Annotated in this window: 56 protein-coding genes and 2 pseudogenes (2 of these 58 running past the window's edge); 32 read left to right on the top strand and 26 right to left on the bottom strand. The window is 64.2% G+C overall.

What is annotated here, in order from left to right; translation table 11 throughout:
* On the bottom strand, positions 1-1,012 hold the 5' portion of the coding sequence (gene clcA, locus I6L39_RS02590) for a H(+)/Cl(-) exchange transporter ClcA (RefSeq protein WP_254203769.1). The gene continues 299 nt to the left of window position 1, outside the view; 1,012 of the gene's 1,311 nt are visible here — the first part of the coding sequence; the start codon lies at positions 1,010-1,012; the stop codon falls past the left edge of the window.
* 308 nt (positions 1,013-1,320) lie between these two features.
* Between clcA and hemL the strand changes: the two genes are divergently transcribed.
* Positions 1,321-2,607, top strand: a complete 1,287-nt coding sequence (gene hemL, locus I6L39_RS02595) for a glutamate-1-semialdehyde 2,1-aminomutase (RefSeq protein WP_216990943.1) — start codon at positions 1,321-1,323, stop codon at positions 2,605-2,607.
* A 204-nt stretch (positions 2,608-2,811) separates the two neighbouring features.
* Positions 2,812-3,627, top strand: coding sequence for a hypothetical protein (locus tag I6L39_RS02600; RefSeq protein ID WP_042077824.1), 816 nt, complete (start codon positions 2,812-2,814; stop codon positions 3,625-3,627).
* A 19-nt stretch (positions 3,628-3,646) separates the two neighbouring features.
* On the opposite strand, the gene I6L39_RS02605 is transcribed toward I6L39_RS02600, so the two are convergent.
* The gene (locus I6L39_RS02605) at positions 3,647-4,555 is read right to left on the bottom strand and encodes a sulfite exporter TauE/SafE family protein (protein WP_042077787.1); all 909 of its coding nucleotides are present in this window, start codon (positions 4,553-4,555) and stop codon (positions 3,647-3,649) included.
* Between the two features lie 272 nt (positions 4,556-4,827).
* Positions 4,828-5,511 carry a phosphatase PAP2 family protein gene (locus I6L39_RS02610; protein WP_216990944.1) on the bottom strand — a complete coding sequence of 228 codons (684 nt, stop codon included), beginning with the start codon at positions 5,509-5,511 and terminating at the stop codon, positions 4,828-4,830.
* A gap of 210 nt (positions 5,512-5,721) precedes the next feature.
* Here I6L39_RS02610 and I6L39_RS02615 point away from each other — a divergent pair.
* Positions 5,722-6,237, top strand: a pseudogene (locus I6L39_RS02615) (DUF2937 family protein).
* Positions 6,238-6,279: 42 nt separating this feature from the next.
* On the opposite strand, the gene I6L39_RS02620 reads toward I6L39_RS02615, so the two are convergent.
* Positions 6,280-7,161, bottom strand: coding sequence for a LysR family transcriptional regulator (locus I6L39_RS02620; protein WP_209794121.1), 882 nt, complete (start codon positions 7,159-7,161; stop codon positions 6,280-6,282).
* 156 nt (positions 7,162-7,317) lie between these two features.
* Here I6L39_RS02620 and I6L39_RS02625 point away from each other — a divergent pair, with 156 nt between their 5' ends.
* Together I6L39_RS02625 and I6L39_RS02630 are read left to right on the top strand one after the other, a co-directional pair.
* A complete protein-coding gene (locus I6L39_RS02625; RefSeq protein ID WP_216990945.1) occupies positions 7,318-7,722 on the top strand; it encodes an SMR family transporter in 405 nt (134 codons plus the stop codon).
* Complete coding sequence (locus tag I6L39_RS02630) at positions 7,710-8,030, top strand: SMR family transporter (protein WP_042077791.1); 321 nt, start codon at positions 7,710-7,712, stop codon at positions 8,028-8,030. The genes I6L39_RS02625 and I6L39_RS02630 overlap by 13 nt, the downstream gene beginning before the upstream one ends.
* Positions 8,031-8,115: 85 nt before the next feature.
* Here the strand turns inward: I6L39_RS02630 and I6L39_RS02635 are convergent, their stop codons facing one another.
* The 3 genes from I6L39_RS02635 to hrpB all read right to left on the bottom strand — a co-directional run bounded on the left by I6L39_RS02635 (position 8,116) and on the right by hrpB (position 13,465).
* Entirely contained in the window at positions 8,116-8,517 is a 402-nt protein-coding gene (locus I6L39_RS02635; protein ID WP_216990946.1) for a VOC family protein, read from the bottom strand.
* Positions 8,518-8,560: 43 nt separating this feature from the next.
* Positions 8,561-10,882 carry a penicillin-binding protein 1B gene (mrcB, locus tag I6L39_RS02640; RefSeq protein ID WP_202041727.1) on the bottom strand — a complete coding sequence of 774 codons (2,322 nt, stop codon included), beginning with the start codon at positions 10,880-10,882 and terminating at the stop codon, positions 8,561-8,563.
* A 129-nt stretch (positions 10,883-11,011) separates the two neighbouring features.
* A complete protein-coding gene (gene hrpB, locus I6L39_RS02645) occupies positions 11,012-13,465 on the bottom strand; it encodes an ATP-dependent helicase HrpB (RefSeq protein WP_216990947.1) in 2,454 nt (817 codons plus the stop codon).
* 180 nt (positions 13,466-13,645) lie between these two features.
* On the opposite strand from hrpB, the gene thpR reads away from it, so the two are divergent.
* The 9 genes from thpR (at position 13,646) to I6L39_RS02690 (ending at position 20,816) form a co-directional block, all read left to right on the top strand.
* Positions 13,646-14,212 (top strand): RNA 2',3'-cyclic phosphodiesterase, encoded by a 567-nt coding sequence (gene thpR / locus I6L39_RS02650; RefSeq protein ID WP_216990948.1) that lies wholly within the window; start codon positions 13,646-13,648, stop codon positions 14,210-14,212.
* Positions 14,209-14,952 (top strand): DNA/RNA nuclease SfsA, encoded by a 744-nt coding sequence (gene sfsA / locus I6L39_RS02655; protein WP_042077797.1) that lies wholly within the window; start codon positions 14,209-14,211, stop codon positions 14,950-14,952. The genes thpR and sfsA overlap by 4 nt, the downstream gene beginning before the upstream one ends.
* Before the next feature lie 119 nt (positions 14,953-15,071).
* Positions 15,072-15,521, top strand: coding sequence for an RNA polymerase-binding protein DksA (gene dksA, locus I6L39_RS02660; RefSeq protein ID WP_042077798.1), 450 nt, complete (start codon positions 15,072-15,074; stop codon positions 15,519-15,521).
* A 112-nt stretch (positions 15,522-15,633) separates the two neighbouring features.
* Positions 15,634-16,533, top strand: coding sequence for a tRNA glutamyl-Q(34) synthetase GluQRS (gluQRS, locus tag I6L39_RS02665; RefSeq protein WP_216990949.1), 900 nt, complete (start codon positions 15,634-15,636; stop codon positions 16,531-16,533).
* A gap of 144 nt (positions 16,534-16,677) precedes the next feature.
* Positions 16,678-18,168 carry a polynucleotide adenylyltransferase PcnB gene (pcnB, locus tag I6L39_RS02670; protein WP_216990950.1) on the top strand — a complete coding sequence of 497 codons (1,491 nt, stop codon included), beginning with the start codon at positions 16,678-16,680 and terminating at the stop codon, positions 18,166-18,168.
* A gap of 10 nt (positions 18,169-18,178) precedes the next feature.
* Complete coding sequence (gene folK, locus I6L39_RS02675) at positions 18,179-18,676, top strand: 2-amino-4-hydroxy-6-hydroxymethyldihydropteridine diphosphokinase (RefSeq protein WP_042077804.1); 498 nt, start codon at positions 18,179-18,181, stop codon at positions 18,674-18,676.
* Between the two features lie 20 nt (positions 18,677-18,696).
* Entirely contained in the window at positions 18,697-19,491 is a 795-nt protein-coding gene (gene panB / locus I6L39_RS02680; protein WP_216990951.1) for a 3-methyl-2-oxobutanoate hydroxymethyltransferase, read from the top strand.
* Positions 19,492-19,593: 102 nt separating this feature from the next.
* Positions 19,594-20,442: a pantoate--beta-alanine ligase gene (gene panC / locus I6L39_RS02685; RefSeq protein WP_216990952.1), complete on the top strand. Its 849-nt coding sequence runs from the start codon at positions 19,594-19,596 to the stop codon at positions 20,440-20,442.
* Between the two features lie 26 nt (positions 20,443-20,468).
* Positions 20,469-20,816 carry a putative quinol monooxygenase gene (locus I6L39_RS02690; RefSeq protein WP_216990953.1) on the top strand — a complete coding sequence of 116 codons (348 nt, stop codon included), beginning with the start codon at positions 20,469-20,471 and terminating at the stop codon, positions 20,814-20,816.
* A gap of 62 nt (positions 20,817-20,878) precedes the next feature.
* Here the strand turns inward: I6L39_RS02690 and I6L39_RS02695 are convergent, their stop codons facing one another.
* The 3 genes from I6L39_RS02695 to hpt all read right to left on the bottom strand — a co-directional run bounded on the left by I6L39_RS02695 (position 20,879) and on the right by hpt (position 23,205).
* A complete protein-coding gene (locus I6L39_RS02695) occupies positions 20,879-21,652 on the bottom strand; it encodes an ABC transporter permease (protein ID WP_042077808.1) in 774 nt (257 codons plus the stop codon).
* The gene (locus I6L39_RS02700) at positions 21,649-22,566 is read right to left on the bottom strand and encodes an ABC transporter ATP-binding protein (RefSeq protein ID WP_042077811.1); all 918 of its coding nucleotides are present in this window, start codon (positions 22,564-22,566) and stop codon (positions 21,649-21,651) included. The genes I6L39_RS02695 and I6L39_RS02700 overlap by 4 nt, the downstream gene beginning before the upstream one ends.
* Before the next feature lie 108 nt (positions 22,567-22,674).
* Entirely contained in the window at positions 22,675-23,205 is a 531-nt protein-coding gene (gene hpt, locus I6L39_RS02705) for a hypoxanthine phosphoribosyltransferase (protein WP_042077812.1), read from the bottom strand.
* 201 nt (positions 23,206-23,406) lie between these two features.
* Here hpt and I6L39_RS02710 point away from each other — a divergent pair, with 201 nt between their 5' ends.
* Positions 23,407-24,021, top strand: a complete 615-nt coding sequence (locus I6L39_RS02710) for a TetR/AcrR family transcriptional regulator (RefSeq protein WP_042077813.1) — start codon at positions 23,407-23,409, stop codon at positions 24,019-24,021.
* A 74-nt stretch (positions 24,022-24,095) separates the two neighbouring features.
* On the opposite strand, the gene I6L39_RS02715 is transcribed toward I6L39_RS02710, so the two are convergent.
* The gene (locus I6L39_RS02715) at positions 24,096-24,707 is read right to left on the bottom strand and encodes a flavin prenyltransferase UbiX (protein ID WP_209794099.1); all 612 of its coding nucleotides are present in this window, start codon (positions 24,705-24,707) and stop codon (positions 24,096-24,098) included.
* Positions 24,704-26,074, bottom strand: coding sequence for a UDP-N-acetylmuramate:L-alanyl-gamma-D-glutamyl-meso-diaminopimelate ligase (gene mpl / locus I6L39_RS02720; protein ID WP_216990954.1), 1,371 nt, complete (start codon positions 26,072-26,074; stop codon positions 24,704-24,706). Before mpl ends, I6L39_RS02715 begins: the two co-directional genes overlap by 4 nt.
* 233 nt (positions 26,075-26,307) lie before the next feature.
* On the opposite strand from mpl, the gene ppa reads away from it, so the two are divergent.
* Positions 26,308-26,838 (top strand): inorganic diphosphatase, encoded by a 531-nt coding sequence (gene ppa / locus I6L39_RS02725; RefSeq protein WP_005335667.1) that lies wholly within the window; start codon positions 26,308-26,310, stop codon positions 26,836-26,838.
* Positions 26,839-26,862: 24 nt separating this feature from the next.
* Here ppa and I6L39_RS02730 read toward each other — a convergent pair whose 3' ends face one another.
* Positions 26,863-27,210: a hypothetical protein gene (locus I6L39_RS02730; protein WP_216990955.1), complete on the bottom strand. Its 348-nt coding sequence runs from the start codon at positions 27,208-27,210 to the stop codon at positions 26,863-26,865.
* Between the two features lie 125 nt (positions 27,211-27,335).
* Here I6L39_RS02730 and I6L39_RS02735 point away from each other — a divergent pair, with 125 nt between their 5' ends.
* The 9 genes and pseudogenes from I6L39_RS02735 to I6L39_RS02775 form a co-directional block, all read left to right on the top strand.
* Positions 27,336-28,214 carry a hypothetical protein gene (locus tag I6L39_RS02735; RefSeq protein WP_216990956.1) on the top strand — a complete coding sequence of 293 codons (879 nt, stop codon included), beginning with the start codon at positions 27,336-27,338 and terminating at the stop codon, positions 28,212-28,214.
* A gap of 217 nt (positions 28,215-28,431) precedes the next feature.
* Positions 28,432-28,974 carry a YtfJ family protein gene (locus I6L39_RS02740; protein WP_042077817.1) on the top strand — a complete coding sequence of 181 codons (543 nt, stop codon included), beginning with the start codon at positions 28,432-28,434 and terminating at the stop codon, positions 28,972-28,974.
* A 43-nt stretch (positions 28,975-29,017) separates the two neighbouring features.
* Positions 29,018-29,308: a hypothetical protein gene (locus I6L39_RS02745; RefSeq protein ID WP_216990957.1), complete on the top strand. Its 291-nt coding sequence runs from the start codon at positions 29,018-29,020 to the stop codon at positions 29,306-29,308.
* Positions 29,309-29,344: 36 nt separating this feature from the next.
* A complete protein-coding gene (locus tag I6L39_RS02750) occupies positions 29,345-29,965 on the top strand; it encodes a DUF2796 domain-containing protein (RefSeq protein ID WP_216990958.1) in 621 nt (206 codons plus the stop codon).
* 4 nt (positions 29,966-29,969) lie between these two features.
* Entirely contained in the window at positions 29,970-30,656 is a 687-nt protein-coding gene (locus tag I6L39_RS02755; RefSeq protein WP_216990959.1) for an ABC transporter ATP-binding protein, read from the top strand.
* 73 nt (positions 30,657-30,729) lie between these two features.
* Positions 30,730-31,977, top strand: coding sequence for an ABC transporter permease (locus tag I6L39_RS02760; RefSeq protein ID WP_209794093.1), 1,248 nt, complete (start codon positions 30,730-30,732; stop codon positions 31,975-31,977).
* Positions 31,978-32,180: 203 nt separating this feature from the next.
* The gene (locus I6L39_RS02765) at positions 32,181-32,651 is read left to right on the top strand and encodes a DUF3299 domain-containing protein (RefSeq protein ID WP_216990960.1); all 471 of its coding nucleotides are present in this window, start codon (positions 32,181-32,183) and stop codon (positions 32,649-32,651) included.
* A 121-nt stretch (positions 32,652-32,772) separates the two neighbouring features.
* Complete coding sequence (locus I6L39_RS02770; RefSeq protein WP_216990961.1) at positions 32,773-33,621, top strand: TIGR03899 family protein; 849 nt, start codon at positions 32,773-32,775, stop codon at positions 33,619-33,621.
* 260 nt (positions 33,622-33,881) lie between these two features.
* A pseudogene (locus I6L39_RS02775) lies at positions 33,882-34,238 on the top strand (PAS domain-containing protein); the annotation flags it as partial.
* Positions 34,239-34,286: 48 nt separating this feature from the next.
* Here I6L39_RS02775 and I6L39_RS02780 read toward each other — a convergent pair.
* The 6 genes from I6L39_RS02780 to cysG all read right to left on the bottom strand — a co-directional run bounded on the left by I6L39_RS02780 (position 34,287) and on the right by cysG (position 41,713).
* A complete protein-coding gene (locus I6L39_RS02780) occupies positions 34,287-35,327 on the bottom strand; it encodes an IS481-like element ISAs19 family transposase (protein WP_042864152.1) in 1,041 nt (346 codons plus the stop codon).
* Between the two features lie 144 nt (positions 35,328-35,471).
* The gene (cysC, locus tag I6L39_RS02785) at positions 35,472-36,065 is read right to left on the bottom strand and encodes an adenylyl-sulfate kinase (protein WP_216990962.1); all 594 of its coding nucleotides are present in this window, start codon (positions 36,063-36,065) and stop codon (positions 35,472-35,474) included.
* A 27-nt stretch (positions 36,066-36,092) separates the two neighbouring features.
* Entirely contained in the window at positions 36,093-37,817 is a 1,725-nt protein-coding gene (locus I6L39_RS02790) for an SLC13 family permease (protein ID WP_216990963.1), read from the bottom strand.
* A gap of 4 nt (positions 37,818-37,821) precedes the next feature.
* Positions 37,822-39,249, bottom strand: coding sequence for a sulfate adenylyltransferase subunit CysN (gene cysN, locus I6L39_RS02795; protein WP_209794086.1), 1,428 nt, complete (start codon positions 39,247-39,249; stop codon positions 37,822-37,824).
* Between the two features lie 24 nt (positions 39,250-39,273).
* Positions 39,274-40,182 carry a sulfate adenylyltransferase subunit CysD gene (gene cysD / locus I6L39_RS02800; RefSeq protein ID WP_209794085.1) on the bottom strand — a complete coding sequence of 303 codons (909 nt, stop codon included), beginning with the start codon at positions 40,180-40,182 and terminating at the stop codon, positions 39,274-39,276.
* A gap of 106 nt (positions 40,183-40,288) precedes the next feature.
* Positions 40,289-41,713 (bottom strand): siroheme synthase CysG, encoded by a 1,425-nt coding sequence (gene cysG / locus I6L39_RS02805; protein ID WP_216990964.1) that lies wholly within the window; start codon positions 41,711-41,713, stop codon positions 40,289-40,291.
* 196 nt (positions 41,714-41,909) lie between these two features.
* Here cysG and I6L39_RS02810 point away from each other — a divergent pair, with 196 nt between their 5' ends.
* A complete protein-coding gene (locus I6L39_RS02810; protein ID WP_042077157.1) occupies positions 41,910-42,830 on the top strand; it encodes an SPFH domain-containing protein in 921 nt (306 codons plus the stop codon).
* Positions 42,827-43,282 carry an NfeD family protein gene (locus I6L39_RS02815; protein WP_042077159.1) on the top strand — a complete coding sequence of 152 codons (456 nt, stop codon included), beginning with the start codon at positions 42,827-42,829 and terminating at the stop codon, positions 43,280-43,282. The genes I6L39_RS02810 and I6L39_RS02815 overlap by 4 nt, the downstream gene beginning before the upstream one ends.
* A 75-nt stretch (positions 43,283-43,357) precedes the next feature.
* Here the strand turns inward: I6L39_RS02815 and I6L39_RS02820 are convergent, their stop codons facing one another.
* The 3 genes from I6L39_RS02820 to I6L39_RS02830 all read right to left on the bottom strand — a co-directional run bounded on the left by I6L39_RS02820 (position 43,358) and on the right by I6L39_RS02830 (position 46,252).
* Positions 43,358-43,624 (bottom strand): hypothetical protein, encoded by a 267-nt coding sequence (locus I6L39_RS02820; protein ID WP_209794083.1) that lies wholly within the window; start codon positions 43,622-43,624, stop codon positions 43,358-43,360.
* 300 nt (positions 43,625-43,924) lie between these two features.
* Positions 43,925-44,974, bottom strand: a complete 1,050-nt coding sequence (locus I6L39_RS02825) for an oxidoreductase (RefSeq protein ID WP_216990965.1) — start codon at positions 44,972-44,974, stop codon at positions 43,925-43,927.
* 114 nt (positions 44,975-45,088) lie between these two features.
* Positions 45,089-46,252: a multidrug effflux MFS transporter gene (locus I6L39_RS02830; RefSeq protein ID WP_216990966.1), complete on the bottom strand. Its 1,164-nt coding sequence runs from the start codon at positions 46,250-46,252 to the stop codon at positions 45,089-45,091.
* A gap of 233 nt (positions 46,253-46,485) precedes the next feature.
* Here I6L39_RS02830 and rdgB point away from each other — a divergent pair, with 233 nt between their 5' ends.
* Together rdgB and hemW are read left to right on the top strand one after the other, a co-directional pair.
* Positions 46,486-47,082: an RdgB/HAM1 family non-canonical purine NTP pyrophosphatase gene (rdgB, locus tag I6L39_RS02835; protein ID WP_042077165.1), complete on the top strand. Its 597-nt coding sequence runs from the start codon at positions 46,486-46,488 to the stop codon at positions 47,080-47,082.
* A gap of 133 nt (positions 47,083-47,215) precedes the next feature.
* The gene (gene hemW / locus I6L39_RS02840) at positions 47,216-48,361 is read left to right on the top strand and encodes a radical SAM family heme chaperone HemW (RefSeq protein ID WP_216990967.1); all 1,146 of its coding nucleotides are present in this window, start codon (positions 47,216-47,218) and stop codon (positions 48,359-48,361) included.
* A gap of 49 nt (positions 48,362-48,410) precedes the next feature.
* Here the strand turns inward: hemW and I6L39_RS02845 are convergent, their stop codons facing one another.
* From I6L39_RS02845 to zntR, 4 genes are all read right to left on the bottom strand, one after another.
* Positions 48,411-48,956: a cysteine hydrolase family protein gene (locus tag I6L39_RS02845; RefSeq protein ID WP_216990968.1), complete on the bottom strand. Its 546-nt coding sequence runs from the start codon at positions 48,954-48,956 to the stop codon at positions 48,411-48,413.
* A 35-nt stretch (positions 48,957-48,991) separates the two neighbouring features.
* Positions 48,992-49,210 carry an alternative ribosome-rescue factor A gene (locus I6L39_RS02850; protein WP_209794079.1) on the bottom strand — a complete coding sequence of 73 codons (219 nt, stop codon included), beginning with the start codon at positions 49,208-49,210 and terminating at the stop codon, positions 48,992-48,994.
* 117 nt (positions 49,211-49,327) lie between these two features.
* The gene (locus I6L39_RS02855) at positions 49,328-49,864 is read right to left on the bottom strand and encodes a dihydrofolate reductase family protein (RefSeq protein WP_216990969.1); all 537 of its coding nucleotides are present in this window, start codon (positions 49,862-49,864) and stop codon (positions 49,328-49,330) included.
* Entirely contained in the window at positions 49,854-50,291 is a 438-nt protein-coding gene (gene zntR / locus I6L39_RS02860) for a Zn(2+)-responsive transcriptional regulator (RefSeq protein ID WP_042077173.1), read from the bottom strand. Before zntR ends, I6L39_RS02855 begins: the two co-directional genes overlap by 11 nt.
* A 432-nt stretch (positions 50,292-50,723) precedes the next feature.
* Here zntR and purH point away from each other — a divergent pair, with 432 nt between their 5' ends.
* From purH to I6L39_RS02875, 3 genes are all read left to right on the top strand, one after another.
* Positions 50,724-52,316, top strand: a complete 1,593-nt coding sequence (gene purH / locus I6L39_RS02865) for a bifunctional phosphoribosylaminoimidazolecarboxamide formyltransferase/IMP cyclohydrolase (RefSeq protein ID WP_216990970.1) — start codon at positions 50,724-50,726, stop codon at positions 52,314-52,316.
* A 108-nt stretch (positions 52,317-52,424) separates the two neighbouring features.
* Entirely contained in the window at positions 52,425-53,714 is a 1,290-nt protein-coding gene (gene purD / locus I6L39_RS02870; RefSeq protein ID WP_216990971.1) for a phosphoribosylamine--glycine ligase, read from the top strand.
* A gap of 254 nt (positions 53,715-53,968) precedes the next feature.
* Positions 53,969-54,104, top strand: the start of a protein-coding gene (locus I6L39_RS02875) for a cytochrome b562 (protein ID WP_042077177.1). Its footprint extends 239 nt past the window's final position; only the first 136 of its 375 coding nucleotides appear in the window; the start codon lies at positions 53,969-53,971; its stop codon lies off the right edge, out of view.

Consider the following 54,104-nt stretch of genomic DNA (forward strand, 5'->3'; position numbering starts at 1 on the left):
AGATCACCCCGAACAGGGTACCGAGTGCCAGGGTGGGGGCGAAGACGCCACCGGGAGCACCGGAGCAGAAACAGACGAGGGTGGCGATGAGGCGCACCGAGAAGATGAGAAACAGGGTGGCCATGGCGTAGTCATCCCCCATCAGCAGCGGAATGAGCTCGGTGCCACCGCCGGTCACCACAGGGGCGAACAGCGACAGCACGCCGAAGGTGCCCGCCACCAGCATGCCGATGGCGACGAAGCGGTGACGCTTGTTTTGATGCAGCGCCAGATAGCCGTCCTGGCAGGCCAGCACCAGCTTGTTGAACACGAAACCCAGCACGCCGAAACAGCCCCCCATGACGAGGAACAGCCAGAGCGCCTTCAGGGCCGGGGCATCGTAGTGGGGCAGGCTGATCACCGCACCTTGCCCCTTCATGTTCTGCAGCATCAGGGTCGCCATGACGGCGGAGATCCCCACCGCCTTGATGGCGAGGAAGGAGTAGCGAAACTGCGGTCGCATCTCCTCCATGACAAAGAGGATCCCCGCCAGCGGTGCATTGAAGGCCGCGGCCAGGCCCCCCGCCGCGCCGGCCGCCAGCAGGGCATGGCCGTGTTCCCTCGGCAGCCGGAAGATATCGGCCACCATCTTGCCGAGGTTGCCGCCGATCTGTACCGAGGGCCCCTCCCGTCCCAGCACCATGCCGGAGCTCAGGGTGCAGATACCGCCGAAGAACTTGACCGGCAGCACCCGCCACCAGCGCACCGGGCGCAGATCGTCCATGGCCCCCTCGATCTCGGGAATGCCCGACCCGCCCGCCTCCGGCGCGAAGGCATGGGTCAGGAAATAACCTATCATGCCCAGCAGGGCGCTGAAACCAAAGCCGATCAGGCCGAGTTGCCACCAGGGACGATCGGCCAGCAGCACGAGGCGCTGCTGGGCCAGCCAGTGCACGCCGGATTCAAACAATCCGCAGACCACGCCGGCCAGGAGCCCGACCAGGACGGCCAGCAGCAGTACGAGGAGCGGCATCTTGTCCTGCCGGATCAAGCGTTGCAGGACGGGAGGACGAGGCGGCGCACCCGCCTCGCCGTGGGGGATAGTTTGTTGCACCATCTGAAACCACATTGAGTCAGCAAGATTGGAAGACACCCCGGACTCGGCTCGGCTGCCCAGCACAGGGCCTTTCTGCTATAGTCGGCCCGTTTCTTTTATCACGGGAGCAGACCGGGAGCCCGGATGGCGAGAGCGCAAAGCATACTCCTCCCGCCCCGACCTTGCCGAGCCGCAATCGGCCGTCTGTGCCCGGGTAACGACCAAAATCCCATTAAGGATGATCCATGTCAAAATCAGATCAGCTGTTTGAACAGGCCCGCCAGACCATTCCGGGCGGCGTCAACTCACCGGTCCGCGCCTTCAATGGGGTCGGTGGTACCCCCCGCTTCATCGATCACGCCGACGGTGCCTATCTCTATGACGTGGACGGCCAGGCCTACGTGGACTACATCGGCTCCTGGGGCCCCATGCTGCTGGGTCACAACCACCCGGCCATCAAGGCCGCCGTCATCAAGGCGGTGGAAAAGGGGCTGAGCTACGGTGCCCCCACCGAGATCGAGGTGCTGATGGCCGAGAAGGTGCGCCAGATCGTGCCCTCCATGGAGCAGGTTCGGATGGTCAACTCCGGCACCGAGGCCACCATGAGCGCCATCCGCCTGGCACGCGGCTATACGGGCCGCGACAAGATCGTCAAGTTTGAAGGCTGCTATCACGGTCACGCCGACTCCCTGCTGGTCAAGGCCGGCTCCGGCGCCCTGACCCTGGGCCAGCCCAACAGCCCGGGCGTGCCGGCCGACTTCGCCAAGCACACTCTCACCTGTGTCTATAACGATCTGGACTCGGTGCGCGAGGCCTTCACCCAGTACGGCAGCGAGATCGCCTGCATCATCGTCGAGCCGGTGGCGGGCAACATGAACTGCATCCCGCCGGTCCCCGGCTTCCTGGAAGGGCTGCGCGCCATCTGCGACGAATTCGGCGCTCTGCTGATCCTGGACGAGGTGATGACCGGCTTCCGCGTCTCCCTGCGCGGCGCCCAGGGCCACTACAACATCGATCCGGACCTCACCACCCTCGGCAAGATCATCGGCGCCGGCATGCCGGTGGGCGCCTTCGGCGGCAAGAAGAAGGTGATGCAGCACATAGCCCCGACCGGTCCCGTCTATCAGGCGGGCACCCTGTCCGGCAACCCGGTGGCCATGGCCGCCGGCCTCGCCATGCTGGATCTGCTGCTGGAACCGGGTCTCTATGATCGGCTGAGCGCCAAGACGGCGCGGGTTGCAGAAGGGCTCAAGGCCGCCGCCGCCAAGCACGGCATTCCGCTCGCCATCACCTATGTGGGCGGCATGTTCGGGTTCTTCTTCACCGAAGAGCCCGAGATCACCCGCTATGAGCAGGTGACTCGCTGTGACATGGAACGCTTCAAGCGCTTCTACCATCTGATGCTGGAGGAGGGTGTCTATCTGGCGCCGAGCGCCTACGAGGCGGGTTTCCTGTCCCTGGCCCACGGCGATAAGGAGATCGAGCACACCCTGGCCGCCGCCGAGCGCAGCTTCGCCAAGCTGGCGGGCTGAGCGCCATCCGAATGACAAAGGGCCCGATGGGCCCTTTTTGTTGCCTCGCCTCCGGGCTGGCGCCCACGCTCCCTTCTGGTGCAAGGGGACTCCCCCGGGCCAGGATTTGCCGCCCTCTGGTGCAGCCAGCGCCACCCAGGTTGTCATAAAGCGGGCCCACTATTTGCACTGATCCGTGCAGGAGCCCACTTGATCGAGGTGTGTATGGCAGAGATGAGCCCCATCGATGTGCTGCGGCGCTATCAGGAGTACGAAACCGAGCTGACCCCCCTGCTGCTGGGGTTGCTCACCCTCCCCCAGGAGTCCCTCAAGGCCTACTCCTTCGTGCAGGAGGTGCGAAGCCTGACACCACATCAGACGAGCCCCTGCATCCAGGCGCCCATTCCGGCGGCCCAGGGGCAGCTGCGCGTGCTGGTGCAGGGCCACGGTCGCGAACTGGAGATCAACCTGCACCCGCTGATCGCCTGGCTGATGGGAGACAGGGAGCGGCGCCGCGCCATTCCCTGGTTCAGGGCCGTCTACGTCATCCTGAGCCTGGCGCTGTTTCTCATCGTCGGCACCCTGATCTGGCACGGCCTCGAGCAGCTCTACCTGCTGCTGTGCGGCACCCAGCAGAACCGGCTCGGCGCCTTCAGCGCCATCATCTTCCTGACCCTGGCGCTGGCGGTATTCGATCTGGGCAAGACCATATTGGAGGAGGAGGTGCTGCTGCATAAGGACATCTTCCGCCACAGCGCCATCCGCCGCACCATTACCCGCTTCATCGCCGCCATCCTGATCGCGGTCTCCATCGAGGGGCTGTTGCTGCTGTTCAAGGGCTCCCTCGGCCAGGTCGAGCTGCTCTGGCCTGCGGTGGGGGTGATGGGCTGCGCCGTGGGCTTGCTGCTGGCGCTGGGGCTCTATGTGTTTCTGGGGGCCAGGGCCGAGGCGGCGCTGGTCGCTTCAAGCCAGCGTCCCCCGACCGGGGGAGAGCAGGTGGGGACTCCGCTCGCCAGACGCAGGATCCGGCGAACGAGATAGCTGGTTTGGGTTGATGAGGTTAACCCGCATCTTCGGCCAGCCGGGGCTGGCTCTCGGGCTCTCCCCTGGCCGCCTTCCAGGAGGCGTACATGGTCCAGGAGGTATAGATGACGATGAAGGCCACCAGCCATTTGAGCATCGCCATGTCCATGGACTGAACCAGCATGGCCGCCAGCACCACCCCGATGGGACCGAAGAGCGCCACCGCCAGCACCGCCCGCGCATCGAAGGCCCCCTTGCGGATGAAGGTACCCGCCGAGAAGACGCTGAGCACGGCGGTGGAGCCCATCATGATGGGGAAGGCCGCCAGCGGGTTCATGCCGAGCAGATAGACGAGGGTCATGCAGGGGGCAAACAGGCCGATGCCGACGTTCATCAGCACCCCGAAGAGGAAGTTGCCTGCCAGGGCGATCCCGAGCTTGTAACCGCTCAGCCCCATGGCCTCGCCGCCCAGGGGAAACAACCCCAGCAGACCCGCGAAGATGAGGCCGGCCACCACCAGCAGGGAGACCGCCATCACCAGCCGTATGGTCTGGCGATCGAAGGAGGCGACGTGGCGCGCCCCCCAGGCGGCCCCTGCCGCCGCCGCGCCCATCATGCCGACCAGGGTGAGGGGATCCACCTTGACGGCACCGATGAAGATGAGGGACTGGGTGACCGTCGGCAGCACGCACTGACCGTTGAGGGTGCCGGGCAACAGCCGATCGTCGATCAGCTTGAACTGCTTGTAGCAGGCGGTCTTCACCGCGAAGCTGCCGACCCCCAGAGTATCGAGAAAGTTCGCGACGAAGCCGATGCCCGCCACCGGCCAGAAGGGGGTGGGTTCAAGGGAGCCCTGCTGGCGTTTGTGCCACCAGGCGTGGATCAGCATGAAGATAAAGACTAGGGCACAGCCGATAAACAAGAGACGCAGACAAGTGACGAGCATAGTGAGACCTCCAGCAACGGGCGGCGATTCTAAGGCAGTACACGGAAAAAATCCTGGCCAGGATCAAGCTCTCGCCTGATGCAAACGTTTGGTGTCATCCATTTCCGTTGGCAGAATCCGAATGGCGCTGACCATACTTGTCATCAGGGCCAAGGCCCGGGCTCATCGGGCGTAGTCCTGGTCATTTCGCGACGACCACAGCACCGATGGGAGATAAGCAAAAGAAGGCGGGCCACCCCGCCTTCTTTTTATTTCTCGGCCTCCGGGTGGGCTCAGGAGATCCAGCGGGGCAGCCGGGGAGCAATGCGGTCGATCAACCGATCCGACAGGGGGCTCAGCAGCAGGGGCGGCAGGCAGATCAGGGAGAGGCAGAGGGCGCCGACATAGACATCCGTCATCCAGTGAGCGCCGGCGAGGATGCGGGGGGCCGAGAACAGAGGCACCATCAGCAGGGCGATCATGGCGGCCCGGCGCGGCAGATAGCGCAGGGTGAAGCCGGCGAAGATCATCAGGAACAGGGCATGATCACCGGGGAAACTGTCGCCGGCGGAATCCTTGGTCGGGATGGTGCTGAGCTCGGTCAGCCGCAGCGCCCCTTCCACCATCAGGGTGGGGCTGGGGCGGCTGACCGGCAGCAGGTGACCGAGCTGATTGATCACCAGGGCCGCCAGCAGCATCACGCATCCCATGGCCACCAGACGGCGGCGATCCTGCTCCCCGGCACGGAAGAAACAGGTGGCGAGGATCCCCCCCATGCAGGCCAGCGCGGCCAGATCGAACAGGCGGTTGTTGGTGATGGCCACCAGATCGGCCCAGCGGGGGGAGTGGCCGAGCCAGCCATTGACCAGCTGGAAGAGGGCGAGATCCCAGTGATCCCAGGGGCCATGATCCGGCAGGGCAGCCCAGCTGAAGGCAATCAGGCCACCGATCAGATAGAGAGGAATGAACTTGCTCATGCCGACTTTTCCTTGGAAAAGCGCGCATTCTAGGTCAGTCAAAAGATGACGTGAATCACAGAAATGTAAGCATTCGTGTCAAAAACGCATTCCATTGAATCCGCCCCTGGACCGTTCTGCCCCCCCAGGCCGGCAGAACGGGCACCGCCGTCTTGGCTCTCCCACGGCTTGCGGCTAGTATGGCCACTCCGTTCACTCAGGATGATGATGATGCGCAGCTACCTTCGCATGATGCTGTTTGCCCTCGGCTTGCTGGCTGGCGTGCAGATCCCCGGGATCGTCGATCTCTACTACCAGCGGCTGGATGCGCGCCTGTAACAGGCCGACCTCAGTCTGGCACCCTTCCAGCGCACCGCGGATCAGCACTTCCAGGGCGATCTTCAGGCCCTGGTCGCCCACTACGGCGCCAGCCAGGATCCCGTCTTCACCCAGGATGCCGCCAGCCTGCAACAGCTGGTGAGCCAGCAGCGGCACCTGCAGCAGGAACTCGCCTTCCGGGACCAGGCCTGGTATCGGCAGCTCTCCCACCTGCTGCTGCGCGCCGATCCCCTGCTCTGGCAGGACACCCTGCACAACTACGGCTATGTGGTGCCGCTCAATCAGGCCGCCATCCTCTGCGGCGTGACGGTGGGCCTGATGGCCTCCCTGCTGGGGGATCTGCTGCTCAGCCTCCTGGCGCTGCCCTTTCGCCCGCGCCAGCCGCTCTCCCGGCGCAGCCTGCGCTGATCCCCCTGGTGCCGCCATGTCCGGCGGCGCCCCCGAACGCGGTCATTCGAAGGGTTCGAGATAGGCCCCGATGGCCTTCTTGAGCCAGGCCAGCACCTTGCCATGGTGGGCATTTTCCGCCAGATAGACCCCGTAGTCGCGCCACTGCAGGCTGAACTTGTGTTTCAGGGTCAGCAGCTCCCCCTGGCGCAGCTGGCTCTGGATCAGCGGTGACGGCAGCACGGCCCAGCCGAGGCCGTCGAGCACCGCATCCCGCATCAGCTCGAAGCTCGACAGCCCGATGTGATGGCCCCCGATGGGCAGCAGGCTCTTGACCGAGAATTCGTCCACATAGGAGAGGGTGACCTGGGTATGGCCGGTCAGGTCCTGCTGCAGCACCCGCTTCAGGCTGGCCAGCGGGTGGCTCGGGGCCACCACCATCAGGGTGCGGATTGGGTTGAGCACCTCGATGCTGAGGCCGCTGCGCTCCTGCTCCTCGGTGATGAGGCCGAAGGCGGCATCCACGAACCCCTCCTCCACCAGGGCGGGCAGCTCAGGCGGCGAGGCCAGCACCAGGGAGATGCTGGTGCCGGGAAACTGGTGGCGCAGCTGGCCCAGCATCTCCCGCCACACCGCCTCGGGGATGGCGTCATCCCGCGCCACCCGCAGCGCCACCTCGGCGCCGGAGGCATGGTGCTCGCACTTGAGCTTGAGGCTGTTGGCGGCCTGCAGCAGCCGTTTGCAGTCGTCCAGCACCTGCTCGCCGATCTCGGTCAGCCGGCTCTGGTTGGCCCCTCGTTCAAAAAGTTCGACGCCAAGCTCAATCTCAAGCGCCGCGATCGCCGTGCTGACCGCGCTGCGACTCTTGCCAAGGCGGCGGGCCGCATTGGCGATGGAGCCACTGCTGGCTGATTCCACAAAGAGTTGTATCTGGTAGAGCTTCATGATTTGGGTCGTGAGCTAGGTATCCGGCATTCACCTTATCTCGCCCGCTGCTGCCAAGGCAAACCGTCAGCGTCTGAGTTGTCGACGCTCAGCGATTCTGCCGCCTGAGCGGGCTGCGGCTATCATGGCCCCGTCGCAGCAACAAAAGGACATTTTATGTTATTCAATCCCATGCTCCTGGCCCGCCTCTTCCTGACGGGCGCCATCCTGACCGAGGTCGCCGGCACCTCCACCATGGCCATGATCCCGGAGAACCAGGCCGGCTGGCTCAACTACCTGCCCATGTGGGCACTCATCTCGCTCTCCTACCTGTTGTTGGCCAAAGCCGCCACAACAATCTCCATTGGCATTGCCTTCGCGCTCTGGGAGGGGCTGGGGATCGCGCTGATCACCGTCGTCTCCGTACTGTTCCTCGACTACCGCCTGAATGCTCAGGAGTTGATCGGACTGGCGCTGGCCATAGTGGGGATTGTTCTGGTGACGATGGGTGAGCGCCACGAGGAGCCGGTCGCCCCCACGCACAGCGCCCACGAGGCCAGGGAGGTCCCATGCACCCGCTGATGATAGTGCTGGGCGCCGCCTTGCTGGATATCGGCGCCAACATGGCGATCAACCGCTCGCTCGGCTTTCGCCACAAGGGCTGGGGCCTGCTCGGCATCCTGCTGGTACTGTGCGCCTTCACCCTGCTGTCGGAGGCGGTCAGCACGGGCCGGATCGATCTTGCCGTGGCCTATGCCACCTGGGGCGCCATCGGGATCCTGGGTACCGCCCTCGGCGGACTGCTGCTGTTCGGCGAGCGGCTCAAGCCCGTCGGCTGGGTCGGCATCCTGGTGATGGCCGTCGCCGTGGCCCTGCTCACCACCGCCTGACCCCCAGTTGACGCAAAGAAAGAAGCCGCCCGGTTTGCCTGGCGGCTTCTTCTGTTTGGGGGACTGAGGCCTGAGCGGCACATCCCTATGGCTGCGCTTCGTAGAGCTCCAGCGGCAGGCCGTCGGGGTCGGCGAAGAAGGTGAAGCGCCGGCCGGTCAGCTCGTCCACCCGCACCGGCTCCACCTCGACGCCGTGCCGCTGCAGATGGGCGATGACCCTGTCCAGCTCCCCCACCCGGAACGCCAGGTGGCGCAAACCGCACGCCTCCGGCCGGGAGGGGCGCGGCGGCGGCGCCGGAAAGCTGAACAGCTCCAGCTGGCTTCCGTCCGGCAGCGCCAGATCCAGCTTCCACGACTGGCGCTCGGCCCTCAGGGTCTCCGCAATGACGGGCAGCCCCAGCACCTGGTGATAGAAGTGGCGGGAGCGCTCATAGTCGCTGGCGATGATGGCCACGTGGTGGATGGCGTCAAACAGGGGAGTCGTCATGGGCACTCCTTGCAACACGGGCAGCCAGGGCTGCCCGTCGCAGTTAGTTGAAGAAACCGTTGAACCAGTTGTCCAGCGCGTTGACCGGGTTGGAGACCGGGCTGGCACAGCTCATGGGCTCGGCCAGACCGGCCAGCTTGGCCGGCACCTGCAGGCTGCCGGGGCAGTCGCTGGCCACCCGGGCCCCGCTCGCGCGGGAGAAGTTGGCCCAGCTCACCCCTTCCGGCATCTTCAGCCCCAGGCTGTTGACCCCGCGCTGGCTCATGTAGCCGCTGAACAGCTGGAGCGCCCCGCTGGCACCGGTCAGCCCGGCCGGGGTGTTGTCGTCGCGGCCGACCCAGACGCTCACCAGCTCGTTGTTATCCATCCCGGCGAACCAGGAGTCCCGCAGCTCGTTGGTGGTCCCCGTCTTGGCGGCCATGGTGGCGCCGGGGAACTTGGCGCCCAGCGCCCGGGCCGTGCCCTGGCTCACCGTCTTGGTCATGGCGAACAGGGTCAGCCAGCTCGCCTGGGGATCCGTCACCCGCTTCGCGGTCTCGTCATGCTGGTAGAGCTGGCTGCCATCGCCGTTCACCACGGCGCGGATCGCCGACAGGGGCTGGGTCAGCCCCTGGTTCGCGATGGGCAGGTACATCTGGTTCACCTCCATGGGGGAGAGGGCCACGGCCCCCAGCACCAGGGACGGATAAGGCTGGATCTCCTGCTCCACGCCGAGCTTGTGCAGGGTGTCCACCACCTTGTCCAGACCGACCTGCATCCCGAGGTTGACGGTCGGCACGTTGAGGGAGCTGGCGAGCGCCTCCATCAGCGGTACGCTCTGGCGGAACTTGCGATCGTAGTTCTGGGGCGTCCAGATCTGGCCGTCCTGGCCGCGGATGCGGATCGGCTGATCTTTCAGCGGTGTGCCCAGGGTCAGGCCGTTGGAGAGGCCGGTCAGGTAGACCGCCGGCTTCACCAGGGAGCCGATCTGGCGGCGGGCATCCAGCGCCCGGTTGAAGCCGGCGTAACGGGGATCCCGTCCCCCCACCATGGCCACCACCTCGCCCTTGTGCCAGTCGGAGACCACCATGGCCGCCTCCAGCTTCTTCTTGCCGCGCTGCTTCTCTATGGTGGCCAGCCCCGTCTGCACCGCCTGCTCGGCGGCGTGCTGGGCGATGGGATCCAGGCTGGTGAAGATCTTGAGTCCGGACTGCTTGAGCAGATCCGGGCCGAAGCGGCTCTGGATCTCCCGCTTGAGCAGCCCCATGAAGGCCGGGGTGCGGCCATAGCTCATCTGGCCGCGGGCGATGATGCCCAGCGGCTGCTTGCTGGCCAGCTCATACTCGGCCTGGGTCAGGCTGCCGTGGTCCATCAGGAGCTTGAGCACCAGATCCCGGCGCGCCTTGGCCCGGTCCGGGAAGCGCCAGGGATCGTAATAGGAGGGGCCCTTCACCATGCCCACCAGCAGGGCCACCTGATCGATGTCCAGCTCGTTGACCGGGATGCCGAAGTAGAAGTAGGAGGCCAACCCGAAGCCGTAAACCCCCTGGGAGAAGTTCTGCCCCAGATAGACCTCGTTGAGGTAGGCCTCCAGGATCTCGTCCTTGCTGTAGCGGTAGTCGATGAGCACCGCCATGTAGGCCTCCTGCAGCTTGCGCCACAGGCTGCGCTCACGGGTCAGGAAGAAGTTCTTGGCGAGCTGCTGGGTGAGGGTGCTGCCCCCCTGGACGGTGCGCCCCGCCAGCAGGTTGGCCGCCATGGCACGCATGATGGCCACGGGCGAGACGCCGCCGTGCTGGTAGAAGTCACGGTCTTCCGTGGTGAGCAGGGTGACCAGCAGGCTGTCAGGCACCTCGGAGAGCCGCACCAGCAGACGATCCTCCCGATCCTCGGTGTTGAGGCGATCCAGCAGCACAGGGTCCATCTGGGCGTAGCCGAGCTGACGCTGGTTCTCCAGGGACTGAATCCCCTCGAGCCGCGCCCCGTTGAAGGTGAGGCGCAGGCCGCGGGCGCCGTCGGCCCCGTCGTGGAACTCGAATGGACGGCGGATAAGCTCGATGCGGTTGCCGCTCACCGCGTACTCCCCCGGGGTGTGCGGCTGGCGCACCTGCTTGTAGCTCAGCATGTTGAGCTCGCGCAGCATCTGGGTCTGGGAGAGACGCTGGCTGGGATAGAGCTCCAGCGGGCGACTGTAGACCATCACGGGCAACTGCCACTTCTCGCCGTCGAAGCGCTCGCGCACCTTGGTATCCAGGTAGATGCCGAACACCACCATGAAGGCGCCCACCACCAGGGAGATCTTGAAACCAAGCCAGAACAGGGTGCGCCAGATGGTGCGTTTGGGCGCCGCCTTCTTGGGGGGGCTCTTGCGTCGTTGGGTTGCCATAAATCCTCTTGTTTTCCTACTCGTCATCTCGCATTCGCGAGCGGCCAGGTATGCCGGTTCCTGTGGTGGATCGGCCCTGTGCCTGGTCCATCCTGCTCTGGTCGCACCGGCCGGTCACTTTAGTGCCGGCTACTCCTGCAGCCCCATCTTCTTCTTGGTCACCCTGGTCGGCATGGCCTCCAGCGGATTGTCCGGCCAGTAGTGGCGGGGGTATCGACCCTTCATCTCTTTCTTTACCTGTTCGTAGGATCCCGCCCAGAAGGCGGTGAGATCCGCGGTGATCTGCAAGGGCCGCTGGGCCGGGGAGAGCAGCTCCACCACCAGGGGCACCCGGCCGTCGGCCACGCAGGGGGTGGTGCCCAGCCCGAACATCTCCTGGATCCGCACCGGGATCGCCGGCGCCTGCCCCGGCTGGTAACGGATCCGCACCCGGCTGCCGGTCGGCGCCGTGAAGTGACTAGGCAGTGCCTCGTCCAGCCGCCTGGGCAATGGCCAGGGCAGCGACTGGCGCAGGATGTCGCTCATGTCGAGTTTTTTCAACTGCTCCAGCCGGGTCATACCGCTCACCGCCGGCAGCAGCCACTGCTCGAGACCCGCGAGCAGGCTCTCCTCGTCCATCGCGGGCCAGCCCTCGTCCGGCAGCCACTCGGCGGCGCAGCGCAAGCGGGCCAGCAGCCCCTCGCTGGCGTCGTCCCAGGGCAGCACGTGCAGCCCCTTGCGCCGGATCCCCTGCAGCAGGCAGCGCCCTTTCTGTTCGTCCGACAGCTCGGTGAGCGGCCGCTGACTCAGCACCAGCTCGCCCAGCACCTGCTGGCGCTCCGCCCGCACCCGCTCCTCACGCTCGTCCCAGTCGAACCACTGGCGCTCGCTCACCATCTCCGGCAGCAGGCGCACCAGCTCGTCCAGCACCACAGGCTCGGCAATGAAGATGCGGCTGCCGCGCTCGTTCTGACCCATTTCGACGGCCACGAGGGCCCCCTGCCCCTGACAGGGATGCCCTTCTACCAGATCGCAGCTCACCCCGCCACTGAGCTGGTAGCGCTGGCCGCTGCGCAGCCTGCCGATGCGATCGGGCCAGGCGAGGGCGCACAGCAACCCCAGCCACTGGCCCCGGGCGGCCTCCTGGCGCACGCCGAGCCGCTCGAACCAGCGGGTGGCCCCCTGGCGCAGGGCCCCTTGCCGGCGGTGGAACAGCACGGAAAGGCGTTCGGATCCTCGCAGATCTTCTTCCAGCAGCGCCACCAGGAAAGCCGCATCGGCGACAATCCCTGTCAGACCCTCGGCCTCCAGCTCCCGGGCCCGCAGCAACATGCGGGCGAGGCGGGGATGGGTACCGAACGCCGCCATCACCCTCCCCTCGGGGGTCAACTGTTGCTCGCCGCCCGGCTTCATGGCACCCAGGGTCACCAGCAGCCGCTGGGCACTGGCCACGGCGGCGGCCGGGGGCGGGTCCAGCAGCGGCAGCTCCTCCACCCTGGCCCCCCACTGGGCGGCATCCAGCAGCAGACCGGTCAGCTCCTGGGTCAGGATGTCGGGGGGGCTCTGCTCGGCGAGGCGCTCCTGCACCTCGCCGCTCCAGAGCCGGTAGCAGACGCCGGGGCCAAGACGACCGGCCCGCCCTGCCCGCTGGGTGGCGGAGGACTTGGCGATGGGGCGGGTCTCCAGCCGGGTGACACCGCTCTTGAGATCGAAGGAGGCACGCCGCTCCAGCCCGCTGTCGACGACCACCGAGATCCCCTCGATGGTGAGAGAGGTCTCCGCCACATTGGTGGTGAGCACCAGCTTGCGACGGCCCGCCGGGGCCGGATCTATGGCCGCCTGCTGGGCCGCCATGTCGAGGCGGCCGTAGAGAGGGGCGAGGATCACCTCGTCCGGCAGCCGCCCTTCCAGCCACTGCGCCAGCCGCTCTATCTCCCCCTGGCCCGGGAGGAAGACCAGGACGCTGCCATCGTGGGCGGCCAGCGCCTCCAGCACCACGGCGCCGAGCTGGGGCTCCAGCCACTGCTGGCGGTTGGCGGGGCGATAGTGGTACTCGATGGGAAAGCCGCGTCCCTCGGAGCGCACCACGGGGGCATCCGGCAAAAGCCGCTCCAGCGCCATGCCATCCAGGGTGGCGGACATCACCAGGAGCTTGAGATCGTCGCGCAACCCCTGCTGGCTCTCGATGGCGAAGGCCAGGGCGGTGTCGGCGTGCAGGCTGCGCTCGTGGAACTCGTCGAAGATGACGAGCGAGACGCCGGCGAGCTCGGGATCCTGCTGCAGCATCCGGGTCAGCACCCCCTCGGTCACGATCTCGAGCCGGGTGGCGGCGCTGGTGCGGCTCTCGCCCCGCACCCGCAGGCCCACGCGCTCCCCCACCTTCTCACCGAGCTGGCGCGCCAGGAAGCTCGCGATGTTGCGTGCCGCGAGGCGCCTGGGCTCCAGCATGATGATGCGACCGGGCAGCCGCTGCCGGCGCACCAGCTCCAGGGGCAGCAGGGTCGACTTGCCCGCCCCCGGCGGCGCCTGCAGGATCACGCTGGCGTGGCGGTCGATGGCGGCAAACAGCTCGGGCAGCACCGAGACGATGGGGAGTAAAGACAAAGCGGCGCGGACCTTCTGTGATGACCTGGAAAAGGCGTCCATTCTGCCACAGCCACCCGGCCACCGTAAGCGGCAGTGCCCGCCCCCGGCTGGCGGGCCAGGCGACACGGCAAGACATCCGGGGAGCAGCTGCCATAGAATGGCCCCCTGCGATGAGTACCACGAGGACAGACACCGCGCATGCCCAAACTCTTCTTTGCCCTGCCCCTGCCCACCCTGGCCCCCGAGCTGGCGGCCTGGCGCGACCGGCGCCCCTGGCCCGGCCTGCCGGTGCCGGAAGCCAATCTGCACCTGACCCTGGCCTTCCTCGGGGAGGCCGACGAGGCGACCCAGGCCCGCCTGCTCGCGCTCGCCGGCCAGCAGCATTGCCCGCCCTTCAGCGTTCATCTGGATCAGACCGGCTGGTTTCAGCGTGCCAAGGCGGCCTGGGTGGGCCCCAGCGAATGGCCGAACGAGCTCACCGTCCTGGCCAGGGCCCTGCGCCGCCACGGCGAGAAGCTGGGGCTTGGCAACGGCGAGCAGGGCTATCGCCCCCATGTCACCCTGTCGCGCAAGGCGAACGAGGCCCCCGGCGAGCTGCCCGCCCCCGACTTTCAGCTCGAGGCGGACCGCTTCTGCCTCTACCGGTCCGTCAGCACCCCGGACGGCGTCCATTACGAGCCGCTGGCCTGCTGGCCCCTGCGCGCCCGCCCCAAACCCGCAGCACACCCTCGCCCCGACGCCAACGCCCAGGAGAACCGCCGATGATCTTCGCTCCCCCCCTGCAATCCGGGCAGCTGATCGCCCGCTACAAGCGCTTCCTGACCGACGTACAACTCGAGGGCGGCGAGGTGATCACCCTCCACTGCGCCAATACCGGTGCCATGACAGGCTGCGCCGAGCCCGGTACCCGGGTCTGGTATTCCACCTCTAACAATCCCAGGCGCAAGCTGGCCCACAGCTGGGAAATCGCCGAGAGCCCGGCGGGCCACTTCATCTGCGTCAACACCGCCCGGGCCAACCAGATTGCACGGGAGCTGATCGAGCAGGGCGCCATCGCGCCGCTGGCGGGCTATGCCAGGCTGCGCACCGAGGTGAAATATGGCGAGGAGAACAGCCGCATCGACCTGCTGCTGGAGGATGACGAGCGGCCGGATTGTTACATCGAGGTGAAGTCGGTGACCCTGCTCGACGAGCGGGAGCAGCCGGGCATGGGTTACTTCCCCGATGCCGTGACCGCCCGCGGCGCCAAGCACTTGCGTGAATTGATGGCCATGAAGGCGGCCGGCCACAGGGCCGTGCTGCTATTTATGGTGCTGCACTCCGGCATCGAGCGGATGCGGCCTGCGGCCCATATCGATCCGCTCTATAGTCAACTTATCGAGCAGGCGATGGCGGCAGGGGTTGAAATTTTATGCTATCGCCCCCATGTTGGGGTGCAGGGCATTGTGGCGCAAGATTTTATCCCGTTTGAATCTGGCCATATGCTACCCGAGGGCAAAGAATAAATGCGGAAGTGGGTAACATTATTGACAAGGCTTGTTTGCCTCCCGTTGACCCTTCTGCTATAGATGTCGCCCTCAATTTATGGATGGCACGGGTAGCGTGCTGAATTAGGAGACAGGGCATGCCAACAGGCGAAAACAGGAAATCTCTGGGCCCCCTGGCCATTGCGGGTGTAGAGCCTTACCAGATGCAAGCCGGTGAGGAGTACATGAATGACCAACAGAAGGTTCATTTTCGCAAGATCCTGGGAGCCTGGCGCAACCAACTGATGCAGGAAGTTGACCGCACCGTCGACCATATGAAGGATGAGGCTGCCAACTTCCCGGATCCCGTGGATCGCGCCGCGCAGGAAGAAGAGTTCGCGCTCGAACTGCGCACCCGCGATCGTGAACGCAAACTGATCAAGAAGATCGAAAAGACCCTGCTGCTGCTCGAGGAAGATGACTTCGGTTACTGCGAGCATTGCGGCATCGAGATCGGCATCCGCCGTCTGGAAGCCCGTCCGACAGCCGACCTCTGTGTCGACTGCAAGACGCTGGCCGAGATCAAGGAAAAGCAGATGGCTGGCTGATGCCGCCCATCGGGATGAACGAAGAAGGGAGCGTGTACGCTCCCTTTTTTATTGAGCTTTTGCCCGTGGCGTCCCAGAATGCAGCCTCAATGCATCGTCTACCCGAATTGCCATGGTCATGACTCCCCCTACCACCCGGCCCTATGTCGGCCGCTTCGCCCCCTCCCCGTCCGGGCCACTCCACTTCGGTTCCCTGGTCGCCGCCCTCGGCAGCTTCCTGCAGGCAAGGTCGCAGCAGGGCCGCTGGCTGGTGCGCATCGAAGACATAGACCCCCCGCGGGAGATGGCGGGCGCCGCAGATCTCATCCTGCAGACCCTGGAGGCCCATGGCCTCGCCTGGGATGGCGAGGTGATCTACCAGAGCCGGCGCCATGACCGCTACGACGAGATCATCGCCGCACTCCACCGGGCCGGGGATCTCTACTGGTGCCGTTGCACCCGGCGCGAGATCATGGCCAGCGGCGGCTTCTACAACGGCCACTGCCGCAACCTGGCTCTGGCGCCCGCAGGCTGCGCCGCCCGCCTGCGCCAGCATCACCCCGTCTATCGCTTCGAGGATGCGCTGCAGGGGGAGATTAGGGTGCCAGCGGCCCTGGCCGAGGAGGATTTCATCGTGCGCCGCCGGGACGGGCTCTACGCCTACAACCTGGCGGTGGTGGTGGACGACATGGACAGCGGCATCACCGAGATAGTGCGCGGCGCCGACCTGCTGGAGCCCACGGTGCGCCAGATCGCCCTCTACCAGACCCTGGGGGCCGAGATACCCGCCTGGGTGCATCTGCCCCTGGCGGTGCTGCCGGACGGCAACAAGCTCTCCAAGCAGAACCACGCGCCGGCGCTGAATCCGGATGAGGCGAGCGCATCCCTGTGGCAGGCCCTCGCCTTTCTCGGCCAGTGCCCGCCCCCCGAACTGCGGGAAGGCGCGGTCGACGAGATCGTCGCCTGGGGCATCGCCCACTGGCAGTTGGCCCGGGTGCCTGCCAGCGAGAAGATCCAGCTGGCTGATTACTGAATCGCGCAGGCAATTTTGGTTTGATTGAACGTAAATCGCCGCTGTTGGCCGTGATTTTGTCGGGATAATCCGAGTCAAACGAGATCAATTGCCAGCACGGTTTTTCATTTGGTTAGGCCTGAGCTATGATAGGCCGCTATTTTTTTGGCCTCCCGTCAATTTGAAGTCATAACGAGGTGTACCATTTTTTCCCAGATCGCAAACTTTTGCCGCAAGGTGCTCGGCAAGGAAGACGGCGAGCAGTCGGTGGAGTCCCCCATTCCGGCCCGTGTCGCCGGGCAACGCCGTACCTTGAGCCGTGACCAGCACCCGATTTCGCGCAAAGAGATCAGCGAGAATGCCCTCAAGGTGCTCTATCGCCTGAACAAGGGGGGCTATGAGGCCTACCTGGTCGGCGGCGGTGTCCGTGACCTGCTGCTCGGGAAGACGCCCAAGGATTTCGACATCGCCACCGATGCGACGCCGGAACAGATCAAGGCGCTGTTCAGCAACTGCCGCCTCATCGGCCGCCGTTTCCGCCTGGCTCACATCGTCTTTGGTCGTGACGTGATCGAAGTGGCCACCTTCCGGGGTCACCACCATCAGGTCAATACCAGCAAGCATGTGTCGGCCCAGTCCGATGAAGGCATGCTGCTGCGGGACAACGTCTACGGCACCATCGAAGAGGATGCCGAGCGTCGCGACTTTACCGTCAACGCCCTCTACTACAGCGCCAAGGATTTCACCCTGCACGACTTCGAGGGCGGGCTGGAAGATCTGGCCGCGCGCAGGCTGGAGCTCATCGGTGACCCCGAGACCCGTTACCGGGAAGATCCGGTGCGCATGCTGCGCGCCGTGCGCTTCGCCGCCAAGCTGGACATGACCATCAGCCCGCGCACCGCCGCCCCTATCAGGGAGCTGGCCCCGCTGCTGCAGGACATCCCGGCCGCCCGCCTGTTCGAGGAGACCCTCAAGCTGTTCCTGGCCGGCGACGGTCTCGCCACCTACAAGCTGCTGCGCGAATACGGGCTGTTCCAGCCGCTGTTCCCCCAGGTCGCCGCCCTGTTCACGCCCCACGGCAACTCGCCCTACGAGCAGTTCATCGAGCAGGCGCTGATGGACACCGACACCCGGGTGCGCGAAGAGAAGCGCGTCACTCCCGCCTTCCTCTACGCCACCCTGCTGTGGGGCGCCGTCGAGGCCCGCGGCCGGGTGCTGGAAAACGAGAGCGGCCTGCCCTGGTATGACGCCTTCATGCTGGCCATCAACGAGGTGCTGGACGCCCAGGTGCGGATCATCGCCGTGCCACGCCGCTTCACCACGGACGTGCGTGACATCTGGGCCCTGCAGCAGCGCCTGACCCGTCGCCAGGGCAAGCACCCCGAGCGCGCCATGGAGCACCCGAAATTCCGTGCGGCCTTCGATTTCCTGTTGCTGCGCAACCGGGTCGAGCGCGGCCTCGGCGAGCTGGCGAGCTGGTGGGAGCGCTATGTGGCCTCCAACCCGGACGTGCGCCCGCAACTGCAACGGGAGGCGACCCGCCGCCCGGCGAGCGGCGAGCGCGCCGACTCCCGCAGCGGTGATGGCGAGAAGCGCAGCGGCAATGGCCGCAACCGCCGTCGCCCCCGTCGCCGCAAGCCGAAGTCGGCAGAGTAAGGATCCGCCGATGATCGAGGTCTTCGTCGCCATCGGCTCCAACCTGGCCGACCCCCTCGGGCAGGCTCGCCGCGCCATCGCCGCGCTGGCGACCCTGCCGGAATCCGAGCTGCTGCAGACCTCCCACCTTTACGGCAGCCGCCCCATGGGCCCTGCGGATCAGCCGGACTACGTCAATGCCGTGGCGCGGCTCCACACCCGGCTCGGTCCTCTGGCGCTGCTGGATGAGCTGCAGCGCATCGAGCTGGCGCAAGGGCGGGTTCGCAAGGACGAGCGCTGGGGTCCCCGGACCCTGGATCTCGATCTGCTGCTCTATGGCGATCAGGTGATCAACACTGAGCGCCTCATCGTTCCCCATTACGGCATGAAGGAGCGGGAGTTTGTGCTGCTGCCCCTGGCCGAGATAGCCCCCTCCCTGGTGCTGCCCTGCGGCACCCCGCTCACCGAACTGGTTGCCCGCTGCCCGCGCAATGGACTCGAGATCCTGGCCGGCGCGGCAGGCGAGTAGAGAAGAGTAGGAACAACGTCATGAGCAAAATCACCACCACCGGCCTGTTGAAAATGAAACAGGACGGCCAGAAAATCACCGCCATCACCGCCTATGATGCCACCTTTGCCAAGCTGTTCGACGACGAGGGCGCCCTGGTGCTACTCATCGGTGACTCCCTCGGCATGGTATTGCAAGGGGGGGACGACACCCTGGCGGTCAGCATGGACGAGATGGTCTATCACACCCGCTGCGTGGCCCGCGGCACCAGCAAGGCCCTGGTCGTGGCTGACATGCCGTTCATGAGCTATGCCACCCCGGAGCAGACCTACCAGAACGCCGCCCGCCTGATGGCCGCCGGCGCCCGCATGGTGAAGATGGAAGGGGGCGACTGGCTGTGCGAGAGCATTCGCCACCTCACCCGCAACGGGGTGCCGGTCTGTGGCCACCTCGGGCTCACCCCGCAATCCGTCCACGTGTTTGGCGGCTTCAAGGTGCAGGGGCGCGACGAGTTCCACGCCCAGGAGATCTACCGCCAGGCCCTGGAGCTGCAGGCGGCCGGCATCCAGCTGCTGGTGCTCGAGTGCGTGCCCGTCTCCCTGGCCGAGCGCATCACCAAGGCGCTGCGCATTCCGGTGATCGGCATCGGTGCCGGCCCCGCCACCGACGGCCAGATCCTGGTCATGCACGATGCCTTCGGCATCACCTCAGGTTATGTGCCCAAGTTCACCAAGAACTTCCTGGCCGAGACCGGTGACATGCGTGCCGCCATCCGCCTCTATGTGCAACAGGTGAGTGACGGGACCTTCCCCGGCCCCGAGCACTGCTTCAACTGATGTGATGCCGTCATGAGAACGGGGGCCTGCGCCCCCGTTTCGCCCTCCCTCTCTGACGAAATGAACCTCTCTCTTATTGATTCATCTGAAGGTGAACTGCCGATGTTGGTTGTGAACAATCCCGCCGCTCTGCGCGAACAGATCGGCCACTGGCACCGCGAAGGACGTGCCATCGCATTCGTGCCCACCATGGGCAATCTCCACCAGGGCCATCTGACCCTGGTAGAAGAGGCGCGCCGCCATGGCGACAAGGTGGTGGTCAGCATCTTCGTGAACCCCTTGCAGTTCGACAAGGCCGAGGATCTCGCCAACTATCCGCGCACCCTGGAGCAAGATTGCGCCGCCCTGGAGTCTGCGGGAGTCGACCTGGTGTTCACCCCGACCCCGGAGATCATGTATCCCCAGGGGCTCGCCAGCCAGACCTTCGTCGAGGTGCCCGGCCTCTCCAGCCTGCTGGAAGGGGCGCTGCGCCCGGGACACTTCCGCGGCGTCAGCACCGTCGTCACCAAGCTGTTCAACCTGGTGCAGCCGGATGTGGCCTGCTTCGGCCAGAAGGATTACCAGCAGCTCGCCCTCATTCGCAAGATGGTGGCCGACATGGCCATGCCCATCGAGATCGTCGGCGTGCCCACGGTGCGGGCCGAAGACGGTCTGGCACTCTCCTCGCGCAACGGCTACCTGACCGCCGCCGAGCGGGCCATCGCCCCCGAGCTTGCGCGCACCATGAACTGGATCGCCGAGCAGATCGAGGCGGGTGACCGTCACCTCCCCTCCCTGGTGGCCCGGGCCAGCCAGCGTCTCGACAACGCCGGATTCCGGACCGATGCCATCGACATCGTCGATGCCGACACCCTGGAATCGGCCACCGCCGCCAGCCAGCGGCTGGTGATCCTGATGGCCGCGTATCTGGGCAAGGCCCGCCTGATCGACAATCGCGTCGTCGCCCTGTAAGGCCGAGACACGGAAAGGAGAGAAAGATGTCCAAGAAGGTCTATTGCATCGCCCAGTTCCAGCCCAAGCCGGGCCAGGAGCAGGCCCTGTTCCGGGTCCTGCAGGGGCTAGAACCCAACACCCTGCGCGAGGATGGCTGCCTGCAGTACATCGTCACCCGCCACATCCAGAGCCCCTTTGCCGAGGGAGAGAGCTTCCCCATCGTGTTCAACGAGATCTGGCGCGACATGGCGAGCTTCGAGGCCCACTGCCAGCGCAGCGAAATCAAGGCCTTCTTCGAGCGCTACTGCCTCGCCGACGACGGCCTGGCCGCCAAGTGGAACGTCTGCGTCTACAGCGACGAGCCGGCGGACTACGACGCGCCGGCCCTCTGAGGCGCAGCACCAGACAAATAGAAAAGGCGCCCGAGGGCGCCTTTTTGCTGGCCGGTTGCACCTCAGTGGCGCAGGCCCGTGCCGCGGGAGATGAGCCACCAGGCCAGCCCGTAGAGCACCAGGATGAAGCCGATGATGATGAGATAGGCGGTGCCGAGCGGCACGTCGGAGATACCGAGGAAGCCGTAGCGGAACGCGTTCACCATGTAGATGATGGGGTTCACCTGGGAGACCCCCTGCCAGAACGGCGGCAGCAGGGTGATGGAGTAGAAGACGCCGCCCAGATAGGTCAGGGGGGTCAGGATGAAGGTCGGGATGATGCTGATGTCATCGAACGACTTCGCGAACACGGCGTTGATGAGCCCCCCCAGGGAGAACAGGATGGAGGTGAGCAGCACGGTCACACAGACGCTGAACAGGTGGTGGATCTGCAGCGGCACGAAGAACAGCGACACCAGGGTGACGATGAGGCCGACGCAGAGGCCGCGCGCCACGCCACCGCCCACGTAACCCGCGATGATGATGTAGTTGGGCACAGGCGCCACCAGCAGCTCCTCCACGTTGCGCTGGAACTTGGCGCTGTAGAAGGAGGAGGCGACGTTGGAGTAGGAGTTGGTGATGACCGACATCATGATGAGACCGGGCACGATGAACTCCATGTAGCTGAAGCCTCCCATGTCGCCGATGCGCGACCCGATGAGGTTGCCGAAGATGACGAAGTAGAGGCTCATGGTGATGGCCGGCGGCACCAGGGTCTGGATCCAGATCCGGGTGAAGCGGCTCACCTCCTTGGCCAGTATGCTCTTGAAGGCGATGTAATAGGTCATGGGGTTCATGCTTTACGACCCTCCTCTACCAGATTGACGAACAGCTCTTCCAGCCGGTTCGCCTTGTTGCGCATGCTCAGCACCTTCACCCCCTGGGCGGAGAGCTGCTCGAACAGGCTGTTGAGGGACTGGCTCTTCTCCAGCTCCACCTCCAGGGTGTGCTCGTCCTGCATGCGGCCATTGAACTCGGGCAGGCTCGGCACCGCGGAGCCCGGCACCAGATCCAGCAGGAAGGTCTCCCGTCCCAGCTTGCCGAGCAGGCTCTTCATGCTGGTGTTCTCGATGAGGCGTCCCTTGTCGATGATGCCGATGTTGCGGCACAGCATCTCGGCCTCTTCCAGGTAGTGGGTGGTGAGGATGATGGTGACACCCTGCTCGTTGAGATCCTTGAGGAAGCTCCACATGGAGCGACGGATCTCGATGTCCACCCCGGCGGTCGGCTCGTCCAGGATCAGCAGCTTGGGCTCGTGCATCAGGGCGCGGGCGATCATCAGCCGGCGCTTCATGCCGCCGGAGAGGGTGCGGGCCGCCATGTCTCGCTTGTCCCAGAGATCGAGCTGGCGCAGGTACTTCTCGGCGCGCACCTTGGCCTCGGCCCTGGGCACGCCATAGAAGCCGGCCTGGTGAGTCACTATCTGGCTCACCTTCTCGAACATGCTGAAGTTGAACTCCTGGGGCACCAGGCCGAGCTGGGACTTGGCCAGCTCCAGATCGGTGTCGATGTCGTGACCGAACACCTTCACCTTGCCGGCACTCTTGTTCACCAGGGAGCTGATCACGCCGATGGTGGTGGACTTGCCGGCCCCGTTCGGCCCGAGCAGGGCGAAGAAATCCCCCTGCTTGACGGTGAGATCTATGCCCTTGAGGGCTTCGACGCCCCCCTGATAGGTCTTCTTCAGACCGCTGATTTCCAATGCGTTCATTGCAACCCCTGTGATGGATGAGCCCATCTCGAGACAGAAAAGGCGGCTCGAGCGCCGCCTGAAGAGAGTCGATGGCAGGCGGCCAGCCTTGCCAGTGGCGAGCCCTGCTTACTCTTGCGCAACGACCTTGCCGATGAACGGCAGATTACGGTACTTCTGGGCGTAGTCGATGCCGCAGCCCACCACGAACTCGTCGGGAATGGAGAAGCCAAGCCAGTCGACCGGCACCTGCACCTCGCGGCGGGACGGCTTGTCCAGCAGGGTGCAGATGGCCAGGGACTTGGGCTCGCGCAGGGAGAGGATCTCGCGCACCTTGTTGAGGGTGTAGCCGGTGTCGATGATGTCCTCGACGATCACCACGTCCTTGCCCTTGATGTCGTCATCCAGGTCTTTCAGGATGCGCACGTCCCGGGTGCTGTGCATGCCGGAGCCATAGCTGGAGGCGGTCATGAAGTCCAGGGTGATGGGCAACTGGCACTGGCGGCAGAGGTCCGCCAGGAAGACACAGGAGCCGCGCAAGAGGCCAATCATGACCACCTCATCGGACCCCTGGTAACGGGCGGTGATCTCCTCGCCCAGCTTGGCGATCCGGGCGGCGACCTCGGCCTCGGGGATCATCACCTCGACAATGTGTTTCATCACATACTCCAATAATGGCCAAAGGGTTATTGGCCGTTCATTAACATCAAAACCGAGGATTCTACCACCGCAACCGGAAGGCGTCAGGCATACGTGATGCTTTTATCGGCTTATTTTAATTGATAGAGTTAGCGAGCCTTCGGGCATTATCGGTGACAATACTATAAACACCATAATCAATAACTATTAGATGAAAAAACCATGGAACCACGCGCAGAAATAAGACGTCGAACCCGGCTGTCGCCGGAGGCTCGTCGTGATCAATTGATGGAGTGTGCCGTCGAGGTCTTCTCCCGCCGCGGTATCGGCCGGGCGGGGCATGCCGAGATTGCCGAGCAGGCCAAGGTCTCCGTCGCCACCGTCTTCAACTACTTCAATACCCGTGACGATCTGGTCGACGAGGTGCTGACAGAGATAGAAGCCTACGTGCAGCAGATCCTCGAGCAGGCATACAACGGTCAGGGATCCGCCAGGGAGTGCATCCACCGCCATGTGAAGCAGGCGGTCGATGCGGCCTATGACAAGCCGGATCATGCCAGCATCTGGCTGGAGTGGAGCTCCTCGGTGCGGGAAGAGGTGTGGCCCCGCTACACCCGTCTGCTGGACAAGATGATGGCGCTGATCACCCCCCGCTTGCAAGCCGCCATGGACAACGGCGAGATCAAGAGTGTGCTGTCGGCGCAGGATCTCGCCCGCTCCCTGACCGGGTTTGGCTACGTCATGATGCAGATGATCAATCAGCCTCAGCGCCCCTCCCGGGAAGAGGTGACCGATTTCCTGTTCAAGTACGTGACGGCCCCCATCCAGGCCGCCTAGGCTGCCTAACCCATAAAAAAGCGGCGCCGGACCCTGAGTCCGGCGCCGCTTTTGTTTGCCCGCCCGTCACACCCTCAGGGCTTGGCGTAGCCCCAGCGTTGGGTCAGCGCCTGCTCGATGCCGAGGTGGTCGAGGATCCGCGCCACCATGAAGTCCACCAGATCCTCGATGCTTTTCGGCTCGTGATAGAAGCCGGGGGCGGCGGGCATGATGGTCACCCCGAGGCGCGCCAGCTTCAGCATGTTCTCCAAGTGGATCGCCGAGAAGGGGCTCTCGCGGGGCACCAGGATGAGCTGGCCGCGCTCCTTGATCACCACGTCCGCCGCCCGCTCCAGCAGGTTGTCGGAGGCGCCGCTGGCGATCGCCGACACGGTGCCCATGGAGCAGGGACAGATCACCATCTGCCTGGGGGCCGCCGAGCCGGAGGCCACCGGCGAGAACCACTCCTCCTTGCCGCAGGCGACGATCTGCCCCTCTCTGGCGCCATACTGGCGGCAGAGGTAGGCGGAGAGCTCCTTGGGCGAGCCCGGCCACTCCTGCTGCTGCTCCGTCTTGAGCACCACCCGGGCGGCCGAGGAGGCGAGCAGATAGACCTTGTAGTCCGCCTGCACCAAACACTGGAGCAGACGCAGGGCATAGGGGGCACCGGAGGCGCCGGTCAGCGCCAGGGTTATCGCTTTGTTCATGATGAGGCGTGTCGATCCTTGAGGCGGGCGATCAGCTTGTCATGGATGCCGCCGAAGCCGCCGTTGCTCATGATCAGAATATGATCCCCCGCGCGGCTCTCGGCCACCAGGGCGCCGATCAACGCATCCAGATCGTCGAACACCCGGGCCGGGCGGCTCATATGGGCGGTCACCTCGCCGAGATCCCAACCGATGTTGGAAGGCTGGAAGAAGAGCACCTCGTCGGCGCCGCCGAAGCAACCCGCCAGCTCCTCCTTGTGGACCCCCAGCTTCATGGTGTTGGAGCGGGGCTCCAGCACCGCCAGGATGCGTGACCCGCCGACCTTGGCGCGCAGGCCGCCGAGGGTGGTCTCGATGGCGGTGGGGTGGTGGGCAAAGTCGTCATAGACGCTGATGCCGGCCACCTCGCCCTTGAGCTCCATGCGCCGCTTGGGGGACTTGAACTGGCAGAGCGCCGCAATGCCGTGCTCCACCATGACGCCGGCATGGCGGGCGGCGGCGATGGCCATCAGGCCGTTGTTGACGTTGTGCTCGCCGATGCACTCCCAGTGCACCTCCCCCTGCTTCTCGCCATCCAGCCACACCTCGAAGGCGGAGCCGTCGTCCGCCAGCTTGACCGCCTTCCACTGGGCGTCGTCCTGACCCACCAGCTCCACCTCGCTCCAGCAGCCCATCTTGCGCACGGCGGTGAGGTTGTCGTCGGCCTGGGGGAAGAGCACCCGGCCGTTGCTCGGCACGGTGCGCATCAGGTGGTGGAACTGGCGCTGGATGGCGGCGAGATCCGGGAAGATGTCCGCGTGATCGAACTCCAGGTTGTTCATCACCAGGGTGCGCGGGTGGTAGTGGACGAACTTGGAGCGTTTGTCGAAGAAGGCGCAGTCATACTCGTCCGCCTCGATGACGAAGAAGGGGGCGGCACCGAGACGGGCTGAGACCGGGAAGTTGCCGGGCACGCCGCCGATGAGGAAGCCGGGTTCCAGCCTAGCGTATTCCAGCACCCAGGCCAGCATGCTGGCGGTGGTGGTCTTGCCGTGGGTGCCCGCGACGGCCAGCACCCAGCGATCCTTCAGCACGTGCTCCAGCAGCCACTGGGGGCCGGAGATATAGGGCAGGTTGCGATCCAGTACATATTCCACGCAGGGGTTGCCGCGGCTCATGGCATTGCCGATCACCACCAGATCCGGCGCCGGATCGAGCTGGGAGGGATCGTAACCTTCGGTCAGTTCGATGCCCTGCTGCTCGAGCTGGGTGCTCATGGGGGGATAGACGTTGGCGTCGGAGCCGGTGACCCTGTAGCCGAGCTGTTTTGCCAACACCGCCAGACCACCCATGAAGGTGCCGCAGATCCCGAGAATGTGAATGTGCATACCACTGCCTTTTCCAGTAAAGGGAGTGCGCATTCTAGGATCTGTTGACCTGATGGCACAAGCCGCCACCAGGGCGAGCGGGAGACGGAGCGCCACAAAACGACAGAAATCGGGCGAGACCGGGGGCACACCTCCCTCCACCAGCCTGCCCGGCCCTCGAAATATGGTCATTTGACGGGACATCGCTATAATGTCGGCCTGCAAACTTGACTCCAACACTCAAAGGAAACGTCATGAGCCTGAACCTGGTACCGGCCGGCAAGAGCCTGCCTGACGACATCTACGTCATCATCGAAATCCCGCAGAATGCCGACCCGATCAAATACGAAGTCGACAAGGACAGCGGCGCCATCTTCGTTGACCGTTTCATGTCCACCCCGATGTTCTACCCGTGCAACTACGGTTACGTGAACGCCACCCTGTCCCTGGACGGGGATCCGGTCGACGTGCTGGTTCCGACTCCCTACCCGCTGCTGGCCGGCTCCGTCATTCGCTGCCGCCCGGTCGGCGTGCTGAAGATGACCGACGAATCTGGCGAAGACGCCAAGATCGTGGCCGTGCCGCACTCCAAGCTGACCAAGCAGTACGACCACATCCAGGATGTGAACGATCTGCCCGAGCTGCTGAAAGCCCAGATCCAGCACTTCTTCGAGCGCTACAAAGAGCTGGAAGCGGGCAAGTGGGTCAAGGTGGAAGGTTGGGGCGACAAGGCCGCAGCCGAAGCCGAGATCAAGACCTCTGCCGAGCGTTACGCTGCCAAGTAAGCGACCTCTCGCAAAAAAGGCGCCTTATGGCGCCTTTTTATTTGCCCCTGGCCGAGGACCCGGTGGATCCCCCTGGATATAGATGTCGCGCCCGTTCTGGCGATAGGGGCGATAGTAGTCGTCACCACAGCGGTACTCCCCGCCCGCGCCCCCCACCAGATCGCAGTTGACCGGCAACACCTCCAGCCACTTGATGGCCTGCTGGAAGCGCAACCACTCCTGCCATTCGTGCTCCCGCGCCAGCCGATCCCGCAGGGCGAAGGTGTCCGCGCTGGACATGCCCTGATTGACGATGACGGGCCCCGCCAGCGCCGATGACGCCCCCACGATCAACACAAGCCATGAAACAAGCTTCATGATCATTTTCCACATGACTTATTTCCCAAATTAAATTTAAAGCCAAATCAGCCTATTACCAATATCCCCACCACCCGACCAATCCAAATGCCGGTCACTCACCTAGTTGTTTATTATCGACCTCAGGCAGGAGGCACACCATGAAACCGGCACAAGGCGTGCTCTGGAGCCTGCTTTTCGGCGCCGTGGCCCAGGCCAACGAGATCAACCTGAGCTGGCAGTGGCAATCCGCCGACGGCCAGCGCAAGCACTTGCAACTGACCACGGATGAGCGCGTCCTCTCCGCCAGCCGCCACGAGATGACGCAGCTCGACACCGCCCTCAACTACCCGCTGGAGACGCTCTACTCCTACATCAGCCCGCGTCTCTACAACAGCATCAACCAGATCAACCAGCACAGCCCAGAGACGGCGACCAAGTTCCGCAACCTGGAGCAGGCCTTTACCCTGCACGACAGCAGCCTCGAATCCACCCAGTTCTGGCAGGCCTACCGGCAATACCAGGAGGATGCCTTCTATGAGATGCGGGTCCAGCCCTGCATCCACCCGGCCAACCATAAGCTGCCCTGCGTACGCCCCAACTACTCCCAGCTGTTCTATCAGTTCAAGGGGGACCTCAAGTCCCTGGCCCGGCAGTTCTCGGCCAAGGATCTCGCCACCAGCGTCACCCTGCTGCAGGAGTGGCTGAGCGGCATTCCCACCCCGCCCGAACAGATGGACCACTTCGCCCCGCCCTTGCAGGCCCTGCAGGACAACAAGGCCGACAGCGACGAGAAGGCGCTGCTGATGGCAAGCCTCCTGGCCGAGCTGGCCCCCCAGTACAGCCTCAGCATCATCTATCCCAACATCAGCATCGGCAGCGTCTCGCCAGCCTGGCTCGCCATCACGGCCGACAGCGGCCTCAAGGGCGATACCCTGCTGATCGGCAACCAGCGCCATGTGCTGCTCACGGGTTCTCCCCTGCTGGCCCAGCAGATGACCATGGCCCAGATCCCCCTGATCAGCGAGCCCCTCTATTAAGCCTCCCTTTAAAACCGTTGCAACCATTTGATTTTGATGGGAGGCATGCCATCCTTGCCGCCGTCTTTCGGGGGGAGGATGTCCTCTTCGGCAAGATCGCCGACGCCCCCCGGCATTATTTAACACTTTTTAAACAGATCCGATCAGTTTAGGATGTTCAGGGTCCCATTCCCTCGCACCCAAAATCGTTATAACATCACAAAGGAGTGTCATACGGATGAAACATCTCGTGCTTACTCTGGCGCTGCTGCCAACCCTGGTCATGGCCCACAACATCAAGGAGTCGGCCCAGGTGCCGCTGGTCAACATCGGCGACAAGGGTGAGCTGGTGCTCAAGGAGAAAGAGATCAGCTATCAACCCTGGCAGAGCAAGGTGTTGACCGGCAAGGTCTTCCTGATCCAGCACATCGCGGGTCGCTCCAGCGCCAAGGAGCTGAACGCCCCCATGATCGAGGCGATCAAGGCGGCCAAGCTGCCCCACGACAAGTACCAGACCGTCACCATCATCAACAGCAATGACGCCATCTGGGGCACGTCCGGCTTCGTGAAGAGCAGTGCAGAGGACAGCAAGAAAGAGTTCCCCTGGTCCGCCATGGTGCTGGATGCCAAGGGCATGGCCCGCAATGCCTGGGATCTTGCGCCGGAAAGTTCGGCCATCATACTGCTGGATAAAGAGGGTAAGGTGCTGTTTGCCAAAGATGGCCAGCTCGATGCCACCGAGATAACCAAGGTGATGGGGCTTATCCAGTCCCATCTCTGAGTCAGAGAGAAGGGCGCTGATGGCGCCCTTTCCACAAGGGTCTATGGGTCGTTCCACGTTCACAATCTGGGTCTTGCTGCTGGGCTGGTTGTGGCTGCAACCTGCGCTGGCGCAGCATCCGCTCGAAGCCGACCTGCCGGATCATAGCCATGCCTGCCCCGCTTGCGTGCTCCATCTGGATGGCAAGCTGGCCCTCACCGCCACCCCCTTTGTCCCGAGCGCCTCCCCCTTCATCGTTCTGGCCGTCGGCATCTCCCTGCCGGCCGTGCCCTCCAGGATCCTGGGCCATAGCCGCATCAGAGCCCCGCCATCACTGCATTGCTTCTTCATGTGAATCAATATCTTATCCATTACTTCAAAAGGATTGACGATGAAAGCAGTGACTCTGTTGCTGGCCGCGGCCGCCTTCGGCGCGCAGGCCAATCACGACGAACACGACCATCAGGGCCACGGTGCCCACGAGCACGGCCACGGCCACCTCAACCTGGTGCTCGACGGCAACCAGCTGATGATCGAGTTGCAGGCCCCCGCCGCCGATCTGGTGGGCTTCGAGCACGCCGCCAGGAGCGATGACGAAAAGGCGCAATACGCCAAGGCCGTGGCTCGGCTCAAACAACCCGATGCCCTGTTTCGCCTCGACCCGGCCGCTGGCTGCACCCTGACCCGGCAGGAGCTGCAGGCCGCCAAAAAGGATCACGACCATGACCATGACCATGACCATGACCATGACCATGACCATGACCATGACCATGACCATGACCATGACAAGGCTGCCGACAATTACGATGAACACCATCAGGAAGAGGCGGGCCATGCGGACCTGGGGGCCATGTACACCTACACCTGCGCGGATCCGGCCAAGCTGACCGGCCTGGAGGCGACCCTGTTCGGCGTCTATCCGAGCCTGGAGAAGCTGAGCGTGCAGGGCATACTGCCCAGCGGCCAGACCGCCGCCGAGCTGACCCCGTCCGCCAACAAGCTGAGCTGGTAACGCCATGAAAAAAGCCGTGGTTGAGATCCGCGATCTGGCCTTCGCCTGGCCGGGTCACGAGGTCGTCCTCGATTTGCCTGCCCTTCGCATCCACGAGGGTGAGCGCGTCTTCATCAAGGGCCCGTCTGGCTGTGGCAAGTCCACCCTGCTCGGGTTGCTGGCCGGGATCCAGACCGCCGACCACGGCACCCTGGAGGTGCTAGGCCAGCCCCTGGCCCGGCTTTCCGGCCGCGCCCGTGACCAGTTCCGTGCGGCCAATCTGGGGTACATCTTCCAGCAGTTCAATCTGCTGCCGTTTCTCTCGGTGCAGGACAACGTCACCGCCGCCCTCACCTTTTCACCCGCCAAGCTGGCCCGCCTGACAGGGAGCCCGGAGCAGGAGGCGCGCCGCCTGCTGGCAGAGCTGCAACTGCCGGACGAGGCACTGCATCGCCCCGTCCACGCCCTCAGCATCGGCCAGCAGCAGCGGGTCGCCGCCGCCCGCGCGCTCATCGGCTCGCCTCCCCTGGTGATCGCCGACGAGCCCACCTCGGCCCTCGACACCGACAACAGAGCCGCCTTCATCCGGCTGCTGTTCGAGGAGTGCGACAAGCAGGGGTCGACCCTGATCTTCGTGAGCCACGATCCCTATCTGGAGCCCCTCTTCCCCCGGGTGGAAAACCTGCAACAACTCAACCGGAGGGCCGCATGATGACAACGCATCCATCCGTCTTTCGCCTGGCCATGCCGCTGCGCCATGGCGGCCCGTCACCGCGGAGGCTCCCATGCTGACCCTCGCCCTCAAGAGCCTCTGGGCCCGTCGCCTCACCGCCGGGCTCACCCTGCTGGCGGTGGCCATCAGCGTCACTCTGCTGCTCGGGGTGGAGCGGGTGCGCAGCCAGGCGCGCGACAGCTTCGCCAACACCGTCTCCGGCACCGATCTCATCGTCGGCGCCCGCTCCGGCCAGGTGAACCTGCTGCTCTACTCGGTGTTTCGCATCGGCAACCCCACCAACAACGTGGGCTGGGATGCCTATCAGGCCATCAAGGCAAAACCGGGCGTGGCCTGGACCATCCCCCTCTCCCTCGGCGACTCCCACAAGGGATTCAGGGTGCTCGGCACCAACGGCGATTACTTCACCCACCTGAAGTACGGCCAGCAGCAGTCCCTGCAACTGCGCGAGGGGCGGGCGTTCGAGACGCCGTTCGAGGCGGTGCTCGGCGCCCAGGTGGCCGAAAAGCTCGGCTACAAGCTGGATCAACCCATCGTCATCGCCCACGGCGCCGGCAACACCTCGTTCAGCCAGCACGACAACCTGCCGTTCAAGGTAGTGGGGATCCTGGCTCCCACCGGCACCCCCATCGATCGCACCATCCATGTGCCGCTGGCGGGCATAGAGGCGATCCACCTGGGCTGGGACACCGGTCGTCACAGCAAGAACGTCACCGCCGAGCAGGCGCTGGCGCAGGATCTCACCCCCAAGACCATCACCGCCTTCATGGTGGGCCTGAGCAACCGCATTCTGGCGTTCCAGCTGCAGCGCAGCGTCAACACCTACCGGGGCGAGCCCCTGATGGCCATCCTGCCGGGGGCCGCCTTGCAGGAGCTGTGGAGCCTGATGAGCGTGGCGGAGACGGCCCTGTCTGTCATCGCCGGCTTCGTGGTGGTGGCGGGCCTCATCGGCATGCTGACCACATTGCTGGCGGGGCTCAACGAGCGGCGCCGCGAGCTCGCCATATTGAGATCCCTGGGCGCGGGGCCGACCCACCTCTTCCTGCTGCTGGCGCTGGAGGCCATGGCGCTGACCACCCTCGGCATCGCCCTCGGGGTGGCCGTGCTCTATCTCGGTCAGGGGCTTGCCACCCCCTGGCTGCTCGGCCACTATGGCCTGCAACTGAACCTGGGGCTGCCGAGCGCCCATGAGTGGCTGTTGCTGGGGCTGGTCTGGCTGGCGGGCATGATCATCGGCCTGCTCCCCGCCGCCCGAGCCTACCGCTACAGCCTGAGCGACGGCATGAGCATCCGGATATGACGATGACACGACGAACGAGGGCAGACCGCCGCCCGTGCCTACCGCTACAACCTGAGCGACGGCATGAGCATTCGGATTTGACGATGACACGGTGGACGAGGGCAGACCGCCGCCCGCGTCCACTATGCGCTACAGCCTGAGCGACGGCATGAGCATCCGCGTCTGACTCTGGACGCACCCGACAAAAGAAAGAAGGACAGAAAATGAAGTGGAACATAGTGGCGCTGCTGGCCAGCCTGCTGGTGCTGCCCGCCATGGCGGCCGATTACAAGACCATCGACTGGGACATCCTCATCCCCGAAGGGGAGAAGCTGCTGCCACCACCCCAGGTCAATCACGAGGATCCCATGTCGGTGCCGCAGCCGGTGGGGAGCGTCAACAAGAAGCTGGACAATCAGGAGGTGCGGATCCCCGGGTTCGTGGTCCCGCTGGAAGGGGATGCCAAGACCATCAAAGCCTTCCTGCTGGTGCCCTACTTCGGCGCCTGCATCCACGTGCCGCCGCCGCCCACCAACCAGGTGATCTACGTGAGCTACCCCAAGGGCGCGCCGGTGGATGACCTCTGGGACGCCATCTGGGTCAAGGGCAAGATGCGCACCGTCAGCTCAAGCCACGAGATGGCCACCGCCTCCTACTCCATGGAGGCGGTCGAGGTCAGCGTCTACGAAGAGTGAGCCCCTGATGGCCTCCCCCGGGAGGCCATTTCTTTATGCCGTGACGGCCCCGCCAAGGGGATTGTTCATGGGCCCGGTTGGAGTAACATTCACTACCAGACCCTGCCATCACGGAGCCAGCATGGCTGACCTGCCCCCCAAGAAAGAGAGTTCCATCCTGAGCAGCCAGGAGCAGACCCTGCGCCTGGCCCGCAGCCGCGGCATCGATGGCATGCTCACCCGCAACAGCGACAGCACCTTCGAGCAGCGGGCGACCTTCCGCCAGCTGGCGGAGCAGGCGGCCCGCCAGCGCAACCTGGAATCCATCATGGTGATGGCCTCCCGCCACTGCCAGGAGACGGCCGCCGGCGGCGAGATGGACAGCGACTGGCTCACCCGCTTCCTGCAACTGGCCGAAGAGATCAGCATGGTGCCCATGCAGCAGCTGTGGGGGCGGATCTTCGCCCTGGAGGTGGCGACCCCGGGCCGCTTCTCCATCCGGGCCCTCACCACCCTCAAGGAGATGACCCAGCGGGAAGCCCAGCTGTTCCAGCGGATCTGCGCCCTCTGCTGCCACTACGAAGGCAGCGACGAGCAGCGCCTGCTGCTCGGCATGCACAAGGGCGCCGGCCTGCTCAGCCGCGCCAGGGTCACCCGCATGGGGCTAGGCAAATACCGGATCCCCTACAGCGCCTTGCTCTTGCTGTTCGACCTCGGTCTGCTGCACCGCGGCGAGCTGGAGTCCGGCCCCCTGCCCGCCGACGGGGTAGAGCTGGCCTTCGGCAACCAGCGCTGGCGCCTGCGCCAGCGCCAGAGCCACCTCACCCTGCTCTATTACCGGCTCACCCCCATCGGCAACGAGCTCGCCCTGTTGCTGGAGGAGCCGCCGCTGGAGGAGTACCTGCAGGATCTGAAGACCCTGCTCTCCACCCACCTGCAGATTGAGACCCAGATCCAGGCCCCCGTCAGCGAACCGGATCTCCCCACCTGATCCCGGCGGGTGCCCCGGCCCCGCCTTGCCAAATTGCGAAACCCGTCACGCCCTTGCCAAAACGGCTCCCAAAAAGCGAATCGATTCAGCAGGCGAAGACGCCGGGCCGGGCCGTTTTCGTCTATCTCCGGATTTTGAGCAAATAAGATTCATTTTGAACGCAATTTAAGCGTTTCCTGGCACTCTGGTGCACGGCTTGCAATGGGACTACCAGTCCCAAATTGTCGGGACTCATCATCCCTCCACAGCCGGAAGCCGCCATGAGAGTCAATCAACCCGTTACCCAGCGTGAGCGCCTCTACCCGGAGCATCAGAATCTGATCTCCACCACGGATCTGGAGAGTCGCATCACCTATGCCAACGACGAGTTCTGCCAGATCGCCGGCTTCACCCTGGCGGAGCTGCAGGGATCGCCGCACAACCTGGTCCGCCACCCCGACATGCCGCCCCAGGCCTTCGCCGATATGTGGCGTCATCTCCGCGAAGGCAAGAGCTGGATGGGCCCGGTCAAGAACCGCTGCAAGAACGGGGATCACTACTGGGTCAACGCCTTCGTCACCCCCATCCAGGACGCGAGCGGCAAGGTGGTGGAGTACCAGTCCGTGCGCACGGCGCCTGTACAGATCTAATTATCACCTGACACCGGCCTCAAACCGGTGTCTTGTTTACGCTACTTTAGTGCGCACTTCCTTCGGTATCAATTTCAGACCCTTCTTGAACATGCTGTAAGGCGTCTGTCCCTCCATCATCCTGCCCTGATGTGGCCGCTGGGTGTTGTAGTGTTCCAGGTAGCTATCCAGGTCTGTCTGCATCTGTTCTACCGACTCATACCAGGTCGTCCTCCCCTTGATACGGAAGTGTTCATCCAGCAGGGTGCGATGTAGCCGCTCGATAAAGCCGTTGCTCTGTGGCCTGCGTACCTTGGTGGTCCGGTGCTCAATCCCCTCCAGTTGCAGGAACAGCTCGTAGGGGTGATGGTCAGGGCGGCCGCAGAACTCGCGCCCGTTGTCCGACAGGATGGTATAGACCCGCGCCTCGTGAGCCTCGAAGAACGGCAGGACCGTTTCGTTGAGCACATGGACCGAGGTCACCGGCAGCTTGCTGGTGTAGAGCCGTCCCCAGGCGTGGCGGCTGTAGCAGTCCAGTACGGTTTGCAGATACACCTTGCCCACCCCCTTGAGTGCGCCGACGAAGAAGGTGTCGACCGCCACCAGTTCCCCGGTGTAGTGAACCTCAATTTGGCGTTCGCGAAACTCGGGGCTGAAGCGCTCGAGCAGGCGAATCTGCTCGTCATTGAGCTCAATCGTCTGTTCCCTATGGGTTTTCTCGAGGCGCAACAAGCGGTCATGCTTGGAGAGCAAGTCGTGCCGTTGCCACACGCCACGCACACCGCCCGCACTGACGTTGATGCCTTGCAGAGCCAGTTCTTGCGCGACCCGCAGCGGGCCATGGGTTGGTCTGGTGAGAGAGTAATCGAGGATAGCCTGTTCAATCTCGGGAGCGACCCGGTTGGGATGCGCCCCTTTACAGCCGGGGAGTTTGTCGAGCAAGCCCTCAGCCCCATAGGTCTGGTAGTTACGGCGAATTTCGTAGAACTGCTGGCGGCTGTAGCCGATGAGCTTGCAGGCTTTGCTGACGTTATTGAGCTCTTTGGCGAGCTCTAGCAGGCTGAGTTTACGACGTGCTACTTTCTCGTTGGTGGTCATACGGTGACTCCGGATAACACGGTAGGGGTACCGTTTTGTTATCCGGTTTGAAGCCGTATGACCACTCCCTTTTGTGGGCAACTGTCAGGTGAATACCATCTCCATACACCCTTTGATATCAATTCTCGATAAGAGTCATCAACCTTAGCCAATTAACCCACGCTGTCTTAGAGCACTTAGCAACTCCTCCACCAGCACTTCCACTGGCTTGCCGGCGTTGAGCAGATGGATTTCCGGGTTTTCCGGGGCCTCATAGGCGGAGTCGATACCGGTAAAGTTGCGAATTTCCCCTGCTCGCGCCTTCTTGTAGAGCCCCTTGGGGTCGCGCTCTTCACAGACGGCGAGTGGCGCATCCACAAACACCTCGACAAACTCCCCTTCACCCACGAGATTGCGCACCAGATCCCGCTCGGCACGGAACGGCGAGATAAAGGCGGTGAGGACGATAAGGCCCGCATCCACCATGAGTTTTGCCACCTCGCCGACCCGGCGGATATTCTCCTGGCGGGCGGCGTCATCGAAGCCGAGATCGCCGCACAGGCCGTGGCGCACATTGTCCCCATCCAGCAGGTAGGTGTGCTTGCCCGAGGCGGCCAGCGCCTGCTCCAGGGCTCCCGCCAGGGTGGACTTGCCCGCCCCGGACAGCCCGGTGAACCAGATCACCAGGGGCTTTTGCCCTTTCAATTCGGCCCTGCTCCGCTTGTCGACGGCATGGTCGTGCCACACGATATTGCTCATTCACACTCCTTGCTTGGCGCTCGCGCCTTAAAACGGAAACAGCAGGGGCACCATGACGATCACCCCTAGGCTATAGGCCAGGGAGACCGGCAGGGCCAGCCTGAGGTAGTCCGGCATCTTGTAGTTGCCCGCGGCATAGACCATCAGGTTGGTCTGGTAGCCGTAGGGCATGATGAAACTGGAGCTGGCCCCGAACAGCACCGCCAGAATGAACGGCATTGTGGCAACGTCCATGCTGAGCGCCAGCTGGTAACCCATGGGGAAGGCCAGGGCCGCGGCGGCATTGTTGCTCATCAGCTCGGTCAGGATCAGGGTGAAGAAATAGAGCCCGATAAACGCCACTATGGGGCTGGAACCGTTGAACTCCCCCATCAACCAGTCGGCGATCAGGCGCGCCAGGCCGCTCTTCTCCAGCTGATCGGCGATGGCGAGCGCCCCGCCCACCACCAGCCAGATGTCCAGGGGAAAGCGGCGACGGATCTCGTCCAGGGTCAGGATGCGGGTCAGCAGCAGCGCCACCAGCATCACCAGCAGCCCCTTGAACAGCGGCACCAGCTCCAGCACCGACAGGGTCAGCACCCCGAGAAAGCCCGCCACCACGGCGGCGCTGCGCTTGCCATCGAGCCGGGTGGAGGCCTCCAGCCCGCTCACCACCACGAACTCCCGGGGGAGGGACTTGTTGCCCGCAAACTTGGGGCCCGGCGCCAGCAGCAAGGTGTCGCCCGCGTGCAGCTCAATCTGGCCGAGGCCGCCGGTAAGCTGGGTCTCGCCCCGGCGCACCGCCAGCACCACCGCATCGAAGTGGGTGCGAAACTCCGCATCCTTGATGGTCTGCCCCACCAGGCGCGAGCTGTGGCTGACGATCACTTCGACCAGGTGCTGGCCGTTGAGCCTGTGCTGGCCGTAGAGATCCAGCCCCTTGAGCTCCTGCAGCACGCCGACGCTCTCCACGTCGCCGCAAAACAGCAGCATGTCCCCCTCGTGCAGCTCGTGCTCCGGCTGCACCGGACAGATCACCTGGTTGCCCCGGATGATCTCGGCAAGATAGAGGCTTTTGAGGCTGCGCAGGCCGTTCTCCTTGACGCTGCGCCCGGCCATGGGCGAGCCGGGGCCCACCTTGGCCTCGAGAAAGTAGCCGGATTCCCGGCTCATCTCGGTGTCCTGCTCCGGCAGGTGGCGGGCAAACAGCAGCACGGCCACCAGACCGGTCAACAATGTGCCGGCTCCTACCATGAAGAAGTCGAACATGCCGAGCGGCTCGGCCCCCATCTTGATGAGGAAGCTGTTGACGATGAGGTTGGTGGAGGTGCCGATCAGGGTCAGCACGCCGCCAAAGGTCGCCGCGAAGCACATGGGCAAGAGCAGCCGGGACGGCGCATGGTTGGGATTGCGCTTGACCGCCCCCAGCATGGAGGCCACCACGGCGGTGTTGTTGACGAAGGCCGACAGGAAGGCGGTGGAGAACCACACCTTCACCAGCACCTTGTTGAAGGAGCCGGTGCCCACCAGGTTGGCGACCCAGCTCATGACCCGGGTCTTCTCCACCGCGAGCGACACCAGCAGCAACAGCACCAGGGTCAGCAGGGCGCTGTTGGTGTAGCCCGCCACCACGGCGTTGATGTCCGCCAGGCCGCTCAGGTAGGTGATTAGCACGGCGCCCGAGAAGAGCAGCGCCGGCCGGAGTTTGCCCTGGATCAGCAGGACGACGAGGGCAGCCAGCAGACCCAGCACCAGGGATTGTTGCCAGGTCATGGGCTTACTCCTTGCTAGCGTCGTTGCTGATGGTCAGCGCCTGCCAGTGGGGGAAGTGCTTGCGCACCAGGGCGTTGAGCTCCACTTCGAACTCGCTGTAGTGCCCTTTTACCGCCTTGGCCGCCAGCCCTTCCACTATCATGCCCGCGCCCACGGTGACGTTGGTCAGCCGGTCGATGAGGATGAAGCTGCCGGTGTCGCGGATCTCCTTGTACGGATCGAACGCCACAGGGTCGGTCAGGCTGAATTCGCACAGGCCGATCTCGTTGAGCTTGAGCTCGGAGGCCGGCAACTCGTCCAGCTTGTTGATCTCGATGCGGTGGCGGATGGCCTCCACCTGGCCGCGGCTCTTCTTGGTGGCCAGCTTGACGTCATAGACGCGGCCCGGTTGCAGGGACTCCTCCCCCATCCAGACGATGTGAGCCAGCACGTTCTGGGTCACCTGGGGCTTTTTCGCCGCATCCACCAGCAGGTCGCCGCGGCTGATGTCGATCTCGTCCGCGAAGGTGACCGTGATGGCCTGACCCGGCAGGGCGTACTCCAGATCCCCGTCGAAGGTGACGATACGGGTCACCGTGCTCTCCTTGCCGGAGGGCAGCACCGCCAGCTTGTCGCCGACCCGCAGGATGCCGGAGGCGAGCGTCCCTGCGAAGCCGCGAAAATCGAGGTTCGGGCGGTTCACGTACTGCACCGGCAGGCGCACCGGGTGACGCTCCAGCTCGCGCTCCACTTCGGCGCTCTCCAGCAATGAGAGCAGGGTCTCGCCCTGATACCAGGCCAGCTTGTCGCTCGGGTTCACCACGTTGTCACCGTCCAGGGCCGAGACCGGCACGATATGGATGGTGTCGACGCTGAGCTTCCTGGCGAATTCGCGGTAATCGGCACTGATGCGCTCGAACACCTCCTGGCTGAACCCCACCAGGTCCATCTTGTTCACCGCCACCACAAACTGCTTTATCCCCAGCAAACTGGCGATAAAGCTGTGGCGACGGGTCTGATCCAGCACCCCCTTGCGGGCGTCGATCAATATGATGGCCAGATCGCAGGTGGAGGCGCCGGTGGCCATGTTGCGGGTGTACTGCTCGTGGCCCGGCGTATCCGAGATGATGAATTTGCGCTTGGCGGTGGAGAAGTAGCGGTAGGCCACGTCTATGGTGATGCCCTGCTCGCGCTCGGCCTGCAGGCCGTCCACCAGCAGCGCCAGATCCAGCTTCTCGCCCGTGGTGCCGAGCTTCTGGCTGTCGGACTCCAGCGCTTTCAACTGATCTTCATAGATCTGCTGGGAGTCGTGCAGCAGGCGGCCGATGAGGGTGCTCTTACCGTCGTCCACGCTGCCGCAGGTGAGAAAGCGCAGCAGGCTCTTGTGCTGCTGGGCGTGCAGGTAGGCTTCGATGCCCTGTTCGCTGATGGCGGTCTGAATGTGGTTGTTCATGATGCGATTCCTTAGAACATTTTTTTAGAAATAGCCCTGACGCTTCTTCTGCTCCATGGAGCCGGCCTGATCGTGGTCGATGAGCCGCCCCTGCCGCTCGCTGGAGGTGGTGATCAGCATCTCTTCGATGATCTCCGGCAGGGTGGTGGCGTTGGATTCGATGGCGCCGGTCAGCGGGTAGCAGCCGAGAGTACGGAAGCGCACCAGCTCCTGCTTCACCTCGTCCTCCGGACCTATGGGCATGCGATCGTCATCCACCATGATCTTGATGCCGCCGCGCTCCACCACGGGGCGCATGGCCGCGAAATAGAGCGGCACTATGTCGATGTTCTCGAGGTAGATATATTGCCAGATGTCGAGCTCGGTCCAGTTGGAGAGCGGGAACACCCGGATGCTCTCCCCCTTGTTGACCTGACCGTTGTAGACACGCCACAGCTCGGGTCTCTGGTTCTTCGGGTCCCAGCGGTGGGACTTGTCACGGAAGGAGTAGACCCGCTCCTTGGCCCGGGACTTCTCCTCGTCGCGGCGCGCGCCACCGAAGGCGGCGTCGAAACCGTACTTGTTGAGCGCCTGTTTGAGCCCCTCGGTCTTCATGATGTCGGTGTGCTTGCCGCTGCCGTGCACGAAGGGGTTGATGTTCATGGCGAGCCCGTCCGGGTTCTTGTGGACGATGAGATCCAGCCCGTACTTCTTGGCGGTCTCGTCCCGGAATTTGATCATCTCCTTGAACTTCCAGTTGGTGTCCACGTGCAGCAGGGGGAAGGGGATCTTGCCCGGATAGAAGGCCTTGCGGGCCAGGTGCAGCATGACGGAGGAGTCCTTGCCGATGGAGTACATCATCACCGGGTTTTCAAATTCGGCGGCCACCTCGCGGATGATGTGGATGCTCTCGGCCTCCAGCTGTTGCAGGTGTGTCAGTCTTTCACGGTCCATGTCTGGGTCCTCGGTTCATTGCTATCGCGCCGGCTCGGGCGCGGTCTTGGTTCAGTTCGGTGCCGCCTGGGCCGCACCGTCAAATCGATTCACGTCGTGCCGGCCCTCAGGCCAGGCTCACCAGCTTGAGCTCGTGGCCGCTTTCGGCCTCCCGCCCTTGCGCCGCCTCGCCAAACCAGGCGAGCCGCTTGCGCAGGGCCACCACCTCGCCGATGACGATGAGGGAAGGGCTCACCGCCTGCTCGGCCAGCTCGGCCAGGTCAGCGAGGGTGCCGGTCAGCACGCGCTGACGGGCGGTGGTGCCCCGCTCTATGATGGCGATGGGGGTGCTCTGGCCACGGCCATGGCTCACCAGCTGTTGCTGGATGTGCTCGGAGCGCATCAGCCCCATGTAGATGACCAGGGTCTGGTTGGTGGCGGCGAGTTGCTGCCAGTCGGGCTCCTTGCCCTCTTTCTGGCAGTGGCCCGTGATGAAGACGGCGCTCTGGGCGTGGTCGCGGTGGGTGAGCGGAATGCCCGCATAGGCGGTGGCGCCGGCGGCGGCCGTGATGCCGGGCACCACGGAGAAGGGGATGCCTTCGGCTGCCAGCACTTCCAGCTCCTCGCCGCCACGGCCGAACATGAAGGGATCCCCCCCCTTGAGGCGCACCACCCGGTTGCCCGCCTTGGCGTATTCCGCCAGCAGGCGGTTGGTCTCCTCCTGGGGCACGCTGTGGGCGCCGGCCTTCTTGCCGACCGACACCAGGGTGGCGTCGCGGCGCACCAGGTCCAGGATCTCGGGCGAGACCAACTGGTCATAGAGCACCACTTCGGCCTGCTGGATCTGTTGCAGCGCCTTGAGGGTCAGGAGGCCAGGATCGCCGGGGCCCGCCCCCACCAGCACCACTTCCCCCACCTCGGTCTGGGCCTTGTCCAGCCCTTCGTTCAGCCACTGCTCGGCCCCCTGCCAATCGGCTTTCTCAATCAGACCCGCCAGGGTGTTGGAGGCAAAGGCGCGCTCCCAGAAACGGCGGCGATCGGAGAGGGAGGCCAGCACCCGCTTGGCCCGGCTGCGCACCCGGCCGGAGAGCTCCGCCAGGCCGCCGAGATGGCGGGGCAGCAGGCTCTCGAGCCGCTCGCGCAGCAGGCGCACCAGCACGGGGGCCTTGCCGCCGCTGGAGACGGCCACCACGATGGGGCTGCGATCGATGATGGAGGGGAAGATAAAGCTGGAGCGCTCGGGGTCATCCACCAGGTTGACGAAGAGGCCGCGCTCGGTGGCGCTCTGGTAGACCAGGGCATTCACCTCGAGATCGTCGGTGGCGGCCACCACCAGGATCTGGCCGGCCAGATGGGCCGGGTCGAAGCGCGCCGACAGATGGGTGAAGCGACCGGCAAATTCATGGAAATCGGGGTCAATGGCGGGAGAGACCAGGGTCAGCCGGGCCCCTGCCGCCAGCAGCAGGCGCGCCTTGCGCAGGGCGACCTCGCCCCCGCCCACCAGCAGTACCGGGCGGCCTTCCAACCTGGCAAACATAGGTAAATAATCCATCAGGGCCCACTCCTCGGCATCGCGACATCTGGGGCGACTATAGGCAGGAGCGCTTATCCCTCAAAATAATAAAAAATGCTCTTTAATGCGTTTTGGTAATTAGTAAAACCGTATCGCGGCAAAGGAAAGCGAATCCCCTTGTGGTGGATGGCACCAGCCCCTAGGCTAATGAAAGTGTTTCATAAGGAGCTTAATAATGAATGAGTCATTGATTGTATTGGGGATCTTCATATTCCTGGTGCTCGCCACCCTGAGCGCCGGCATCAAGATAGTGCCCCAGGGCTACAACTGGACTGTGGAGCGCTTCGGCCGCTACACCCGCACCCTCTCCCCCGGCCTCAACCTGCTGATCCCCTACATCGACCGCATCGGCCACAAGATCATCATGATGGAGCAGGTGCTGGACATCCCGGCCCAGGAGGTGATCTCCCGGGACAACGCCAACGTCACCATAGACGCCATCAGCTTCGTGCAGGTGGTGGATGCCCGCAAGGCGGGCTACGAGGTCAACGATCTCACCAGCGCCATCCGCAACCTGACCATGACCAACATGCGGACCGTGCTGGGCGCCATGGAGCTGGACGAGATGCTCTCCCAGCGCGACACCATCAACGAGAAGCTGCTGCGCACCATGGATGCCGCCACCGCCCCCTGGGGCATCAAGGTGACGCGGATCGAGATCAAGGACGTGCGCCCTCCCCTGGCCCTGGTGGAAGCCATGAACGCCCAGATGAAGGCCGAGCGCCAGAAGCGGGCCGAGGTGCTGGAAGCCGAAGGGGTGCGCCAGTCCAAGATCCTGAAAGCGGAGGGGGAGAAGCAGTCCCAGATCCTCAAGGCCGAGGGTGAGCGCCAGGCCGCCTTCCTCGCCGCCGAGGCGCGGGAGCGGGCCGCCGAGGCGGAAGCCAAGGCGACCCATATGGTCTCGAAAGCTATAGCGGAGGGGGATCTGCAGGCCATCAACTACTTCGTGGCCCAGAAGTACACCGAGGCCCTGGCCCGCATCGGGGAAGGTCCCAACAGCAAGGTGGTGATGATGCCGCTGGAGGCGGGCAGCCTGATCGGTGCCGTGGCCGGCATGGCCGAGCTGTTCAAGGATGGCAAGGGCGGCAAGTCATGACAGCCCTGTTCGAGGGGCTGACCCACTGGCACTGGCTGGGGCTCGGCTTCGTGCTGCTCGCCATCGAGGTGCTGGGGTCGGTGGGCTTCCTGCTCTGGACCGGCATCGCCGCGCTGGAAGTGGGCCTGCTGCTGCTGGTCTGGCCCTTCGGCTGGCAGGCCCAGCTGCTGCTGTTCGCGGTGCAGTCCCTGCTCACCACCTGGGCCTGGTGGCGCTGGCAGCACCGCCGGGATCGCTCCGGGCAGGATGCCGCCGCCCCCATCAACGAGCGGATGCAGAGCTATCTGGGGCGGGAGCTGACCCTGCTGGACGACGTCAGCCAGGGGATGAGCCGGGTCCACCTGGACGACACCGTCTGGACGGTGCGCTGCAACCAGCCGCTCCCCGCAGGCACCAGGGTCAGGGTGACGGGCTACGACTCCCATATCCTGCTGGTGGAGCCGCTGCCCTGAGCGGGCTCCCCAATGGCCATAAAAAAACGGGCCCGACGCGAGTGCGCCGGGCCCGTTCTTCAATGAGGTGCGGGCTTAGTTGGCCTTGGCATCGCTCACTGCGGCTTCTGCCTTGGTGGCCACGTCAGCGGCAGCCTTCTCGACAGTTGCGGAAGCTTCGGAAGCAGCCTTCTCGACAGTTGCGGAAGCTTCGGAAGCAGCCTTCTCTACGGTAGAGGCAGCTTCGCTAACAGTTGCAGCAACCTCGGCGGCCGGAGTAGCAGCCGGAGCGGCAGCTTCTTCTTTCTGACCACAGGCGGTCAACATCAGACCCAGGATACCGGCTACCAGTACTTTGTTCATGTACATATCCTCAAATAAGAATGGAGAGACGGTCTGCACGACCATCACTACTGTGCGCCTTGCCCCCGTGAAGAGTCCATCAGGACGGGAGCCAAGAGACGCGCGAAATATAACGCCATACCGAGCCAATGAAAACGCGTATCACAATGATATTTTCTCGTTGGCTGGATGAAAAGAACTACTACAGCGCCTGATATTAATACAAAAAACCACTCTTTACGCGAAACATCGAAATAAAAAGCCGCATAAAAGATCTTTATCAGTCAAACGCTGCCATTTTGAACAAACGGCAGCGCCGACTCAGTCAGACAACTTCTGACAAGCCAGTCGCCGACCCTGGCTGTGGCTCTCCCTGGCAAGATCCAGCAGCGCCATCACCGCCAGCGCCTCGGGGGCGGGCACAGGGTTGGCCCCCTCCCCCTTGATGGCGGCGCAGACCGCGCGGTAGTAGGCGCCGTAATCCCCCGTCTCGCCGGCCACGGTCTGCTGCACAAGCTCGCCGTCCCGGATCTGGCTGAGCTGGCCGGGCACGGGATCCACGCCCCAGTCTGCCGCCGGTGGCCGCTTGCCCTGCTTGAGCTGCTCCTCCTGCACGTCCATGCCGAACTTGACGAAGGAGCCCTGGCTGCCATGGACGACGAAGCGGGGCATCACAGCCGACACCAGGCAGCTGCCGTGCAGGATCACCCGGCGCACCCCATACCCCAGCACCACGTGGAAGTAATCGTCGCTCAGGGCCCCCGGACGCTGCCGGGCGAGATCGGCCTGGATCCAGTCAGGTTGGCCGAACAGCTGCAGGGACTGATCCAGGATATGGGGGCCGAGATCGAACCAGAGGCCGGAGCCCGGGCCACCCGCCTCGCGCCAGCGCTGGCGCACCTCGGGGCGATAGCGATCGAAATGGGATTCGAACTGGGCGATCTGACCCAGCACCCCGTCTGCCAGCAGGCGGCGCACGGTGAGGAAGTCCCCGTCCCAGCGCCGGTTGTGGAAGATGCTGAGCAGCCGCTGCTGCTTCTCGGCCAGCTCGACCAGCGCCTTCGCCTCGGCCAGATCCAGGGCGAAGGGCTTGTCGATCACCACGTGCTTGCCCGCCAGCAGCGCCTCGCGGGCGATGGGGGCATGGGTGTCGTTCGGCGTGGCAATCACCACCAGATCCACCGACGGGTCGGCCAGCACCTGCTCCAGGGTGCCGACGAGACAACCGGGCAGCTCGGCCTGCACCCTGGCGGCATCCCGGCTCACCACCCAGCGCAGGGCAAGCCCCGGGGTCGTGGTGAGGAAGGGGGCGTGAAAGGTCTGCCCTGCGAAGCCGTAACCCACCAGGGCGGCGTTGATTGTGTGACTCATCCGGTTGTCTCCACGGTATCGAGGTCATGGGGAGCGGGAGAGGCGTCGCCCGCAAATGCAAATATAGAGAAGGGGGCTCAAGGCCCCCTGAGTGTGCCCATCAGAGCACAGGATTTATTGCAAACACAAGCGCCGGCCCTGGCGGGTCATCAGCATCAGCAGGGGGGGCAGCAGCAGCCACATGTGCAGGGCCAGCTGGCTCAGGGGATCCGGCAGCAGCCATCCGGTGATCCCCACTAGGGCGCCGGAGCCGCTCATCTGGAACAGGCCGAGCAGGGCCGCCGCCGTACCCGCACAGTGACCGAAAGGGGCCAGCGCCATGCCGGCGGCCGCGCCCAGTATCATGGCAAAGCCGATGCTGGAGAGGAACACCGGGCCCATCATGGCCAGCGGATGCGGGATGTGCATGGCCAGCGTCAGGGAGATGGCGGAGAACAGCAGCACCAGCAGGCCGATGCGCAGGGTCCGTCTTGGCCCTACCCGGGCGATGAAGCGCGGGGCCAGGAAGCAGGCCAGGATGTTGAGCGCCGCATTGGCGGTGAACCAGTGGCTGAACCCGTTCATGTCCAGACCCAGGGTCACCATCAGCTGCACCGGCGCCGCGGTGACATAGGCGAGGATCACCGCCATCGCCAGCATGCACAGCGCCGCGTTGAACAGGAAGCTCGGGGAGCGCAGCACCGGGCTGTAGCGGGACCAGCTGATGAGCGGGCCGCTGCTGCTGGTCTCCTCCGGGCGGGTCTCCGGCATCCGCCACAGCAGCCAGCTTCCGACGACCAGGGCGTACCCGGCCATAAACCAGAAGTTGGCCGACCAGCCCGCCCTGGCGGTGAGCCAGCCGCCGAGCAGGGGCGCCAGCGCCGGAATGAAGCAGATGGCGCCGTTGAGATAGGAGATCATCTGGCCGCTCTTCTTGGGGCCATAGCTGTCACGCACCACGGAGAAGGCGGCCACCGAGGTGGCGCAGGCACCGAAGCCTTGCAGCACCCGGGCCAGCATCAGCTCGCCCAGGCTGGCGGCAAAGCCGGCGCCCAGGGCGCTCAGGCCGTAGAGCAGCACGCCGCCCAGGGCGACGGGCTTGCGGCCGTAGCGATCCGCCAGCGGCCCCACCAGCAACTGCCCCAGCCCCATGCTGAACAGGAACCAGGTGATGGTGCCCTGCATCAGGGTCACCTCGGCCCCCAGCTGCTCGGCCATCTGCGGGATGGCGGGCAGATAGATGTCGATGGCCAGCGGGCTGAACAGCACCAGGAGTACAAGCAGAAGAATCAATGGCATCAGTCACCTCAAGCCCTAGGAATATCGATTGGGCCGCGAGTCTACTGACTCAGAGTAATGAATTGAAATGGTATTTAATCACTTCGGTTATTCCCCTATGGAAACATGTATTTTATCCACCCCTCTTGAGGCAGGCCGGCAGCCAGCCCACGGCATAGGTCCTCGGACAATTGCGCTTTTACTCAGCCCCGGCCCCGCATAGAATGCGCAGATTATTTTTGTGGAGGTGCGTGATGAACAAGCTTGTCCTGGCAACAGGGAACCAGAAAAAGGTGAAGGAATTGGCCGCCATGCTGGCCGATATGAAGATCCAGGTGATCCCGCAGAGCGAGTTTGCAGTCTCCGATGCCGACGAGACCGGCACCACCTTCGTCGAGAATGCCATCATCAAGGCCCGCCATGCCGCCCGCGTCACGGGCCTGCCCGCCGTCGCCGACGACTCCGGCCTGGAAGTGGATCTGCTGCACGGCCGCCCCGGCGTCTACTCCGCCCGCTTCGCCGGCGCCGGTGCCAGCGACAAGGAGAACATCGACAAGCTGCTGGCCGAACTGCAAGGGGCCCCCGACTACCTGAAAAGCGCCCGCTTCTGGTGCGTGCTGGTCTACATGCGCCACGCCGACGACCCCACCCCCATCATCTGCCAGGCGAGCTGGGAGGGGATGATCATCGACGAACCCCGCGGCCAGCACGGCTTCGGCTATGACCCCGTGTTCTTCGTCCCCGACCACGACTGCACCTCGGCCCAGATGCCGGCGGAGCTCAAGAACCAGCTCAGCCATCGCGGCCAGGCCCTGGCCAAGCTGAAGGCGGCCCTGGCGGCGGTCAACTAAGGCGCTGTCTCCCGCCGCGTTGTCATCTACAATGGGGGCCGTCGGCCCCCGTTTCGTTCGCGGCGCCCCGTCCGTTGTCACCGGCAACCAGGGCAACCCGACCCTTTTTGATTTTTTGAATACTGGAAACCCCATGCTGCAACTGCCGCCCCTCTCCCTCTATATCCACGTGCCCTGGTGCGTCCAGAAGTGCCCCTATTGCGACTTCAACTCCCACGCCCAGAAGGGGGAGCTGCCCCACCTCGAGTACGTGGCGGCCCTGCTGGAGGATCTGGAGCAGGATCTGAACTGGGCCCAAGGGCGTCCCCTCTCCTCCATCTTTATCGGCGGTGGTACCCCGAGTCTTCTGAGCGTGGAGGCCATGCAGGCGCTGCTGGACGGGGTGCGCGCGCGCATCGCACTCACTGCGGACTGCGAGATCACCATGGAGGCCAACCCCGGCACCGTGGAGGCGGACAAGTTCGCCGGTTTCCAGCGGGCCGGCATCAACCGCATCTCCATCGGGGTACAGAGCTTCCAGCAGGAAAAATTGACCCGGCTCGGGCGCATCCACGGCCCGGAAGAGGCGCGCAAGGCCGCCGCCCTGGCCCACGCCATCGCGCTGCCCACCTTCAACCTGGATCTGATGCACGGCCTGCCGGATCAGAGCCTGGACGATGCGCTGTACGACCTGCTGCAGGCCATCGACTGCGCGCCGCCGCACCTCTCATGGTATCAGCTCACCATAGAGCCGAACACGGCGTTCGCCTCCAAGCCGCCCACACTGCCGGAAGATGACACTCTGTGGGACATCTACGAGCAGGGCCACGCCATGCTCACCGCCCGGGGCTATCAGCAGTACGAGATCTCGGCCTATGCCAAAGAGGGGTATCAGTGTCGCCACAACCTCAACTACTGGCGCTTTGGCGACTATCTCGGCATCGGCTGCGGCGCCCACGGCAAGGTGACGGATCTCGCGAACCAGCAGATCCTGCGCACCGCCAAGGTGAAGCACCCCAAGGGGTATCTGGACGCCAGCCGCCCCTATCTGGACAGCCAATGGCAGGTAGCGGCGGACGATCTGCCGCTGGAGTACTTCATGAACCGGTTCCGGCTGTTCGAGCCGGCCCCCAAGGCGGAGTTCGAGGCCTATACCGGGCTGGCGCTGGAGCGGGTGGAGGCTGTGCTCGCCATCGCCCGGACCAAGGAGCTTATCGAGGATCTCGGCGACAGCTGGCAGCTCACCCCTTTGGGGCATCGCTACCTGAATGTGCTGCTTGAGCTCTTTATGGACGAGTAGTTTTGCCCCGAATGAAGGCGCCCTCGGGGTTCAACTCCCTGCATTGAGCTCATACACTCGGCATGGATTGGATAAGTGCCTGCGTTTCTATCGTGCAGATGCGAACGCCAAAGCTGGTGACATTCGAGAGCGTATTGTTGTGATGCTCCCGGATCTGTCTAGCCGTTGCATGGCTTTTATCATGGGTTGTGTGCGCATCTGATACCAGTTGGATGGGGAAACCCAACGCAGCGGCACGCCTTATCGTGGTATCAACGCAGAACTCGGAGGCATAGCCACAGACGATCAAATGGCTCAGGCCCCGCTCACACAGGGCCGACTCGAGTTCAGTCCGATGAAACGAGTCCGGGGTGGTCTTGCGTACCATCACATCCGTTGTGGCCGTCTCAAGGTTGCTATGCAGGCTCCATCCTTCACTGCCGAAGGCCATTGCACCCTCTGCCTGTTCGTGTTGGATGAAAAAGACAGGGTAACCACGAGCCCGCGCCCATGCGGTGATAGCGTTGATGCGCTCAACAACCGACTCAGATTCGAAGGGTTTCGGCTCCGGTTCAAACAGCGCCCGTTGTACATCAATAACCAGCACTCCTGTCATCTTCTCAACCTCGTCAGCTAAGGGCAGAAACCCGCTCAGCAGCAGACGCGTTGCATCCGCTGTTGGCCGGGCTCCCACCGCTTGCCATGCTTGGCCTTGCGCTGATAGCTGCCCTTGCCCTTCTTGCTCGGCTCGACCCTGGCCTGGAACAGGGGAGAGGTCACCAGTGCCTTGAGGTGGTTGTCCTGAATGATGCCGCGCTGATGTTCGCAGGCGGGTTCGGCGGTGACGGAAGTCACCTTCTTCTTGGCCATATTGGCTCCTTCAAGTTGTTGTCGTGTTTGCCGCGCCGGCCACAACACGACATCTCCGTGGCCAGGCGGCGAAAAAACGCGCCGATTGTGCGCCTCTTGCCTCCCCCGCGCAAGGGATCAGGCGGGGTGATAGACAACCCGTACCAACCCGCTCGGCAGCACAGTGCTCGACACCGGCACCAGCGCGCCGGGCAGCGGCCCTGCAAAGAGCGACACCCCGCCCCCCAGGGTGACCGGCACCCAGAACAGGGTCAGCTCGTCGACGACCCCGGCCTGCAACCCCTGGCGCACCAGATCGCCGCCGTCCAGGTAGAGGTGGCGGCTCCCCGCCTGCCAAAGATCCCTGAGCACCTGCGCCAGCGCCCCCTGCCCGAAGGAGACGTGCTCACGGGGAGCGGCGGGTCTGTGGGTCAGTACAACCACAGGTTTGTCGCCATAAAACCACTCGGGAAAGGCGCTCACTATGTCGTAGGTGTTGCGCCCCATCAGCAGGGTGTCCGCACTGGCCATCAGGGCGCTGTAGCCGGTCTCCTCCTGGGAATCGCGGTTGTAGGGCTCAAGCCAGGCCAGATCGCCGCCCTCCCCGGCGATAAAGCCGTCGAGGGAGAGGGCGAGAAAGGCGGATACCCGGGGCCGGCGCAGCTCAGTGCTCATGGTCGTGATGCTCGTGACGGGAGGGGGCACCGGACTCCAGGGTCTCCAGGATGGCGCAGTGCTCCGCCGAGCGCGGGCCACCGCAGCAGATGTCGGAGAGAGCCTTCAGGTTCTCGCGAAAACGGGTCAGCTCCAGGATCTTCTGCTCCACCTGCTCGAGCTTGGTGTCGGCTACCGCCTTCACCTCCTGGCAGGTGACCCTGGCCTTGTTGGTGTCGAGGGCGAGCAGCTCGCCAATGTCCGCCAGGGAGAAGCCCACCGACTTGGCACGGATGATGAACTCCAGCCGCCGTCTGTCCTGCTCCCCGTAGAGGCGATAGCCCGACTCGTTGCGGATCCCCGGCGAGATGAGGCCGTTCTTCTCGTAAAAGCGCAGGGTGTCCGCCTTCACCCCGCACGCCCTGGCCAGTTCCCCTATCCGATACATAACCCTCTCCCCGACATGGCATAGCGCCCAAAATGGTACTCAATATAAACCGGCCTCCACTATCACCCCTTTGCCCGGCGATTGCCAGCCAAAGGCAGGAAAGCGGCAGCCAACCCCAGCCTTCCCGGCGCTTTATCCTCAAAACACTGAAAAGACAAACGTTTCACAAAAAATCACCAGAAAACGTTTAACACCGCGCCACACAAGGCTTTGTCTCTTTAAAAAATCCACCACGGCTCACATTTTTTGTGTAGAATACGCGCCCACAAGAGAGCGTCGCGTCAAGCGGGCATTTCCTAAAACGCTTTTGCCAACGGCCAGCCCCGGCGAGAGTGGTTTGCGAAATCCCCCACTTCCATTTATTTGGGGACTCTCTGTGTTGAGCCTCGCCTCCCATGGAACGGTCCCCGTTATGCTGAGGACGATAGTGTGATGGAACAAGCTCGACCCATTCGCCGTGCACTGCTGAGTGTGTCTGACAAGACTGGCATCCTGGAATTTGCCAAGGCACTCGACGCGCGTGGTGTGGCCCTGCTCTCCACCGGTGGTACCGCCAAGCTGCTGGCCGACGCCGGCCTGCCGGTGACCGAGGTGTCCGACTACACCGGATTCCCCGAGATGATGGACGGCCGAGTCAAGACCCTGCATCCCAAGGTGCACGGCGGCATCCTCGGCCGCCGCGACCGGGATGACGCCATCATGGCCCAGCACGCTATCTCCCCCATCGACATGGTCGTCGTCAACCTCTATCCCTTCGCCGCCACCGTGGCCAAACCCGGCTGCACCCTGGAAGACGCCGTCGAGAACATCGACATCGGCGGCCCGACCATGGTGCGCTCCGCCGCCAAGAACCACAAGGATGTGACCATAGTCGTCAAGGCCTCCGACTACGACCGCGTCATCGCCGAGATGGACGCCAACGGCAACAGCCTGACCCTCTCCACTCGCTTCGATCTCGCCATCGCCGCCTTCGAGCACACCGCCGCCTACGACGGCATGATCGCGAACTACTTCGGCACCCTGGTGCCCTCCTACGGCGAGAACAAGGAAGGCGACGAAGAGTCCCGCTTCCCGCGCACCTTCAACGCCCAGTTCATCAAGAAGCAGGACATGCGCTACGGCGAAAACAGCCACCAGGCTGCCGCCTTCTACGCCGAAGAGCAGGCCGCACCGGGTTCGGTGGCAAGCGCCATCCAGCTGCAGGGCAAGGCCCTCTCCTACAACAACATCGCCGACACCGACGCGGCGCTGGAGTGCGTGAAGGAGTTCAGCGAGCCGGCCTGCGTCATCGTCAAGCATGCCAACCCCTGCGGCGTCGCCATCGGTGACGATCTGCTGGCTGCCTACGATCGCGCCTACAAGACCGACCCCACCTCGGCCTTTGGCGGCATCATCGCCTTCAACCGTGAACTGGACGGCGCCACCGCCGCGGCCATCGTTGCCCGCCAGTTCGTGGAAGTGATCATCGCCCCCAGCATCAGCCAGGCAGCCCGCGAGGCGGTCGCCGCCAAGCAGAACGTGCGCTTGCTGGAGTGCGGCCAATGGACTGCCCCGGCGCAAGGCTTTGACTTCAAGCGCGTCAACGGCGGCCTGCTGGTGCAGGAGCGCGATCTCGGCATGGTGACCCTGGGAGATCTGACCGTGGTCAGCCAGCGTCAGCCCACCGAGGCCGAGCTGCAGGATCTGCTGTTCTGCTGGAAGGTCGCCAAGTTCGTCAAGTCCAACGCCATCGTCTACGCCAAGAACGGCCAGACCATAGGCGTGGGCGCCGGCCAGATGAGCCGGGTCTACTCCGCCAAGATCGCCGGCATCAAGGCCGAAGATGAAGGGCTGACAGTCGCGGGCTCCGTCATGGCCTCCGACGCCTTCTTCCCGTTCCGCGACGGCATCGATGCCGCCGCTGCCGCGGGCATCTCCTGCGTCATCCAGCCCGGTGGCTCGATGCGCGACCAGGAGGTGATCGACGCCGCCAACGAACACGGCATGTGCATGGTGTTCACCAACATGCGTCATTTCCGTCACTGACAGCCCAGGGCCGCCGATGGCGGCCCTGCCTCTTTAGCACCGGATCCTTTCCGCTGGCGCACCGCCACCGCACCGCGCCAGTGACCTCAGACAGAAGCGAGCGAGACGATGAAAGTACTGATCATTGGCAACGGCGGCCGTGAACACGCCCTGGCCTGGAAGGCCAAACACTCCCCCCTGGTGACCCAGGTCTTCGTGGCACCGGGCAATGCGGGCACCCAGCTTGAGCCGGGCATCGAGAACGTCGCCATCCAGGCCACCGACATCGAGGGCCTGCTGGCCTTCGCCAAGGCGAACCAGATCGGCCTCACCATAGTCGGGCCGGAAGCGCCGCTGGTGAAAGGGGTGGTCGACGCCTTCCGCGCCGCCGATCAGACCATCTTCGGCCCGACCGCCGCCGCCGCCCAGCTGGAAGGCTCCAAGGCCTTCACCAAGGACTTCCTGGCCCGCCACGCCATCCCCACCGCCGACTACCAGAACTTCACCGAGGTGGAGCCGGCGCTGGCCTATCTGCGGGAGAAGGGGGCCCCCATCGTGATCAAGGCCGACGGTCTGGCCGCCGGCAAGGGGGTGATCGTCGCCATGACCCTCGACGAGGCGGAAGCGGCGGTGCGTGACATGCTCTCCGGCAATGCCTTCGGCGACGCCGGTGCCCGGGTGGTGATCGAGGAGTTCCTGGACGGGGAAGAGGCGAGCTTCATCGTCATGGTGGACGGCGAGCACGTGCTGCCCATGGCCACCAGCCAGGATCACAAGCGCGCCTTCGACGGCGACACCGGCCCCAACACCGGCGGCATGGGGGCTTACTCCCCGGCCCCCGTGGTGACCGACGAGGTGCACCAGCGCGTGATGGAGCGGGTGATCATGCCGACCGTGCGCGGCATGGCGGCCGAAGGCAACGTCTACACCGGCTTCCTCTACGCCGGTCTGATGATCGATGCCGAGGGCAACCCCAAGGTGATCGAGTTCAACTGCCGCTTCGGCGACCCCGAAACCCAGCCCATCATGCTGCGGATGCAATCCGATCTGGTGGATCTCTGCCTCGCCGCCTGCGCCGGCAAGCTGGATCAGAAGGAAGCCGTCTATGACCCCCGTGCCGCCATCGGCGTGGTGCTGGCGGCGGGTGGCTATCCCGGCGACTACAGCAGCAACCACCCCATCAGCGGTCTGCCGGTGGACGAAGTGGCAGGGGAGAAGGTGTTCCATGCAGGCACCCGCCTGGAAGGGCACACCAGCCTGACCCAGGGTGGCCGCGTGCTATGCGCCACCGCCCTCGGCCACACGGTGCAGGAAGCCCAGCAGCGGGCCTATGCCCTGGCTGGCCGCATCCACTGGGACGGCATCTTCTACCGCAAGGACATCGGCTGGCGTGCCATCGAGCGCGAACAGGCCAAGTAAGGCGCCTCCGTTCACCGTTTACAAGGGCCTTCGGGCCCTTTTCTCTGCCTCTCTTTCCCCCATTAGGGCCCCCTTTTCCCCTGTCGCCATCCGCGTTCTGGTTACATAACGCCAGCACAATGCACACATTTAGTCACAATTGGTCGCACTTTCCCCATACAATTACCCCGCTTTCGTGGCATCATGCTGCGTGACACCGCACTCAAATGAGTGCCATTAGAACCCGCAATGTCGTCGTCTCAAGAGGAAATCCCATGTTGAAAACTGTGCGTCCCCTGCTGCTGCCCCTGATGTTCGGCCTGATGACCCTGCCCGCCATGGCCGGTGATCTAGAACAGCCGATGAAGAAGATCGGCTTCAACTACAAGCAGGCCGTGAAGGCCGACGATG

It is taken from the genome of Aeromonas sp. FDAARGOS 1409 (assembly GCF_019048705.1).
GTDB classification, from domain to species: domain Bacteria; phylum Pseudomonadota; class Gammaproteobacteria; order Enterobacterales; family Aeromonadaceae; genus Aeromonas; species Aeromonas sanarellii.

What these genes read in the sequence shown, in the direction of transcription:
- hemL (WP_216990943.1), top strand. Translation starts at nt 1,321, where the DNA reads ATGTCAAAATCAGATCAGCTGTTTGAACAGGCCCGCCAGACCATTCCG.
- I6L39_RS02600 (WP_042077824.1), top strand. Translation starts at nt 2,812, where the DNA reads ATGGCAGAGATGAGCCCCATCGATGTGCTGCGGCGCTATCAGGAGTAC.
- I6L39_RS02605 (WP_042077787.1), bottom strand. Translation starts at nt 4,555, where the DNA reads ATGCTCGTCACTTGTCTGCGTCTCTTGTTTATCGGCTGTGCCCTAGTC.
- I6L39_RS02610 (WP_216990944.1), bottom strand. Translation starts at nt 5,511, where the DNA reads ATGAGCAAGTTCATTCCTCTCTATCTGATCGGTGGCCTGATTGCCTTC.
- I6L39_RS02620 (WP_209794121.1), bottom strand. Translation starts at nt 7,161, where the DNA reads ATGAAGCTCTACCAGATACAACTCTTTGTGGAATCAGCCAGCAGTGGC.
- I6L39_RS02625 (WP_216990945.1), top strand. Translation starts at nt 7,318, where the DNA reads ATGTTATTCAATCCCATGCTCCTGGCCCGCCTCTTCCTGACGGGCGCC.
- I6L39_RS02630 (WP_042077791.1), top strand. Translation starts at nt 7,710, where the DNA reads ATGCACCCGCTGATGATAGTGCTGGGCGCCGCCTTGCTGGATATCGGC.
- I6L39_RS02635 (WP_216990946.1), bottom strand. Translation starts at nt 8,517, where the DNA reads ATGACGACTCCCCTGTTTGACGCCATCCACCACGTGGCCATCATCGCC.
- mrcB (WP_202041727.1), bottom strand. Translation starts at nt 10,882, where the DNA reads ATGGCAACCCAACGACGCAAGAGCCCCCCCAAGAAGGCGGCGCCCAAA.
- thpR (WP_216990948.1), top strand. Translation starts at nt 13,646, where the DNA reads ATGCCCAAACTCTTCTTTGCCCTGCCCCTGCCCACCCTGGCCCCCGAG.
- sfsA (WP_042077797.1), top strand. Translation starts at nt 14,209, where the DNA reads ATGATCTTCGCTCCCCCCCTGCAATCCGGGCAGCTGATCGCCCGCTAC.
- dksA (WP_042077798.1), top strand. Translation starts at nt 15,072, where the DNA reads ATGCCAACAGGCGAAAACAGGAAATCTCTGGGCCCCCTGGCCATTGCG.
- gluQRS (WP_216990949.1), top strand. Translation starts at nt 15,634, where the DNA reads ATGGTCATGACTCCCCCTACCACCCGGCCCTATGTCGGCCGCTTCGCC.
- folK (WP_042077804.1), top strand. Translation starts at nt 18,179, where the DNA reads ATGATCGAGGTCTTCGTCGCCATCGGCTCCAACCTGGCCGACCCCCTC.
- panB (WP_216990951.1), top strand. Translation starts at nt 18,697, where the DNA reads ATGAGCAAAATCACCACCACCGGCCTGTTGAAAATGAAACAGGACGGC.
- panC (WP_216990952.1), top strand. Translation starts at nt 19,594, where the DNA reads ATGTTGGTTGTGAACAATCCCGCCGCTCTGCGCGAACAGATCGGCCAC.
- I6L39_RS02690 (WP_216990953.1), top strand. Translation starts at nt 20,469, where the DNA reads ATGTCCAAGAAGGTCTATTGCATCGCCCAGTTCCAGCCCAAGCCGGGC.
- I6L39_RS02695 (WP_042077808.1), bottom strand. Translation starts at nt 21,652, where the DNA reads ATGAACCCCATGACCTATTACATCGCCTTCAAGAGCATACTGGCCAAG.
- I6L39_RS02700 (WP_042077811.1), bottom strand. Translation starts at nt 22,566, where the DNA reads ATGAACGCATTGGAAATCAGCGGTCTGAAGAAGACCTATCAGGGGGGC.
- hpt (WP_042077812.1), bottom strand. Translation starts at nt 23,205, where the DNA reads ATGAAACACATTGTCGAGGTGATGATCCCCGAGGCCGAGGTCGCCGCC.
- I6L39_RS02710 (WP_042077813.1), top strand. Translation starts at nt 23,407, where the DNA reads ATGGAACCACGCGCAGAAATAAGACGTCGAACCCGGCTGTCGCCGGAG.
- I6L39_RS02715 (WP_209794099.1), bottom strand. Translation starts at nt 24,707, where the DNA reads ATGAACAAAGCGATAACCCTGGCGCTGACCGGCGCCTCCGGTGCCCCC.
- mpl (WP_216990954.1), bottom strand. Translation starts at nt 26,074, where the DNA reads ATGCACATTCACATTCTCGGGATCTGCGGCACCTTCATGGGTGGTCTG.
- ppa (WP_005335667.1), top strand. Translation starts at nt 26,308, where the DNA reads ATGAGCCTGAACCTGGTACCGGCCGGCAAGAGCCTGCCTGACGACATC.
- I6L39_RS02730 (WP_216990955.1), bottom strand. Translation starts at nt 27,210, where the DNA reads ATGTGGAAAATGATCATGAAGCTTGTTTCATGGCTTGTGTTGATCGTG.
- I6L39_RS02735 (WP_216990956.1), top strand. Translation starts at nt 27,336, where the DNA reads ATGAAACCGGCACAAGGCGTGCTCTGGAGCCTGCTTTTCGGCGCCGTG.
- I6L39_RS02740 (WP_042077817.1), top strand. Translation starts at nt 28,432, where the DNA reads ATGAAACATCTCGTGCTTACTCTGGCGCTGCTGCCAACCCTGGTCATG.
- I6L39_RS02745 (WP_216990957.1), top strand. Translation starts at nt 29,018, where the DNA reads ATGGGTCGTTCCACGTTCACAATCTGGGTCTTGCTGCTGGGCTGGTTG.
- I6L39_RS02750 (WP_216990958.1), top strand. Translation starts at nt 29,345, where the DNA reads ATGAAAGCAGTGACTCTGTTGCTGGCCGCGGCCGCCTTCGGCGCGCAG.
- I6L39_RS02755 (WP_216990959.1), top strand. Translation starts at nt 29,970, where the DNA reads ATGAAAAAAGCCGTGGTTGAGATCCGCGATCTGGCCTTCGCCTGGCCG.
- I6L39_RS02760 (WP_209794093.1), top strand. Translation starts at nt 30,730, where the DNA reads ATGCTGACCCTCGCCCTCAAGAGCCTCTGGGCCCGTCGCCTCACCGCC.
- I6L39_RS02765 (WP_216990960.1), top strand. Translation starts at nt 32,181, where the DNA reads ATGAAGTGGAACATAGTGGCGCTGCTGGCCAGCCTGCTGGTGCTGCCC.
- I6L39_RS02770 (WP_216990961.1), top strand. Translation starts at nt 32,773, where the DNA reads ATGGCTGACCTGCCCCCCAAGAAAGAGAGTTCCATCCTGAGCAGCCAG.
- I6L39_RS02780 (WP_042864152.1), bottom strand. Translation starts at nt 35,327, where the DNA reads ATGACCACCAACGAGAAAGTAGCACGTCGTAAACTCAGCCTGCTAGAG.
- cysC (WP_216990962.1), bottom strand. Translation starts at nt 36,065, where the DNA reads ATGAGCAATATCGTGTGGCACGACCATGCCGTCGACAAGCGGAGCAGG.
- I6L39_RS02790 (WP_216990963.1), bottom strand. Translation starts at nt 37,817, where the DNA reads ATGACCTGGCAACAATCCCTGGTGCTGGGTCTGCTGGCTGCCCTCGTC.
- cysN (WP_209794086.1), bottom strand. Translation starts at nt 39,249, where the DNA reads ATGAACAACCACATTCAGACCGCCATCAGCGAACAGGGCATCGAAGCC.
- cysD (WP_209794085.1), bottom strand. Translation starts at nt 40,182, where the DNA reads ATGGACCGTGAAAGACTGACACACCTGCAACAGCTGGAGGCCGAGAGC.
- cysG (WP_216990964.1), bottom strand. Translation starts at nt 41,713, where the DNA reads ATGGATTATTTACCTATGTTTGCCAGGTTGGAAGGCCGCCCGGTACTG.
- I6L39_RS02810 (WP_042077157.1), top strand. Translation starts at nt 41,910, where the DNA reads ATGAATGAGTCATTGATTGTATTGGGGATCTTCATATTCCTGGTGCTC.
- I6L39_RS02815 (WP_042077159.1), top strand. Translation starts at nt 42,827, where the DNA reads ATGACAGCCCTGTTCGAGGGGCTGACCCACTGGCACTGGCTGGGGCTC.
- I6L39_RS02820 (WP_209794083.1), bottom strand. Translation starts at nt 43,624, where the DNA reads ATGAACAAAGTACTGGTAGCCGGTATCCTGGGTCTGATGTTGACCGCC.
- I6L39_RS02825 (WP_216990965.1), bottom strand. Translation starts at nt 44,974, where the DNA reads ATGAGTCACACAATCAACGCCGCCCTGGTGGGTTACGGCTTCGCAGGG.
- I6L39_RS02830 (WP_216990966.1), bottom strand. Translation starts at nt 46,252, where the DNA reads ATGCCATTGATTCTTCTGCTTGTACTCCTGGTGCTGTTCAGCCCGCTG.
- rdgB (WP_042077165.1), top strand. Translation starts at nt 46,486, where the DNA reads ATGAACAAGCTTGTCCTGGCAACAGGGAACCAGAAAAAGGTGAAGGAA.
- hemW (WP_216990967.1), top strand. Translation starts at nt 47,216, where the DNA reads ATGCTGCAACTGCCGCCCCTCTCCCTCTATATCCACGTGCCCTGGTGC.
- I6L39_RS02845 (WP_216990968.1), bottom strand. Translation starts at nt 48,956, where the DNA reads ATGACAGGAGTGCTGGTTATTGATGTACAACGGGCGCTGTTTGAACCG.
- I6L39_RS02850 (WP_209794079.1), bottom strand. Translation starts at nt 49,210, where the DNA reads ATGGCCAAGAAGAAGGTGACTTCCGTCACCGCCGAACCCGCCTGCGAA.
- I6L39_RS02855 (WP_216990969.1), bottom strand. Translation starts at nt 49,864, where the DNA reads ATGAGCACTGAGCTGCGCCGGCCCCGGGTATCCGCCTTTCTCGCCCTC.
- zntR (WP_042077173.1), bottom strand. Translation starts at nt 50,291, where the DNA reads ATGTATCGGATAGGGGAACTGGCCAGGGCGTGCGGGGTGAAGGCGGAC.
- purH (WP_216990970.1), top strand. Translation starts at nt 50,724, where the DNA reads ATGGAACAAGCTCGACCCATTCGCCGTGCACTGCTGAGTGTGTCTGAC.
- purD (WP_216990971.1), top strand. Translation starts at nt 52,425, where the DNA reads ATGAAAGTACTGATCATTGGCAACGGCGGCCGTGAACACGCCCTGGCC.